The 57,671-nt window shown below is 49.6% G+C and carries 41 protein-coding genes and 1 pseudogene (1 of these 42 running past the window's edge); 23 read left to right on the plus strand and 19 right to left on the minus strand.

The features are described 5' to 3' along the window. Window positions 1-173: 173 nt before the first annotated feature. Entirely contained in the window at window positions 174-800 is a 627-nt protein-coding gene (locus EOJ37_RS06300; RefSeq protein ID WP_127958994.1) for a TfoX/Sxy family protein, read from the minus strand. A 231-nt stretch (window positions 801-1,031) separates the two neighbouring features. On the opposite strand from EOJ37_RS06300, the gene sulA reads away from it, so the two are divergent. The 3 genes from sulA to helD all read left to right on the plus strand — a co-directional run bounded on the left by sulA (window position 1,032) and on the right by helD (window position 5,315). Then, entirely contained in the window at window positions 1,032-1,535 is a 504-nt protein-coding gene (gene sulA / locus EOJ37_RS06305; protein WP_127958996.1) for an SOS-induced cell division inhibitor SulA, read from the plus strand. 360 nt (window positions 1,536-1,895) lie between these two features. Next, on the plus strand, window positions 1,896-2,990 hold the full coding sequence (gene ompA, locus EOJ37_RS06310; RefSeq protein WP_127958998.1) for a porin OmpA: 1,095 nt from the start codon (window positions 1,896-1,898) through the stop codon (window positions 2,988-2,990). Between the two features lie 225 nt (window positions 2,991-3,215). Beyond that, window positions 3,216-5,315 (plus strand): DNA helicase IV, encoded by a 2,100-nt coding sequence (helD, locus tag EOJ37_RS06315; protein WP_127959000.1) that lies wholly within the window; start codon window positions 3,216-3,218, stop codon window positions 5,313-5,315. 9 nt (window positions 5,316-5,324) lie between these two features. On the opposite strand, the gene EOJ37_RS06320 is transcribed toward helD, so the two are convergent. Together EOJ37_RS06320 and ogt are read right to left on the minus strand one after the other, a co-directional pair. Then, window positions 5,325-5,783, minus strand: coding sequence for a methylglyoxal synthase (locus EOJ37_RS06320; RefSeq protein ID WP_127959002.1), 459 nt, complete (start codon window positions 5,781-5,783; stop codon window positions 5,325-5,327). Between the two features lie 104 nt (window positions 5,784-5,887). Beyond that, the gene (gene ogt / locus EOJ37_RS06325) at window positions 5,888-6,400 is read right to left on the minus strand and encodes a methylated-DNA--[protein]-cysteine S-methyltransferase (protein ID WP_127959004.1); all 513 of its coding nucleotides are present in this window, start codon (window positions 6,398-6,400) and stop codon (window positions 5,888-5,890) included. 212 nt (window positions 6,401-6,612) lie between these two features. Here ogt and prfC point away from each other — a divergent pair, with 212 nt between their 5' ends. Together prfC and sstT are read left to right on the plus strand one after the other, a co-directional pair. Next, complete coding sequence (gene prfC, locus EOJ37_RS06330) at window positions 6,613-8,202, plus strand: peptide chain release factor 3 (RefSeq protein WP_127959006.1); 1,590 nt, start codon at window positions 6,613-6,615, stop codon at window positions 8,200-8,202. 781 nt (window positions 8,203-8,983) lie between these two features. Then, window positions 8,984-10,204, plus strand: a complete 1,221-nt coding sequence (gene sstT, locus EOJ37_RS06335) for a serine/threonine transporter SstT (protein ID WP_127959008.1) — start codon at window positions 8,984-8,986, stop codon at window positions 10,202-10,204. A gap of 99 nt (window positions 10,205-10,303) precedes the next feature. Here sstT and sspB read toward each other — a convergent pair whose 3' ends face one another. From sspB to yihI, 11 genes are all read right to left on the minus strand, one after another. Continuing rightward, window positions 10,304-10,792 carry a ClpXP protease specificity-enhancing factor gene (gene sspB / locus EOJ37_RS06340; RefSeq protein WP_127959010.1) on the minus strand — a complete coding sequence of 163 codons (489 nt, stop codon included), beginning with the start codon at window positions 10,790-10,792 and terminating at the stop codon, window positions 10,304-10,306. Window positions 10,793-10,797: 5 nt separating this feature from the next. Further along, window positions 10,798-11,439 (minus strand): stringent starvation protein SspA, encoded by a 642-nt coding sequence (sspA, locus tag EOJ37_RS06345; RefSeq protein ID WP_127959012.1) that lies wholly within the window; start codon window positions 11,437-11,439, stop codon window positions 10,798-10,800. Between the two features lie 499 nt (window positions 11,440-11,938). After that, window positions 11,939-12,544, minus strand: coding sequence for a nucleoid occlusion factor SlmA (gene slmA / locus EOJ37_RS06350; RefSeq protein WP_127959014.1), 606 nt, complete (start codon window positions 12,542-12,544; stop codon window positions 11,939-11,941). Between the two features lie 190 nt (window positions 12,545-12,734). After that, window positions 12,735-13,193, minus strand: a complete 459-nt coding sequence (gene dut, locus EOJ37_RS06355; protein WP_127959016.1) for a dUTP diphosphatase — start codon at window positions 13,191-13,193, stop codon at window positions 12,735-12,737. Then, a complete protein-coding gene (gene coaBC / locus EOJ37_RS06360; RefSeq protein ID WP_127959018.1) occupies window positions 13,171-14,415 on the minus strand; it encodes a bifunctional phosphopantothenoylcysteine decarboxylase/phosphopantothenate--cysteine ligase CoaBC in 1,245 nt (414 codons plus the stop codon). The genes dut and coaBC overlap by 23 nt, the downstream gene beginning before the upstream one ends. 143 nt (window positions 14,416-14,558) lie before the next feature. Further along, complete coding sequence (locus EOJ37_RS06365; RefSeq protein WP_127959020.1) at window positions 14,559-15,329, minus strand: ABC transporter permease; 771 nt, start codon at window positions 15,327-15,329, stop codon at window positions 14,559-14,561. Further along, a complete protein-coding gene (locus tag EOJ37_RS06370; RefSeq protein WP_127959022.1) occupies window positions 15,326-16,249 on the minus strand; it encodes an ABC transporter ATP-binding protein in 924 nt (307 codons plus the stop codon). Before EOJ37_RS06370 ends, EOJ37_RS06365 begins: the two co-directional genes overlap by 4 nt. 227 nt (window positions 16,250-16,476) lie before the next feature. Beyond that, on the minus strand, window positions 16,477-19,113 hold the full coding sequence (ppc, locus tag EOJ37_RS06375) for a phosphoenolpyruvate carboxylase (protein ID WP_127959025.1): 2,637 nt from the start codon (window positions 19,111-19,113) through the stop codon (window positions 16,477-16,479). 255 nt (window positions 19,114-19,368) lie between these two features. Continuing rightward, a complete protein-coding gene (locus EOJ37_RS06380; RefSeq protein WP_162473662.1) occupies window positions 19,369-20,295 on the minus strand; it encodes an FkbM family methyltransferase in 927 nt (308 codons plus the stop codon). Window positions 20,296-20,475: 180 nt separating this feature from the next. Further along, window positions 20,476-21,849, minus strand: coding sequence for an oxygen-independent coproporphyrinogen III oxidase (gene hemN / locus EOJ37_RS06385; protein ID WP_127959029.1), 1,374 nt, complete (start codon window positions 21,847-21,849; stop codon window positions 20,476-20,478). Window positions 21,850-21,912: 63 nt separating this feature from the next. Further along, on the minus strand, window positions 21,913-22,455 hold the full coding sequence (gene yihI, locus EOJ37_RS06390) for a Der GTPase-activating protein YihI (RefSeq protein WP_127959031.1): 543 nt from the start codon (window positions 22,453-22,455) through the stop codon (window positions 21,913-21,915). A 579-nt stretch (window positions 22,456-23,034) separates the two neighbouring features. Between yihI and csrD the strand changes: the two genes are divergently transcribed. The 11 genes from csrD to EOJ37_RS06450 all read left to right on the plus strand — a co-directional run bounded on the left by csrD (window position 23,035) and on the right by EOJ37_RS06450 (window position 39,632). Then, window positions 23,035-24,966, plus strand: coding sequence for an RNase E specificity factor CsrD (gene csrD / locus EOJ37_RS06395; protein ID WP_127959033.1), 1,932 nt, complete (start codon window positions 23,035-23,037; stop codon window positions 24,964-24,966). Window positions 24,967-25,146: 180 nt separating this feature from the next. Further along, window positions 25,147-26,190 carry a rod shape-determining protein MreB gene (gene mreB / locus EOJ37_RS06400; protein ID WP_127959035.1) on the plus strand — a complete coding sequence of 348 codons (1,044 nt, stop codon included), beginning with the start codon at window positions 25,147-25,149 and terminating at the stop codon, window positions 26,188-26,190. A 91-nt stretch (window positions 26,191-26,281) separates the two neighbouring features. Next, entirely contained in the window at window positions 26,282-27,268 is a 987-nt protein-coding gene (gene mreC / locus EOJ37_RS06405) for a rod shape-determining protein MreC (protein WP_127959038.1), read from the plus strand. Next, a complete protein-coding gene (gene mreD / locus EOJ37_RS06410) occupies window positions 27,265-27,753 on the plus strand; it encodes a rod shape-determining protein MreD (protein ID WP_127959040.1) in 489 nt (162 codons plus the stop codon). Before mreC ends, mreD begins: the two co-directional genes overlap by 4 nt. Window positions 27,754-27,776: 23 nt before the next feature. Beyond that, on the plus strand, window positions 27,777-28,367 hold the full coding sequence (locus tag EOJ37_RS06415; protein ID WP_127959042.1) for a Maf family protein: 591 nt from the start codon (window positions 27,777-27,779) through the stop codon (window positions 28,365-28,367). 70 nt (window positions 28,368-28,437) lie between these two features. Then, complete coding sequence (gene rng / locus EOJ37_RS06420; protein WP_127959044.1) at window positions 28,438-29,907, plus strand: ribonuclease G; 1,470 nt, start codon at window positions 28,438-28,440, stop codon at window positions 29,905-29,907. Between the two features lie 110 nt (window positions 29,908-30,017). Next, on the plus strand, window positions 30,018-33,815 hold the full coding sequence (gene yhdP / locus EOJ37_RS06425) for an AsmA2 domain-containing protein YhdP (RefSeq protein WP_127959046.1): 3,798 nt from the start codon (window positions 30,018-30,020) through the stop codon (window positions 33,813-33,815). Next, window positions 33,812-34,702 carry a deaminated glutathione amidase gene (gene nit1 / locus EOJ37_RS06430; RefSeq protein WP_127959048.1) on the plus strand — a complete coding sequence of 297 codons (891 nt, stop codon included), beginning with the start codon at window positions 33,812-33,814 and terminating at the stop codon, window positions 34,700-34,702. The genes yhdP and nit1 overlap by 4 nt, the downstream gene beginning before the upstream one ends. Window positions 34,703-34,709: 7 nt before the next feature. Continuing rightward, window positions 34,710-36,155, plus strand: a complete 1,446-nt coding sequence (tldD, locus tag EOJ37_RS06435) for a metalloprotease TldD (protein WP_127959050.1) — start codon at window positions 34,710-34,712, stop codon at window positions 36,153-36,155. A gap of 436 nt (window positions 36,156-36,591) precedes the next feature. Next, on the plus strand, window positions 36,592-39,249 hold the full coding sequence (gene tssI / locus EOJ37_RS15040; RefSeq protein ID WP_420820622.1) for a type VI secretion system tip protein TssI/VgrG: 2,658 nt from the start codon (window positions 36,592-36,594) through the stop codon (window positions 39,247-39,249). Beyond that, on the plus strand, window positions 39,246-39,632 hold the full coding sequence (locus tag EOJ37_RS06450; protein WP_127959052.1) for a contact-dependent growth inhibition system immunity protein: 387 nt from the start codon (window positions 39,246-39,248) through the stop codon (window positions 39,630-39,632). Before tssI ends, EOJ37_RS06450 begins: the two co-directional genes overlap by 4 nt. A 695-nt stretch (window positions 39,633-40,327) precedes the next feature. Here EOJ37_RS06450 and EOJ37_RS06455 read toward each other — a convergent pair. Continuing rightward, window positions 40,328-41,239: a cation diffusion facilitator family transporter gene (locus tag EOJ37_RS06455; RefSeq protein ID WP_127959054.1), complete on the minus strand. Its 912-nt coding sequence runs from the start codon at window positions 41,237-41,239 to the stop codon at window positions 40,328-40,330. Window positions 41,240-41,381: 142 nt separating this feature from the next. Next, the gene (pssA, locus tag EOJ37_RS06460; RefSeq protein WP_162473665.1) at window positions 41,382-42,737 is read right to left on the minus strand and encodes a CDP-diacylglycerol--serine O-phosphatidyltransferase; all 1,356 of its coding nucleotides are present in this window, start codon (window positions 42,735-42,737) and stop codon (window positions 41,382-41,384) included. Window positions 42,738-42,941: 204 nt separating this feature from the next. On the opposite strand from pssA, the gene hrpB reads away from it, so the two are divergent. Next, a complete protein-coding gene (gene hrpB / locus EOJ37_RS06465) occupies window positions 42,942-45,380 on the plus strand; it encodes an ATP-dependent helicase HrpB (RefSeq protein WP_127959058.1) in 2,439 nt (812 codons plus the stop codon). A gap of 166 nt (window positions 45,381-45,546) precedes the next feature. Next, window positions 45,547-47,901: pseudogene (gene mrcB / locus EOJ37_RS06470) on the plus strand (bifunctional glycosyl transferase/transpeptidase); the annotation flags it as partial. Between the two features lie 153 nt (window positions 47,902-48,054). Here the strand turns inward: mrcB and EOJ37_RS06475 are convergent. Both EOJ37_RS06475 and EOJ37_RS06480 read right to left on the minus strand, forming a co-directional pair. After that, on the minus strand, window positions 48,055-48,798 hold the full coding sequence (locus EOJ37_RS06475; protein WP_127959062.1) for a MipA/OmpV family protein: 744 nt from the start codon (window positions 48,796-48,798) through the stop codon (window positions 48,055-48,057). A gap of 508 nt (window positions 48,799-49,306) precedes the next feature. Beyond that, window positions 49,307-51,163: an alkyl sulfatase dimerization domain-containing protein gene (locus tag EOJ37_RS06480; protein WP_127959064.1), complete on the minus strand. Its 1,857-nt coding sequence runs from the start codon at window positions 51,161-51,163 to the stop codon at window positions 49,307-49,309. Between the two features lie 278 nt (window positions 51,164-51,441). Here EOJ37_RS06480 and hldE point away from each other — a divergent pair, with 278 nt between their 5' ends. The 3 genes from hldE to EOJ37_RS06495 all read left to right on the plus strand — a co-directional run bounded on the left by hldE (window position 51,442) and on the right by EOJ37_RS06495 (window position 56,531). After that, entirely contained in the window at window positions 51,442-52,872 is a 1,431-nt protein-coding gene (gene hldE, locus EOJ37_RS06485; RefSeq protein ID WP_127959066.1) for a bifunctional D-glycero-beta-D-manno-heptose-7-phosphate kinase/D-glycero-beta-D-manno-heptose 1-phosphate adenylyltransferase HldE, read from the plus strand. A gap of 263 nt (window positions 52,873-53,135) precedes the next feature. Further along, a complete protein-coding gene (locus EOJ37_RS06490; RefSeq protein WP_127959068.1) occupies window positions 53,136-53,708 on the plus strand; it encodes a class I SAM-dependent methyltransferase in 573 nt (190 codons plus the stop codon). Window positions 53,709-53,951: 243 nt separating this feature from the next. Beyond that, on the plus strand, window positions 53,952-56,531 hold the full coding sequence (locus EOJ37_RS06495; RefSeq protein ID WP_127959071.1) for a class I adenylate cyclase: 2,580 nt from the start codon (window positions 53,952-53,954) through the stop codon (window positions 56,529-56,531). Window positions 56,532-56,533: 2 nt separating this feature from the next. On the opposite strand, the gene cyaY is transcribed toward EOJ37_RS06495, so the two are convergent. Beyond that, window positions 56,534-56,854 carry an iron donor protein CyaY gene (cyaY, locus tag EOJ37_RS06500; RefSeq protein ID WP_127959073.1) on the minus strand — a complete coding sequence of 107 codons (321 nt, stop codon included), beginning with the start codon at window positions 56,852-56,854 and terminating at the stop codon, window positions 56,534-56,536. 80 nt (window positions 56,855-56,934) lie between these two features. On the opposite strand from cyaY, the gene lptM reads away from it, so the two are divergent. Together lptM and dapF are read left to right on the plus strand one after the other, a co-directional pair. Then, window positions 56,935-57,090, plus strand: coding sequence for an LPS translocon maturation chaperone LptM (gene lptM / locus EOJ37_RS14820; protein ID WP_127959075.1), 156 nt, complete (start codon window positions 56,935-56,937; stop codon window positions 57,088-57,090). 145 nt (window positions 57,091-57,235) lie between these two features. Further along, window positions 57,236-57,671, plus strand: partial view of a diaminopimelate epimerase gene (dapF, locus tag EOJ37_RS06510; protein ID WP_127959077.1) — the 5' portion only. It continues 389 nt past the right edge of the window; only the first 436 of its 825 coding nucleotides appear in the window; the start codon lies at window positions 57,236-57,238; its stop codon lies off the right edge, out of view.

The raw sequence follows: 57,671 nt of genomic DNA on the forward strand, positions 1-57,671 counted from the left end.
ATCAATGTGGTTAAAGATTATTTCGTGATTAAGCATAGAGGTTGTCTGCTCGATATTAGCGGGTCAATAACGGAGATCATACCTCAAAAGCCTTGCCATGCCTCGTTCATATGAGGGGATGGTTAAGGTGCTGGATATGACACATGAAGCCCGGCCTTTCGGCCGGGAGCGGATTAGTTGCGTTTCTCCTTTTGTTTTACCTGCAAATTTTTGAACCACTCAGTCAGCTCTTCCCGTTGAGTGGGTGGCAAAACTTCAGGGTGATATCCAGACAAAGCACCAGCAAGCTCCAACAAGGTTTTCAGTCCGGGCTTTTTCGGTAGTGTCTGTAGCCTCAGAAAGCTATTTTTGGCACCTAACAGGCGGAGTTCATAGCTGTTCTTTATATCTACACGCCATAGCCAACGTACGGTTGTGGCATCTATGTTGGGTAAATCCTTCAAGTTGCCGCAATGTCGCGTTTTCTGTTTTAACTCTGCCCGCGCCTCACAAATAGCGCGATAAGCCAACAGACATAATTCCTGCAGCGCCAACCACAAATTTTCATCCACCCGGTAGTAGCGCATCGTGATCGGGATCCCACGTTTTGAATGGGTCATATTGCGCATTCCGCGCGCACGGAAGGTGGGTTCAAGATTTTTGGTAGCACGCAAGTACAGTTCCCCCTCGTCAACCATTGCAAACAGCGTGCCATCAGCCAGCAGCGCATAGCCACCAAATTGTGGCCGTGTAGCTATATTCCCTAGAGCAGAAAATTGAACTTTTGCTTGTTCAACTCTTTGTTCAGATTTTCCTTTCATTAAAACCTCCGTAGATAAAAATAATGACAGGTACGCTTATTTTTTTAATAAACGTAGCGGTAACAATCAATTAACCAAGTTACCTGCTCTTTTAGTGGTTGAAAACCATAAAAAGCGATAAAAGTCAAAATGATTTCAATTATGCGAAGTGTAACGAAAAATTTAGTTGATCTTATCATTATGCTAGATATACTGTATAAAAACACAGTATCGACAAGAAGGGAATGCTCTATGCGTGCTCAATTTAACTCTCGTCATCAGTTTATCCCAGTCGCACACTCTGCGTGTGCGACCATTGCCGCCAGTTGCAACGATAAAAAGCATGGTGCCATTTGGGAGTTTGTTTATAGTCAACAACAACCGTTGCTACACCCCCCACTGTTGCCATTACTGCAACAGTTAGGGCAGCAAGCGCGTTGGTTATTATGGTTAGCACCACAAAAGAGATTAAGCAGGGCTTGGCTTGAACAGGTGAATTTACCGGTGAATAAAGTGGTACAACTTCACCAAATCATGTCACATGCTACCGTAGGCGTAATGGAGCGAGCGTTATTGAGCGGCAATTACAGCGTGGTGTTAGGTTGGCTGCCGGCACTCACCGAGCAAGATCGGTCAAGATTAGCTCAAGCGGCAGAACAGGGGAATGCCTATGGTTTTATCATGCGGCCACAGCAAGATACCCTCCAATCCACACGGCCTGATTCTGTAAATTTTCGTGCTTCATTGTATCATTAAGTAAAATTACCACCAATAGAAGCTATTAGTGTTTCTAATGAATTAAAATCATGAAATCACAGTAAAACTTTTGCATGCGTGCTGTGCTGTATCGATATAACACCATAAAAATAATAACTTATTTTTATTTTCTGTCGTGGGGTTGGCAAGTCAATCTAATGTTTTTTTTAGATCTTCATCACATCACACTTGTAACTTTCGCGCTAGGTTGTAGACTTTATATCGCCAAGGTTGCTCAATGACGCCAAAAACACTGGCTGAGTAGCACTCAAGAGTCCAAACTTTGGAGCAAGAATTTAAACCAAGGGCTGAATGTGGCTTTCACGCTCATGGTCTATCTGAATGATAACGAGGCGCAAAATGAAAAAGACAGCTATCGCATTAGCAGTGGCACTGGCTGGTTTCGCTACCGTAGCGAAAGCCGCTCCAGACGATAATACGTTCTACACCGGCGCGAAGGTTGGCTGGTCTAAATATTACAGCACTGGTTTTGAGGCTGAAGGTTTTGGCAGCCTGACAAGTGCAACGACAGACAGAAGCCAAGTGGGTGCGGGTGCCTTTATGGGCTACCAGGTTAATCCATTCATTGGTGTTGAGCTGGGTTACGACTGGCTTGGCCGTATGCCATATGCGGGTGTAGAAAATAATGGTGCTTTCAAAGCACAAGGTATCCAGTTGGCAGCCAAATTGGGTTACCCAATTCTGAACAATTTAGATGTTTATACCCGTTTAGGTGGTATGGCTTGGCGTGTTGATTCTAGTGCTAACTTTGGCGCTAACACTGCTGATAGCCAGCGTATCAGTGCGCATGATACCGGCGTGTCTCCTTTGGCTGCGTTGGGCTTCGAATATGCGGTAACTCGTAACTGGGCAACTCGCCTAGATTATCAGTGGACTCATCAGATTGGCGATAAAGGCAGTGTGGGTGCGCGCCCTGACAATGGCCTGTTGAGCTTGGGTCTCTCTTACCGCTTTGGCCAGTCTGAGCCAATGCCGGTAGCAGCAGCGCCAATGCCAGAACCTACTCCAGTGGCGCCACCTGCTGAAGTGAAGAAATTTGAGCTGACTTCTGACGTTCTGTTCGATTTCGGTAAGGCTACTGTTCGTACTCAAGGCCAACAGGCACTTGAGCAACTCTACTCTGAGTTGAGCGCACTGGATCCAGTAGAAGGTTCAGTGACAGTGACTGGTTTCACCGATGCCGTTGGTTCTGCAGACTTCAACATGCGTCTCTCTGAGCAACGTGCTCAATCTGTTACCAATTACTTGATTTCTAAAGGCATTCCAGCTAACAGAATCACTACTCGTGGCATGGGTGCAGCTAACCCAGTGACTGGCGATAGCTGTGGTTTCCGTTCTGGTCGTCCAACAGCGGCACAGATTGCTTGTATGGCACCTGACCGTCGCGTAGAGATTGAAGTTCAAGGTACCAGAGAAGTTGTAGCTCAGCCTTAATTTCAATTAGCTATCTATAATCAACCAGTCATGCCTTCATGGTGTGGCTGGTTTTTTTATTATTAATCCATCGTGCTGTTTGTTGAAAACAGCGCCATCGCCCGCTTAGCTGTGCTCATCACTGGCCAGAAGTTTTCTATTTACCTGTTTCGCGGTAACGCTTCTGGCATTGAATGGGTAGAATAGATTTCGGATACCGCTTTCAACATATCAATGGCATAAGCAATGGAACTTAAAGCGACAGCACTGGGCAAACATTTAGCACAACATCCCTACAATCGGATCCGATTACTTAATGCGGGGGTGGAACTGAGAGGTGATAAGCATGAGTATCTATTGCCATTCAATCAGTTGATAAATATCACCTGCAAGCGAGGGGTTGTTTGGGGAGTGCTGGAGTTTGAATTGCCGGATGGCAAAGTCGTGCGGCTACACGGCACCGAGTGGCAGGCTACCAAGCAGTTTTATCATCGGCTACAGCACGTTTGGCAGCAGTGGAGCTTGGAGATGAGCCGAGTAAGTGCCAATGCGCTACAACAGCAACTTGATCATATTGACAGTGTCGAACGCCAGGATAAGTGGTTAAAAAGTCAAGATGTCACTGAATTACAGCAGCAGATCCGCCAACTATTTGCCAACTTGCCAATGCCGCTAGCGCGTTTAACCCAGTTTGAGGATTGCCAAAGTCGCTACCAACGCTGCTTGTCATGGCTGCAAGATAATCCGGATGGTGTGGTGTTGCGTAACCAGCAATGGATGGCACGGGTGAAGCAACAACATCCTGACTTCTTCCGCCAGATTGAAGCCTCACCGTTGAGTGATCAACAGATCCAAGTGATACTCAATGCTGAAGAGACTTTGCTGTTGCTCGCTGCAGCCGGTTGTGGAAAGAGCGCAATGTTAATCGCCCGCGTGTGCTGGTTACTGTTACGCAATGAAGCGGAACCGAGACAGATATTGTTGTTAGCCCCCAACAACTCACTGAGCGAACAACTAGAACAGCGCTTGCATCAGCAGTGTGGAGTGCTACCAATCCAAGTTCATACATTAAACTCCTTGGCACAGCATATTGTGCAACAGAACAGTAGCAAAAGTTTTTTTATCAGTCAGTTGGAGCAAGATACTGCACTACGCAGAGCCTGGTTAACCAAACTGTGGCAACAGCAGTGTAATGAAAAAAAAGCACAAGCGAACGGTTGGCGGCAGTGGTTGAGTGAAGCGTTTGGTTGGCAGCTCAGTGAAGAACATTTTTGGCATCAGCCACCATTGGTGCAACGCTTGGCAGAACACCTTGATCGCTGGTTAACTGCGTTACGGGCGCAAACAGTGAGCCAAGCGCAGATATTGCAACAGGCCGAAGCTGCCATGCAACCGCTATTGAAAAAACGTCTGCAACTGATGGCACCACTGCTCAAGGCGTGGAAAGCCGCATTGAAACAGGAAAGCGCAGTAGATACATTTGCTCTTCATCAACAGGCGATCAAACTGCTACAAAACGGGCGTTTTATTAGCCCGTGGAAACAGATCTTGGTTGATGACTGGCAACAGATCCCACCGCAACAGCAGCAATTATTGACCACACTACATCAACAGCACAAGCGCACTAGTCTGTTTGCTACTGGCGATGAGCTGTCAATCAACGAAGTGATGCAGCGGCAGCACAAATCAGTCATGGCTGCGTTTAGCGACCACTTTGCCAACGCCAAGAGTTGCCACCTGGCGAGCAGTTACCGCTTCAATGCACGCATTGGCGAAGTTGTGACGCACTTGATCGGTGATGTTGATCGAGGGGTACAGCCAGCGCCAATCGGTCTGAGCAAAGGTAATAAAAAGTCGGTAATGATGTTGCCACAAAACCAGTTGCCGGCACTGCTCGATAAAATCAGTGGATATGCAAAACCTTCTGAGCAGGTGTTGCTGCTGGCACGTTATGAGTATCTAAAACCTGACCTGCTAGCCACGGCAGCGATCCGCTGGCCAACACTGACAATCTCATTTATGACGTTCGAAGCCAGCCAAGGGCAGCAAGCGGAATATGTCATTGTGAGCGGATTGGCACAGGATGATGATGCATTCCCATTCGAAACCAGCGACATATTACTAGAATATCTACTGTGTTTGGTTTCGAATGACCAGCTAAAAAACAATCAAACACAACAATGCCAGCAGTTAGCTGATACTGCGACTAAACGCGAGAGGCTGCAACTTTACCTGGCACTGACACGAGCCAAACATCGTGTTTGGCTAATGTATGATGAGCAGCGACCGTCGACAGTGTTTGACCAACTGAAACAGATTGGCCTGCCGCTCAGCAAAAAACCGTAATCTGCGGCATCATCGCAGACGTTCAGCGAGATATTTTTGATAGTCGGGAATGGCTATCTCAACCGACTGTGCAAACAGTGGCGACGCGATGAGAAAATCGGCGGTTGAACGATTGGTAGCCACCGGAATATTCCAAACTGTCGCTAAACGCAGTAGTGCTTTTACATCCGGATCATGCGGCACAGCATTGAGTGGATCCCAGAAGAAGATCAGCAGATCAATCTTGCCTTCGGAGATCAAAGCCCCTACCTGCTGATCACCGCCCATCGGGCCACTCAGTAGGCGCTGAACGGGTAGCGCACAAGCACGCTGGATCAGATTACCGGTAGTGCCGGTGGCATAAAGCAAGTGCTGGCTCAGCTCAGCGTTATGATCAGCCACCCAGGTCAGCATTGCTTGTTTACAGTGATCGTGTGCAACTAAGGCAATATGCTTTTGCTTGGACAGGATGCGTGTTGTTTGTTCCATCTTTTTTCCTTGGTCAATCGGTTGCGAACCACAATCGGCGTTGATACTTGGCCAACGGCGATGCAACGTAACATACCACCCGTATAGAGTGGGTCGGCACAATATTAGCGCAAAAAGCCCTCATGTTTGAGTAACCACTGTTTACGTGGTAATCCACCAGCATAACCGGTCATCATACCGTTGGCACCGATCACCCGGTGACAGGGCACGATAATACTGATCGGATTGGCACCATTTGCCGCGCCTACAGCACGTACTGCACGTGGTCGATCGACGCGTTTGGCTAACTCACCATAACTGATCGTACTACCAGCGGGAATGAGGCGTAACTGCTGCCACACTGAGCATTGAAAGGGGGTACCGTGGCTGACGACCGGGATCTGTGACAGCACAGCCAGCTCACCGGCAAAATAGCGTTGTATCATCTCACTCAGCCCTGCAGGATTATCGGCGGTCTGTAGTAAAAACGGGTGCTGACGATAGCGAGCATCGAGTAGTTTCATCAGCCGCTGTTCATGATCACTCCAATCTAGCCCACGCACTTGCCCCTGTTGATCGGCGATCAACAGCAGTTCACCAATCGGTGTGGGGATCCGGTCACTCAAGAAAATCTGCATCTTCGCTACCTTTGGGTAAATAACGGTGATTATGGCATGGGGCGCCCCACGCGGGCACGTGGATTGAATCGATTGTTTCTTCAACCGAGATCGGCGAAAATGGCCGCCAACCAGAATTGGCGATGCCGATTGAACTATTATATTGATGTCGGTAAGACTATCCGGCGATCATTGTCTCGATAACCCCATATTGCAACGAAAAGACGCGCTCAATGACAGATCAACATTTTCTCGACGAAATCAATAAACGAAGGACTTTTGCCATTATCTCGCACCCAGATGCTGGTAAAACCACCATTACCGAGAAAGTGCTGTTATTTGGGCAGGCGATCCAAGTGGCGGGTACGGTCAAGGGCAGAGGCTCTAGCCAGCACGCTAAGTCAGACTGGATGGAGATGGAGAAGCAGCGTGGTATCTCAATCACCACCTCGGTAATGCAGTTTCCCTATGCTGATTGTCTGGTGAACTTGCTGGATACGCCAGGACATGAGGATTTTTCTGAGGATACCTATCGCACGTTAACTGCGGTCGATTGCTGCCTAATGGTGATTGATGCGGCAAAAGGGGTAGAAGATCGTACCCGTAAATTGATGGAAGTGACGCGGTTACGTGATACTCCGATTTTGACCTTCATGAACAAACTGGATCGCGATATTCGTGATCCAATGGAAGTCATGGACGAAGTCGAACGGGAGTTGCAGATCGCCTGTTCACCGATCACCTGGCCAATTGGTTGCGGTAAGCTGTTTAAGGGGGTTTATCATCTCTACAAGGATGAAACCTATCTGTATCAGAGTGGCAAAGGGCACACCATTCAGGAGGTGCGCACGGTGAAGGGGCTAAATAACCCTGAGCTGGATGCAGCCGTAGGTGAAGAGCTGGCAGCGCAACTGCGTGAAGAGCTAGAGTTAGTGCAGGGCGCTTCACATGAGTTTGATCATCAAGCGTTCTTGGATGGTGAGTTGACACCGGTATTTTTTGGGACTGCACTGGGTAACTTTGGTGTTGACCATATGCTTGATGGTCTGGTGGCTTGGGCACCAACGCCAATGGCGCGTAAAACGGATATGCGAGAAGTGTCGGCTGCAGAACAGAAGTTCAGTGGTTTTGTGTTCAAGATCCAGGCCAATATGGATCCAAAACATCGTGACCGAGTGGCTTTTATGCGTGTGGTTTCTGGCTGTTACCAGAAGGGGATGAAGTTGTATCAGGTGCGCACAGGAAAAGATTTGGTGCTCTCTGATGCCTTGACCTTTATGGCGGGTGATCGCGCCCACGTAGAAGAGGCTTATCCCGGCGATATTATTGGCTTGCATAATCACGGCACCATTCAGATTGGCGATACCTTTACCCAGGGTGAAGTGATGAAGTTTACCGGTATTCCTAACTTTGCCCCTGAGTTATTCCGTCGGATCCGCTTGCGTGATCCGTTGAAGCAGAAGCAATTACTCAAGGGGCTGGTACAACTTTCGGAAGAAGGCGCTGTTCAGGTATTCCGGCCGATTGCCAATAACGATTTGATCGTCGGTGCGGTGGGGGTGCTGCAGTTTGATGTGGTGGTTTCCCGCCTGAAGACGGAATACAACGTTGAAGCACAGTATGAATCGGTCAATGTGGCAACAGCGCGTTGGGTAGAGTGTGCTGATGTGAAGAAGTTTGAGGAATTCAAGCGTAAAAATGAACAGAACCTTGCGCTGGATGGCGGTGATAATCTCTCTTATATCGCCCCAACCATGGTGAACCTCAATCTGACACAAGAGCGTTATCCGGACATTGTGTTTCGCAAAACACGTGAACATTAACAACACGTTATCGCCAAAAGAGCTGTTTTTGTTCCCGCGCGTTGCATGACATGCTCACGCAACGCCCGTACTTGCTGACTTTGGTACTGGGTGCGGGTTCTAACTGGTGCTGCCAATAGCATGTTATGCGAATAGGTTTTAAATTCAGTCTCGGGCTGGCTGTGTGCTCTCGGTTTTCGTTGCAGAACACGCGCGCAGCCCGTTCAGATCGTGTATTACTCCAACTCACGGTCATGCAGCTTGCCATCGCACTCAATACCACCTGAAAACAGATCCCCAGTGACTTACGTCATTGGCAAGCAACAGCGTTGTTTTTTCTGCGGTGATGCTAATCAGTTGCTAACATTAACTACCATATGCCGCTAATTTTCGCCTTTTCTCTTTTCAAGCGATTCTGTTTGCTCAATACTGACACAGTGGCAGCCTTGCTGTGGTAGACTGCCAACTATCTGTAGCTGCAGTGTAAAAGTATGACAGTTTTTTAATCGCCAAGCGGCTGCAGTGTCTGTGGTTGAGTGAACCGACAAACAGGGTTGTCGGCAAATGACAATGTTGCACTTAGCGGAATAGGTATCTCAGCTATCCGCTGTGTGAGTCTGCTCGATACCGTCAGTTATCGTGGGTGACCAGTGGATATTTCGCTGGTGTATTGTAATCATTTTGGGCTGTGTGATACAGCCAGCACTTCAGCAACCCGGCTGTGCCGTTCAAGGCCTAGCCGGTGGCTTTGTTGGCAGTGCCTAGGTCTCATATTTTCGGGGAGCGGAAACGCAACAGCAAGATGAATAAATTTTTAGTGAGAATGACGCAACACAGCCTGATCAAACAGATCATGATCGGTCTTTTCGCCGGTGTATTGTTGGCGCTACTTTTTCCGCAGGCAGCATCGTATGTCAGCCTGCTGGGTTCACTGTTTGTCAGTGCATTGAAGGCGGTTGCACCCGCATTGGTGCTGATCCTGGTGATGTCTTCGATTGCTAACCACAAGCAGGGACAGAAGACCAACATGCACTCAATTTTGGTGCTTTACTTACTGGGCACTTTCTCAGCGGCGCTGGCGGCGGTGTTACTCAGTTTTGTTTTCCCTACCACACTGATATTGTCGACAGACAGTGTCAGCATCACTCCGCCTAATGGCATTGTTGAGGTGTTAAGAGGGCTGCTGATGAAAGCAGTGGCAAATCCATTTGATGCACTGATGAATGCCAATTATATCGGTATTCTCACTTGGGCTATCGGTTTGGGGTTGGCATTGCGTCACGCATCAGACAATACCAAAGCTGTGCTGAGCGACATGGCCAGTGCGGTCACACTCGTGGTTCGTGCGGTGATCCGGTTGGCACCACTGGGCATTTTTGGCCTGGTCGCGGCGACCATTGCTGAAGTAGGGATCCAGGCGCTATATAACTATGCCAAACTGCTGACAGTGCTGATTGGCTGTATGCTGCTGGTGGCGTTAGTGCTTAACCCGCTAATTGTTTACTGGAAGATCCGCCGTAACCCTTATCCACTGGTGTTTACCTGTCTGCGTGAAAGCGGTGTTACTGCCTTTTTTACCCGTAGTTCGGCGGCGAATATACCGGTTAACATGGCATTAAGTGAAAAGCTTAAACTGAACAAAGATACCTACTCAGTTTCGATCCCACTTGGTGCAACGATCAATATGGGCGGTGCGGCAATCACTATCACTATCTTGACGCTGGCGGCGGTACACACTCTGGGGATTTCGGTTGATCTGCCAACAGCGCTATTGCTTAGCGTCGTGGCGGCGGTATGTGCCTGTGGTGCCTCTGGTGTTGCGGGTGGTTCGCTGCTGTTGATCCCGCTAGCCTGTAATATGTTTGGTATTCCAAATGAAGTGGCGATGCAGGTGGTCGGTGTTGGTTTTATTATCGGCGTGCTACAGGATTCAGCGGAGACGGCACTCAATTCTTCAACTGATGTGCTCTTCACTGCGGCAGTATGCCAAGCGGAGCAGTCGCGCCATTCTGGCGCAGAATAGCAGCAAGTTTTATGTTTAGCCGGTATAAGGTTAGCCGGTGGTAGCAGTGGCGAGGTCTCCGATTCAAGGAGGCCTCGCTGTGAGTAGGTTGGCTGAGATTTACTTCACTACACGTAATGCAGGGCGTCCACCTCGTGGCGGTGGTTCTTCGCCATCGTGTTCACCTTCAGTTGAGTGAGTACTTTCAACCACCGACATCAATGGTTCTGGCTGTTGTTGCGTAGGGGGGATCGCAGCGCTGGCTGCATTTTCCAGTTCATATTTCGCTTCATGTTCGAACATAGTGCCAGCCCCGTTTTCACGTGCATAAATGGCCAACACGGCAGCCATTGGCACTTGAACCCGACGCGGCACACCACCAAAGCGAGCGTTAAAACTGACTTCTTCATCTGCGAGCTGCAAGTTACCTACTGCTCGTGGTGCGATGTTCAATACAATTTGCCCATCACGGGCAAACTCCATTGGTACCTGCACTCCGGGGCACGTCACGTCAACCACTAAATGTGGGGTCAGTTGATTATCCAGTAACCAGTCATAAAATGCCCGCAATAGGTAGGGACGGCGCGGTGTCATTTGCGACATATCCATCAAGTTTAGCCTCGCGTTTGTAGCCGCATTTCGCGCTCAGCTTCGGTCAACGATGCAAGGAAGGAGTCACGTTCAAAAATGCGTGTCATATAGGCTTTGAGGTCTTTAGCCGCAGTACCAGTCAGCTCAATACCGAGCTGCGGCAAACGCCATAATAACGGTGCCAGATAACAATCGACCAAGCTAAATTCATCACTCATGAAAAACGGTGCCTGGCCAAAGATTGGTGCGATGGCTAACAGCTCTTCGCGTAGTTGATTGCGTGCGGCATCAGCCTCTGCGGTAGGACGATGTTCAATCGTATGCAACAGCGAATACCAGTCTTTTTCAATCCGCAACATCATTAAACGACTTTCGCCACGTGCGACAGGATAAACCGGCATTAACGGTGGATGAGGGAATCGTTCATCGAGGTATTCCATGATGATACGAGATTCGAACAGGGTTAATTCCCGGTCGACCAGCGTAGGTATTGTTTGGTACGGATTGAGGTCAATCAGATCCTGTGGCAGGCTCTCTGGATCAACTTGTTCAATCTCGACATTTACGCCTTTTTCCGCTAATACGATACGTACCTGATGGCTAAAAATATCGGTTGGGCCAGAAAATAGCGTCATTACCGAACGCTTGTTGGCAGCGACAGCCATGGAAACCTCCAAGTTTTGTCTAGAAAATACGGCGAATACGCCAACTACCTGTTAGCTTTCAAGCCAAGTACATCAATTGCATGACGCAACAGTGGCTTGAGATAAATATTATCGCATTGATAACATAGGTATATGTTAGAGTAATCCTGGTTATTTTGATCACTCACTCAGTTCGGCACACAAAAATCTCGCTTGTTGTTGCCTCGCTGTAACTTCACCTGTAGCTCCAGGTACTTTGGTATCAGCTGCTGGCAGCGATACCACAAAATGGTGCACGAAGTGAGAGACAGTCTAACAGATTTTATCTGCTTTGTTGGTCTAAGCAGTCATTTGATTGTTAATTTCACCATCAGTTGTGTGATTTAAACCGCACTGATATTAACCTCATCACCCGATGAGGGCTATTTTAGCCGCCATCTTCTCTTTCGCTGGTGTTCGGGATCTTCAGCGGGCGTGTGTGTTTTCTTGCTATCCACGGCCGATGATTGCGGTTTCAACTTCAGTCGGCCAACTGCAGTTGTGCTACTAATAACGGCCAGCGTGCATCAAAATCCTGTGTCGGACGGTAACGAAACTCGGAGCGCACATAACGCAATAGCATTCCTTCGCAAAAGGCCAGCACTTGGCCAGCAAGCAATGTTTCGTCGACACTGAATCCTTTGCCTTCACGCAGCTTGCGTTCTTTCAGCACTTGGCGTAATTGTGCCTCGATACGTTCAAAAAGCTGGTTGATGCGCTCTTGTAGGCGCTGCTGCTCGAACATTAGCGCATGGCCGGTAATAATTCGGGTTAAACCTGGATTGCGTTCAGCAAAACCAAGCAGCAACTGCACAATCAGGCGCAAGCGGGTGAAGGTCTCTTTTTCATCCTGTAGGATCAAGTTGATACGAGAGATTAAACTCTGTTCAATGAACTCAATCAGGCTATCAAACATGCGTGTTTTGCTAGGAAAATGTCGATAAAGTGCCGCCTCAGAGACACCCACTGCTTCCGCCAGTTTGGCTGTGGTGATGCGTTGGCTGCCATCGCTGGATTCCAGCATTTGCGCCAAGGCTTGCAGGATATCTTCACGTCGATTCCGTTTGTTGTTCTGTTTTTCTGCCATGTCTGTTTTAACCTTTACTCAAACTGCCATTCCGATCGCGATGTGACATGCAGCGCAATAGGGAGTTATTAACTGAAATTGCTTATTATTTTTTAAAGCGGTGTCAGCGCTCCCCACCCAGAATCGGGGATCTGCCACCGCCAATTACCACGATGACTTTTTGGCTACGCCTGAGAGTATAGGCAACAAATCATTGGCGCCCAGAGTGACCAAAACCACCAGCACCACGCTCACTGCTCTCAAACTGTTCAACCAGATTAAATTCGGCTTGTACCACAGGCACCAGCACCATTTGGGCAATACGCTCACCAGGTTCAATGGTGAAGCTTTGTTGACCTCGATTCCAGACCGAAACCATCAATTGCCCTTGGTAATCAGAGTCGATCAGGCCGACCAGATTGCCTAATACCACTCCGTGTTTGTGACCTAAACCAGAGCGCGGCAAAATCACCGCTGCCAATCCGCTATCAGCAATGTGGATCGCCAGCCCAGTGGGTATCAATTGGGTTTCCCCTGCCGCCAGTTCAACGGCGCTATCGAGGCAGGCGCGCAGATCCAGGCCGGCAGATCCTGGCGTGGCATAAGTAGGTAACGGAAATTGATCACCGATACGCGGGTCGAGGATCTTAACGTCGATTTTTTTCATCATACAGGTGGATTATCTCATCGATTAACTGTTGACCGAGTCGCGTTTTGTCACCATAGGCAAGACGCTTGTCACCCTCGGGCCAGAATAGGTGTAATGCATTATTATTGCTGTTAAATCCATGCCCAGCTAACGCGACATTGTTGGCACAGATCAAGTCCAGTTGCTTATGCAGTAACTTCTGGCGCGCGTATTGTTCCACATTCTGGGTTTCGGCAGCAAACCCAACCACAAATGGACGCTGCTGACGCATTGCGGCGACACCGGCGACGATATCGGGGTTTTTCACCATTTTGATCACTATTTCATCGCCCTGTTTTTTGATTTTTTCGCTGGCAATCTGTTCGGCACGGTAATCAGCCACTGCAGCACAGCCAATAAAAATATTTTGTTTGTTAATTTGTTGCTGTACTTGCTGCGCCATTTCTAATGCAGTAACCACATCGATACGCGTGACGCTGGCTGGTGTCGCTAAGTTAACCGGCCCTGCAATGAGTGTGACTTTGGCACCACGCGCTGCAGCTGCTTCGGCAATCGCAAATCCCATCTTACCGGAGCTGTGGTTAGTGATAAAACGTACTGGATCGAGTGCTTCGTGAGTTGGACCGGCGGTGATCATGATCGATAAATGTTGTAGATCAGCACTGTTAGCAAAGTAGCGATTAACCTGTTCAACTATTGTCAGTGGTTCTAACATGCGCCCCGGCCCTACATCACCACAAGCTTGGCTGCCGTCGGCCGGTCCCCACAGTAGCATCCCGCGCGCTGCCAGTGTGGCCAGATTGGCTTGTGTTGCGCAGGCTCGATACATCTGCTGATTCATCGCAGGAGCAATGGCAATCGGGGCACTGGTCGCCAAACAGAGCGTGGTGAGCAAATCATTCGCCATTCCCACACTGAGACGCGCCAGCAGATCAGCACTGGCTGGCGCCAGCAGTACCAGATCGGCCCACTTAGCCAGTTCAATGTGACCCATTGCCGCTTCTGCTTGAGGATCGAGCAGTTCGCTGGCGACTGGGTTGCCCGAAACGGCTTGTAGTGTCAACGGAGTGATGAACGCGCAGGCAGCGGGTGTCATCACAACTCTGACCTGAGCACCGTGATCACGCAGGCGGCGCACCAGCTCTGGACATTTGTAGGCGGCAATCCCGCCACTGATGCCTAATAAGATATTTTTACCAGCAAGGTTGTCACCAGCAAGACGTTGACTCGCAGCTATTGTCATGATGCCGATCCAGTTGAGAACAGAAACAGGCTGCATAGTAGCATAATTTTAGTTAACCAAACTGCACGCTGGCGCATCGTTAAGATGGCCAGCGGTTGATGATAAGCCGTCAATCGATGCTGGTGTGGTGCAGCGTGATGTTGTTAGCTACGCAGGCCTTTACCGCGTTCGATCAGATACCAAGCTAACAAATAGAACACTAAGATGAAGGCGGTTAACACCAGCATTGTTAGCAGCAGCGGCACATCAGCGACACCGAGAAAGCCGAATCGGAAGCCGCTGATCATATAAACCACGGGGTTTAGCTTCGAGACTGCCTGCCAAAATGGAGGTAGTAGCGTCAGTGAGTAGAACACCCCCCCCAGGTAGGTCAATGGGGTCAAGACGAAGGTGGGGATCAGGCTGATATCGTCAAAGGTGCCAGCGAAAATCGCATTCAGTAACCCCGCCAATGAGAACAGGATTGCGGTGAGCAGTAGCGTTACCACTACGATCGACCATGAATGAACATGTAACGGAACAAACAGCAGTGAGATGATGGTCACTAATAGCCCAACACAGATACCACGTGCGACACCACCGCCAACATAACCAGCAATAATCACATGTGTTGGTACGGGCGCGACGAGTAACTCTTCAATATTGCGCTGGAATTTAGAACTGAAAAATGACGAGGCGACATTGGAGTAGGCGTTGGTGATCACCGCCATCATAATCAGACCTGGCACAATAAACTGCATATAGTCAAAGCCATGCATCTCACCAATCCGCGAACCGATCAGGTTGCCAAAGATGATGAAATAGAGCGTCATGGTGATCACCGGCGGCACTAGCGTTTGTATCCAGATACGGGCAAAACGGTTGACCTCTTTTACCCAGATACTTTTCAGCGCGACCCAATACAGATGCATCATATTTTTTCTCCCGTGGCGTTAGTCAAGTTGACGAACAGCTCTTCCAGCCGATTTGCCTTGTTGCGCATACTGAGCACCCGTATACCTTGCGTACTCAACTGGGTGAACAGATCATTCAAGCCCTGTTCGCGCATCACTTCTACCTCGAGTGTCAGGTTGTCGATCAACCGACTCTGGTAGCCTGTTAGCAAAGGTGGTTGATTATTATCAGCTAAATCAAGAATAAAGGTTTCTGATTTCAGTTGCGCTAATAACTGTTTCATCGAAGTGTTTTCCACCAGTTCACCATGCTGAATGATGCCGATGTTACGGCACAGCATCTCGGCTTCTTCTAGGTAGTGGGTGGTCAAAATGATGGTGGTACCTTCCGCATTGAGCTGTTGTAAAAAACTCCACATAGAGCGGCGTAGCTCGATATCGACGCCAGCAGTCGGTTCATCAAGGATCAGCAACTTTGGCTGATGCATCAGTGCGCGGGCAATCATTAAGCGGCGTTTCATACCACCGGAGAGCATCCGCGCACGCTCGTTACGCTTGCCCCACAGATCCAGCTTGGTGAGATATTTTTCCGCCTGTTGATGGGCCTGCTTACGTTCAACACCGTAGTAGCCAGCCTGGTTAATCAGGATCTGTAATACTGTTTCAAACTGATTGAAGTTGAACTCTTGCGGTACTAAGCCCAGTTGCCGTTTGGCATTAACCAGATCGTGGTCAATATCGTGGCCAAACACTTTTACCTTGCCTGAGGTTTTGTTCACCAGTGAGCTAATAATGCCGATGGTGGTCGATTTACCGGCACCATTTGGCCCCAGTAATGCGTAAAAATCGCCAGTTTCTACGTTCAAATCGATACCGTGTAGTGCCTTGACACCACCCGAATAAGTTTTAGTCAGTTGTGTGATTTCTAGTGCGTAACTCATGGATATTCGCGCTGCCTTGTCAAAAATGGGATGTTGCTCACATTGATGAGCACGAGTATATACCCGCTACTGAAACAAAAGCACCGCAAACGATGCTGTTTAACAGCCCATTTGATTAGTCGTAAATGATTAGCGGTAAACCCGCGTCGCTCCGATCGATAATACATTGGAGCGACGCAGTTTGTGCTCATAGATCACAAGCAAGGGTGACAGACAACCGCACTGCGCTAACCAGTATTGCGCATTCCTGCCGCGACACCAGCGATAGTGACCATCAATGCCTGCTCAACTTGAGCATCAGGTTGCTGCTGTTGGCGTGAACGATGCAGTAATTCAGCCTGTAGTACATTGAGTGGATCGGTATAGACGTTGCGTAAGGCGATTGATTCAGCAATCCAAGGCAAATCAGCCATTAAATGCTCGTCATTTGCAATCGCCAGAACCACTTGAATATCACTAGAAAGCTGTTCTCTTAGCTGTTGTCCTAACGGCCACAGTGATGGATCAACCAGACGTTGATCATAATACTCAGCCAACCACAAATCTGTTTTGGCGAATACCATTTCCAACATACCGATGCGTGTCGAAAAGAACGGCCAATCACGACACATTTGCGCCAGTTGATCACGTTGACCTGCTGCAACGGCTGCCTGTAATCCGGCACCAGCACCAAGCCAGGCCGGTAACATCAGGCGGTTTTGTGTCCAGGCAAAAATCCAGGGAATAGCACGTAAACTTTCAACACCACCATTTGGCCGCCGCTTGGCAGGGCGTGATCCCAGCGGGAGCTTGGCCAACTCCTGTTCTGGTGTCGCAGCACGGAAATAGGGCACAAAGTCAGGATTTGAGCGCACGTAGTCGCGGTACATGGCACATGAAGTCGCTGATAATTGATCCATCAGTGCTCGCCACTCAGGTTTGGGTTCTGGCGGCGGTAGTAAGTTGGCTTCCAGGATCGCGCTGGTATAAAGCGCCAGACTGCTAATCGTCACTTCGGGCAGACCAAACTTAAAGCGGATCATCTCACCCTGCTCGGTGACACGCAGCCCGCCTTTCAGGCTGCCAGGGGGTTGTGAGAGCAATGCAGCTTGTGCTGGCGCACCACCACGACCAATCGAACCGCCTCGGCCATGAAACAGTGTCAGTTCAATGCCTGCGTTGTCACAGGTTTTGATCAGTGCTTCTTGTGCGCGATACTGCGCCCAGGAAGCGGCCATTACCCCGGCATCTTTCGCCGAGTCGGAGTAGCCGATCATCACCATCTGTTTGCCCTGAATGAACCCCCGATACCAATCGATGCTGAGTAACTGTTTCATTACTTGGTCGGCATTATTCAGGTCATCGAGAGTTTCAAATAGCGGCGCGACGGGCAGCGAGAATGGGCAGCCAGCCTCTTTGAGCAGCAGATGCACAGCCAGTACGTCTGATGGTGTGCGTGCCATCGAGATGACGTAGGCGGCGATAGAGCCTTGTGGTGCCTGGGCGATCACCCGACAGGTCTCTAACACCTCTTCTGTTTCGGCGCTTGGCTGCCATTTCAGCGGTAGCAGTGGGCGTTTTGAGTTGAGTTCACGGATCAAAAAGGCCTGTTTATCAGATTCGGACCAGCTTTCATAATCACCAAGCCCGAGATAGCGTGTGATTTCGGCAATCGCTTCGGTGTGGCGTGTACTCTCTTGGCGTACATCAATGCGCACCAGTGGCACGCCAAAGCAGCGGACTCGCCACAATGTCTCAAGCAGTTGTCCATTGGCGATAATACTCATGCCACAGGCGAGCAACGATTGGTAGCAGGCGTACAATGGTTGCCACAACTGTTCATTACACTCCAGCAGATCGCTTGGCCGCAGCACTCGCTCACCCTTTAGACGACCAGCCAGGTAAGCTTGAGAGTTCATTAATTGGCTGCGTAGCCGCTTCATAATTTCACGGTAAGGCTCTTGGATCTCATCTCCTCCCGCCAGCGCACGCAGCTCAGGGGTACATTCAGACATCGATAATTCAGATACCAAGGTCTGAATATCACGCAGAAACAGATCACACGCCTTCCAACGCCCTAGCAGTAGCACATGACGCGTCACTTCGGCGGTGACATTCGGGTTACCGTCGCGATCACCGCCCATCCAAGAGGTGAAGCGCACCGGCACCGCCGTTACCGGCAACTGATAGTCGATCGCTTGTTGTAGCTGTTCGTTGAATTCACGCAGAAAAGCCGGCACGCCTTCCCAGAGGCTGTTTTCTACCACCGCAAAGCCCCACTTTGCCTCTTCCACTGGGGTAGGGCGATTTTTGCGAATTTCGTCGGTATGCCAGGATTGAGCGACTAACTGGCGCAGACGGCGCATGATTTTGTTGCGCTCATAATCGGCCAGATCATTGTGATCAAGTTGGCTTAGGCAGGTATTCACTTCAACCAGCTTGTGGATTAGCGTGCGGCGTGTGATCTCGGTCGGGTGAGCGGTCAGTACCAGGTCAATCGACAGTTCATCAACCGCGCGCCTGAGTGCGTAGCCGTCGATCTTTTTCTCTTTTAGCCGAGTAAACAGTTGTGCTAGCACTTCCGGATTACCTGCCGCCTCACCATGTGGTGAAATGGTGTGGTATTGCTCGGCAACGTTGGTGAGATTCAGAAACTGGTTGAAAGCACGGGCGACAGGCAACAACTCATCATTGGAGAGATTCTGTAATGTTGACAACAACGCCTGACGATGTGCTTCATTGCCGGCACGTGAGGATTTAGAAAGTTTACGGATGGTTTCAACCCGCTCAAGGATCTGCTCACCCAACGCTTCCTTGATTGTCTCGCCAAGTAACTTGCCGAGCATACTGACATTACTGCGCATTGCCGAATATTGTTCGTTCATATGACCCCTGGCCCTCTGCCTTCATATCTCACTGCGAGTGATGCAGCATGACTGCAACTGCTCAACGTGAGTCAGTGATTTGCACTGCGTTGTTAATCCACTTGATTGACAACGGCAACCTGCTTGATGTTATCTCACTCAGGCTGTTTCGGTGACACTATTTTTAGCAAAAAAACCGCGAATTCAGCAGGGTTGCTGAAATTTAATCATCCGAGGCTGATTATCAGTCAGCCTTATCAGGGGCGAAACACCGGTCTAGTTGGTCATTTTTTTCAAGATACGTTCTGCAGAAGAGCCTTTTTTTAAGGCAATAATATTTTCGTAGGATTGTAGCGGATCAAAAGGTAACAGCTCACAGTGTTGTCTTCCCCAAGCAAAAATCTCATAGTTGGCTGTTGTTAGGCATTTCAGTACCCCACTGAGGTCATCGTTCAAATTACGAATGGCAGCGTCGCGGATATACTCAAGGAGTATTGGGGCAGTATTGCGTTGCAGAAATTGGGTTGCACCTCTTAAAACCAACTCTTCAGCGCCTTCTACATCAATTTTTACAATCCGCAGTCGGTCCATATCGACATCATAATTGCTGATCAGTGCATCAAGTGTCATCACGGGTGAAAACTCGAATTCGCGCTCACCGGTCAAGTGGGAGCTCCAGTTTTCAAAGATTGAGTTTGCACCGGTATTGCCGCGACGAACATACAGCTTGAGATAACGTTGTTGCATACTGTCGGACAGTGCAACCATGTGAACTTGTGCTTTGATTTGATTATCTAGCACATTCTTCAGCAATAGTGCAGCGTTCTCTTTTGAAGCTTCAACAGCAATCAACTCTAATTTTTTACCAGCACATAATGGGATGGATGCGGTGCCAATATTGGCACCAATGTCCAGTACAATGTCACCTTCGGTGAGATTCAATTGCTGGCCGACATCGAACACGGTCATTTCAAAAGGTTCATTACGGATGAAACTATGATAGCCAATATGATCATTGATATTTAAATTCAACTTCCAGCCATCACCAGCCAGTTGTAGCAATTTTGGTTTTGCAACATGTGCTGTTACTTTATGGGTGGAGTTGGGGTCAAATGCAGAGACCATTTTTCTTCCCAGCAGAGGTACCCGGCGGATTGAGCGTAATACGACGTGTAGTGCCTTGCTTGGCAGCACTGCACGCATAATTTTCGCGAAGTAACGGAGCGGTTTAATCATATTATTTCTCTAATCTTCGAGTTAAGGGTTACCCAGTATTCTAAAGGACAAAAGTTCCATATTGTCTGTTCAGTACTGTAAGTGACTTGGGTTGTCGGTGTTAGCTAACGGGCAGCAAGTGTTGCCGATGTTGTGATATTGGCATCATCAAATCACTCGCGAAAATTGTTGCGCGCGAGCCTGTTTACGCAGGTAGATATCAAAGCACATACAGATATTACGGATCAACAAACGGCCTTTGGCGGTAACGGACAGCGTGTGCTCATCACGCTCGACCAAGCCATCACGTTCAAACGGAGCCAGCAGCGCCAAATCAGCAGCGAAGTATTCAGCAAAGTTGATCGCATAGCGTTGTTCTATCGGACGATAATCGAGGCTAAAGTTACAAATCAGCGTCTTAATCACATCACGGCGTAAACAGTCATCGTTGGTCATGGTCAAACCGCGCCATAGTGCGTTGCCCGATTCTGCAACAGAGCTGTAGTAGCTTTTTAGCTCTTTTTGGTTTTGTGCATAACTGTCACCAAGCATACTGATTGCTGAGACCCCTAAACCGAGCAGATCGCTTTCACCCTGTGTGGTGTATCCCTGGAAGTTACGATGCAGCTTTCCTTCACATTGCGCGATAGCCAATTCGTCATTCGGTTTGGCAAAGTGATCCATACCGATAAACTGATAACCAGCCTGTGTTAAATACGCGATGGTATGTTGCAGGATATCCAGTTTCTGCTGGGCAGTCGGCAAATCATCCTCTTTAATTTTGCGTTGAGCAGCAAATAAGTTAGGTAAATGCGCGTAGTTAAACACACTTAACCGGTCAGGATTCAGTTCAACGACGCGCTGTAGAGTAAAGGCAAAACTTTCAACAGTCTGCTTGGGCAGGCCGTAAATCAGATCGATGTTGGTAGAGTGGAAGCCCAGAGCTTTGGCGCGTTCGATCAGGGCAAAAATAAAGGCTTCATCTTGTTCACGGTTGACCAGTTGCTGCACCTCCTTGTTGAAATCCTGCACCCCCATGCTTAAACGGTTAAATCCTTCTGCTCGCAAGTGATCAAGTACATCGAGTTCAATTTCACGTGGGTCGATCTCGATCGACATTTCAGCCTGTGGCTGAAGTGTAAAGTGTTGGCGTAACATTGCCATCAATCGACTGATTTGCTGCTTGTTGAGATAGGTAGGGGTACCGCCACCCCAGTGGATCTGGCTAATCTGACGATCGGTAAACAGGGCAGCGCGCGCGGAAATTTCCTGTTCTAATAGATTAAGATATTGATCAGCCTTGTGTGTTTGTCGTGTAACCAGTTTATTGCAGGCGCAGAAATAGCAGAGTTTGTGGCAAAAAGGAATATGCACATACAGTGACAGTGGGCGATCAGGGTAGCGCTGTGCTGCGGTTTGAAATGCAGCCTGGTCATAGCTTTGATTAAATTCCAGCGCAGTGGGGTATGAGGTATAGCGAGGCCCTGAATAGTTATATTTCTGGATCAAAGCCAGATCCCAGACAATGGTCTGCTGTGACATATGTAGTTACTCCTTCCGATATTTCCCGCTACAGGGCCGACAAAAAATAGAAAATCGATAATATTAGTTTGGTTGAGCTGAGCCACCTTTTAATAGTCTCAGGATATCCTCTTGTTTTTCTTCTTCCTGCTCATCTGCATCATCAATTTCGATGCCTAACTGTGCCATCAGCGCTTCGATACGCTGCAACTGTTTGGTCATATAGTCCTGTTCTTGCTGGCTAAGCTCTTCTCCTTGCTCAAAACGGTCGAGCAGTCTTTCCAAGTCTGCGTCGTTTTCCAGTTGGCTAAGCTCTTCTTCTGCTGACAGGAGAGGCGGTGGGGCTATTTTTAGCTTAGCAACCGGCGGATGGCTGGTTCTGCTATCTGCTAGCAATGGCACCGGCACTTTACTGCCAATCCGAGGATCTTTGGATTGCTTGGCGTTACTATTTTTGCGGTTGTCACTGGCCACTTGTGTGCGTGATCCTGGCGTGTGACCACGGCGTTTCTTCTCCCGCTTGCGTTCACGCGCTTCCAGGTCAAGCTCAGCACGGCTCTTCTTTTTACGTTTTGTTGATGCAGCACGCTGGCGTGCAGTATGGGAACTGTTTGACGTTAACTTCATGACGGGCTCTCAGATAGGTCTGTGCTATGGCTGTATATGATCGAGGTGACAGTGCACAGAACGCAAGCGAAATTACTGTCACACTGCACATTGTAGCTGTGCCACATTCGATCTGGCTAGCAGCGTTATGCTAGCGTGTCTAACTGCTTGCTGTAGTTTGCGATCAAAATGTTTGCCGATACTCTGGCAGGAAAAACTGATCTTTTGGCAGGGTACAGGATGAAATCGATGTAATCGATGTTAGATCGCTACAGTAACAGTTGTTCGACCGCATCCAACGCTATTAAGGTTAATTGTTTGATCAAAAAGTGATCGGATGGTTTGGGGCAGTGTGCGTGAGTGTATCAATTCACAGTACAAACCCAGAATGATCGCGTAGATTAAAGTAGATTTAATCTTATTCTAGCCAAAAAGATAAGGCTAGTTACTAAGTTAAACTGAGATTATGCTAATTTTCTCTGATTTGAGTTAAACCGGTTGATAAAGGGTTTACTGCTCAGTTATTGTCTATCTGATTTTTTGGCGGGTAGTGATCATCTACCGTTCGTTCAACTATTGACCTATGGACAAGGCACAAGGATGAGACTTTCAACGAAACTCTCTGCACTAACCAGCTCGTTAGTGGTTGCGACGCTGTTTTTAGTCCTGTTCGGTTGTTCATACAGTTTTTTTCATATCACACAAGCACGTATGGAACGGCGTATTAGCGTGCTGGCGACCACACTCGATCAGGCAATGCTGGTTAGCTCGCCAGTACAATTGAGCAATTGGTTGCCTTGGGTGATGCAGTCATTAGGTGCGGTTAATGTTGAAATAGGGACGGGCACCAGCACTATCTTCTCTCAAAAAATCCCGCTCACCGAGTTGTTGAGCAGCACTTCTCCTGTTTATCGTACAGCCAGATTTGGCATGATGCACCATCCGGGTGTTTACGTAGATATTACCTATCTTGATCCTTTTACCAGCGGAATACTTTCGTTTCGCTCAATGACAGCAATAACGCTGTCATTGGTTTTTATGTTGGTGATATTAGCTGGCACACTCTATTGGTTGCGTTTACAGGCGGCGGATAAGGATCACCTCGAGCGGCGCGCGAAGCGTATTTTAAACGGTGAACGTGACGGGGTATTTTCTGGCAGTGAAGTTGAGTGGCCAGTGAATGCCAGTGCTGCAATTGATTGTCTGCTGGTCGAGTTGGCTGAGGCTCGCGAAGAACGCACTCGCATCGACACCCTGATCCGTGCTTTTGCTGCGCAAGATGCGAAAACTGGCCTGAATAACCGCTTGTTCTTCAACAATCAACTGATCACTCAACTGGAAGAGGAAGGATCCCACGGTATTGTGATGATCTTACGCTTGCCTGATTTTGATACTTTGTGTGAAGTGCATGGTAACACCCAGGTCCAGGAGATGATGTATCTGCTGGTTAACCTGTTATCCAGCTTCATCACACGTCATCCTGCGGCACTGTTGGCGCGTTATCAACACAGTGATTTTGCGGTACTACTGCCGCATCGGACCTTGAAAGAAGCAGAGAGTATGGCTTCACAAATGGTGCATGGTATTGGTGCTCTGCCCTCGTCAATGCTGATCGACCGTCAGGCGCTGCTGCATATCGGTATTGTTGCCTACCGTAGTGGACAAACGATGGAACAGGTGATTGATCAGGCTGAACAGGCCAGTCGTCATGCAGCGTTACAAGGTGAGAATGGCTGGTACATTTATGACAGTAAAGTGCCTGAAAAAGGGCGTGGTAGCGTAAAATGGCGCACACTGCTCGAACAGGTGCTGACACGCGGTGGACTGCGCCTCTACTTGCAACCGGTGATCACTGAGCAAGGGGATGTACATCACCGTAAAGTAAATAGCCGTATCCACGATGGTGTTCAGGAACTGCTTCCGACAGAATATCTACCGCTCATTGAACAGTTTGGTTTGGCTGAGCGTTATGATCGGCAATACGTAAGCCGGATCATCCCGCTGTTATCACAATGGCCTGAAGAGACATTGGCATTTGGTTTGTGTATCAGTTCATTGCGACAACGCAGTTTCCAACGTTGGCTGCGTGATACATTGATGCAGTGTGAAAAAAGCCAACGCCGACGCATTCTGATCGAATTAGCTGAAGCAGACTTATGCCAAAACATCGAGCAATTGCGCCCGATATTGCGCTTGTTGACCGCGTTGGGTTGCCGGATAGTGGTTTCTCAAGTGGGATTAACGGTAACCAGTATTGCTTATATCAAGTCATTGCCGGTGGAGTTGATCAAACTTCACCAGAGTGTCGTGCGAAGTATAGATGAGTGTGATGAAAATCAGCTATTTGTACAAAGTCTGGTAGGTGCCTGCGATGCGGCACACAGCAAAGTTTTTGCCGTTGGTGTGCGCACACGTAATGAATGGCAAACCTTAAAAGCACGTGGAGTACTGGGGGGTGAGGGTAATTTCTTTGCTTCACCAGAACCGATCCAGGAAGGGCGGAAAAAATATTCACGTCGTTCACGCGCCTGATCATCGTTATCTCTAGTGGTTAACTTAGTTAATCGCCAACAGGTTATCCATTGGCCCGGTTATTACATCCTGCAGCAACTTGGCACCGGAGTACTTTTCTACCTTGTGGCTACAGGCTGTGATTGGTAAAGTAAGCGGATATCTTTTTTCGCCCACAGCTTGCAGGATTATTTTTTCGTTATGTTCAAAAAATTTCGTGGCATGTTTTCTAATGACTTGTCTATCGATCTGGGAACTGCTAATACCCTGATTTATGTTAAAGGACAAGGCATTGTACTGAATGAACCGTCGGTGGTTGCCATTCGCCAAGATCGTGCCGGTTCACCGAAAAGTGTGGCGGCTGTTGGTCATGACGCCAAACAGATGTTAGGGCGTACCCCTGGTAACATTGCTGCAATTCGTCCTATGAAAGATGGCGTTATCGCCGATTTCTTTGTAACGGAGAAAATGCTGCAACACTTCATTAAACAAGTTCATAGCAACAGTTTTATGCGCCCAAGTCCACGCGTGCTGGTCTGTGTGCCGGTTGGTGCTACCCAAGTTGAACGCCGTGCGATCCGTGAATCTGCCCAAGGTGCAGGTGCGCGTGAAGTGTTCCTGATTGAGGAACCTATGGCAGCAGCAATCGGTGCAGGTTTACCGGTCTCTGAAGCAACAGGCTCGATGGTGGTTGATATTGGTGGTGGCACGACAGAAGTTGCGGTGATCTCACTCAATGGTGTGGTCTACTCTTCATCGGTGCGAATTGGTGGTGACCGTTTTGATGAAGCGATCATCAACTACGTGCGTCGTAATTACGGTTCATTGATTGGCGAAGCGACAGCAGAGCGCATCAAACACTGTATTGGTTCTGCTTATCCCGATGATGAAGTGCGTGAAATTGAAGTACGCGGGCGTAATTTGGCTGAGGGCGTACCGCGTGGCTTTACCATGAACTCGAATGAAATCTTGGAAGCGCTGCAGGAGCCGCTGACCGGTATTGTTAGCGCAGTGATGGTGGCATTGGAGCAGTGTCCACCAGAATTAGCTTCTGATATTTCTGAACGCGGCATGGTGCTGACCGGTGGCGGTGCCCTGTTACGTAACCTTGACCGTTTGCTCATGGAAGAAACCGGTATCCCGGTAGTTGTAGCCGAAGATCCGCTGACTTGTGTGGCTCGTGGTGGTGGTAAAGCCCTGGAAATGATCGACATGCATGGCGGCGACCTGTTCAGCGAAGAATAATGCGCCGACTCAAACTGGTGCCAGGCTGTCGGTTTCCGCAGGGATACTGACAGCTTTGCTGCTGGTGGTTGTCGAGGTACACACATAATTTATGAAGCCAATTTTTAGCAGGGGCCCCTCTCTTCAGCTCCGACTTTTTCTCGCCGTCGTCGTTGCTATTGTGCTCATCATTGCCGATAGTCGGCTTGGCACATTCGCAAAAGCGCGTAACTATCTTGATACTGCGGTCAGTCCTTTCTACTTCTTGGCGAATGGGCCACGTAAAATGCTGGATTCTTTGTCGGAAACATTTGCCACACGTCAGCAATTGGAATTAGAAAACCGCGCGTTGCGTCAGGAGTTGTTGTTAAAAAGCAGTGATATTCTATTACTCGGCCAGTTTAAACAGGAAAATGCTCGGTTACGTGAATTGCTTGGCTCGCCACTGCGTCAAGATGAGCACAAAATCGTCACTCAGGTGATCTCGACCGGTTCTGATCCTTATAGCGATCAGGTAGTGATTGATAAAGGCTCAGATAATGGTGTCTATGAAGGCCAACCAGTAATTAGTGATAAAGGCGTCGTTGGTCAAGTGATTGCGGTCGCTAAACTGACCAGTCGAGTACTGCTGATTTGCGATGCTTCCCATGCCTTGCCTATTCAAGTGCTGCGTAATGATATCCGAGTGATTGCAGCGGGTAGTGGTTGCACCGATGATTTGCAACTGGAACATTTGCCAGCCAACACGGATATTCGCGTTGGTGATGTACTGGTGACTTCGGGGCTTGGCGGGCGTTTCCCTGAAGGTTACCCAGTCGCGGTGGTTTCATCCGTGCGGGTAGATAATCAGCGTGCTTATACCGTGATACAGGCACGACCGACTGCTGGCTTACAGCGCTTGCGCTATCTGTTGCTACTCTGGCGTGGTGAACGCGGTAGTGACACCAGTCTGCCTGCCAATGAGGTACAGCGTGTTGCCAACGAACGTCTCATGCAGATGCTTCCGCAGGTGTTATCCAACGAGGAGGCTAAACAGCCTTCCACGGTTGATCGGACAGATCAACCCCCGTCTTCCCCAACAACTGGAGCTCCCAGATGAACCCTTATCGCAGCCATGGACGCTGGGTTATTTGGTTATCATTTCTAGTCGCCTTGGTGCTACAGATCATGCCGTGGCCGGAACAGATCCACATGTTCCGCCCCTCTTGGCTATTACTGGTGCTGACTTACTGGGTGATGGCATTGCCTCACCGAGTGAACGTTGGCACAGGATTTATTTTAGGGCTGATTACTGATCTGATCTTGGGTTCCACACTGGGTGTGCGTGCGTTGGCGCTCAGTATCATCACCTACTTGGTGGCATTTAAGTTCCAGTTATTTCGCAATATGGCGTTATGGCAGCAGGCATTAATTATTGTGTTACTGTCATTAGCGATGGATGTTGCCATTTTTTGGGCGGAATTCTTGGTGATCAATGTCTCTTTCCGCCCTAATGCATTCTGGAATAGCTTGGTCAATGGTATTTTGTGGCCGTGGTTATTTTTACTGATGCGTAAAGTTCGCCGTCAATTCTCGGTGCAGTAATCAATTATTCAGAGGAACGAGGGATGGTTTCACTTTATCTTGCTTCAGCTTCACCGCGTCGACGCGAGTTGTTAACTCTGCTGGGGATCCCGTTTGAAGTGATTGTCACCGATATCCCGGAACAGCGCGAGGCGAATGAAGCGCCAATCGATTATGTCTGCCGTCTGGCACAGCAGAAGGCGTGTGCCGGTGTCCAGTTGGCAGCGCAACATCGGCCGGTGCTTGGCGCAGATACTATCGTGCTATTACATGACCAACTGTTAGAGAAACCTCGTGATCAGCAGCACGCCAGTGAAATGCTGGCACTACTCTCTGGGCAACAGCACCAGGTCATGACAGCGATTGCCTTCGCTGATCGCCAGCATCTGTTATGCCAACTGGTGGTGACCGAGGTGACCTTCCGCACGTTGTCGCCACAAGATATCCGCCAGTATATTGCCAGCGGTGAACCCATGGACAAAGCGGGTGCTTATGGCATTCAAGGAAAAGGCGGGTGCTTTGTTAGAACGATCAATGGCAGTTATCATGCAGTGGTTGGCCTACCGTTAGTGGAAACGGCCGAATTACTGCAACGTTTTCTGAATTTGTCTGCGACAACAAGCAGGCCATCATAGCACCGGTTAAAGTGCCAATTTTCAGTGCGACAGGGAAAGGCGAGCGTTGCTATGCCTGTCAGGAGAGTGTATGACCATTGAGTTACTGATCAATATCACACCGTCCGAAACGCGAGTTGCCTACATTGACGGCGGTATATTGCAAGAGATCCAGATTGAACGCGAAGCCAAACGCGGCATTCTTGGTAACATCTATAAAGGGCGAGTCAGCCGTGTATTACCGGGGATGCAAGCTGCTTTTGTCGATATCGGCCTTGATAAAGCCGCCTTTCTACATGCCTCTGATATCATGCCTCATACCGAATGTGTAGCGGGTGAAGAGAGAAAGAATTTTCATGTGCGTGACATTGCCGAGCTAGTGCGTCAAGGCCAAGATCTGATGGTGCAAGTAGTGAAAGATCCGATTGGCACCAAAGGCGCACGACTGACCACCGACATTACGTTACCCTCTCGTTACCTCGTATTTATGCCTGGTGCTGCGCATGTTGGCGTCTCTCAGCGTATTGAGAGCGAAGCGGAGCGCCAGCGCCTTAAAGCGACAGTGAGTCATTACTGTGACGAACTGGGTGGTTTTATCATTCGAACCGCAGCCGAAGGGATTGGCGAGCAGGAATTGGCACAAGATGCGGCATTTCTGAAACGGCTCTGGACTAAAGTCATGGAGCGCAAAAAACGCCACCAAAGCAAATTTAAACTGTATGGTGAACTGGCGCTGGCACAACGCATTTTGCGAGATTTTGCTGGCGCAGAGCTTGATCGTGTACGGATCGATTCGCATCAAACTTATGAACAATTGGTCGAGTTCACCAAAGAGTACATCCCTGATGTTACTGGTAAATTAGAACTGTATACTGGAATTCAGCCACTGTTTGAACTCTATGATGTAGAGAACGAAATCCAGCGGGCACTCGAGCGAAAGGTACAATTGAAATCCGGTGGTTATCTGATCATTGATCAAACGGAAGCGATGACTACCGTGGATATCAATACCGGTGCTTTTGTTGGTCATCGCAACCTCGAAGAGACGATATTCAATACCAATATCGAAGCAACACAAGCGATTGCGCGTCAATTGCGCCTGCGCAACCTCGGTGGCATTATCATCATCGATTTTATCGACATGAACAGTGAAGAGCACCGTCGTCGGGTGCTCAACTCGTTGGAGCAGGCGTTAAGTAAAGATCGAGTGAAAACCACCATCAACGGCTTCTCTCAGCTAGGCTTAGTAGAGATGACACGCAAACGCACTCGAGAAAGCCTAGAACATGTACTTTGTCACGACTGCCCCGCGTGTCATGGACGTGGAACGGTGAAAACGGTTGAAACAGTCTGCTATGAAATCATGCGTGAAATTGTGCGTGTACATCATGCATACAGTGCCGATCGCTTTCTGGTTTATGCTGCACCGGCAGTGGGCGAGGCGTTAAAAAGCGATGAATCACATGCGCTAGCTGAAGTGGAAATTTTTATTGGAAAACAAGTAAAAGTACAGATTGAGCCACTCTATCGCCAAGAGCAGTTTGACGTGGTTATGATGTAATTATTTTAAGCGGGTTGTTGCTGCAGCCAGGCCGGGCAAAATGATGAACATGATTCATGCGGATGCCCCAGCCAGCCAGGGTGTTATGCAAGAAAGATAAGGGGAAATTTGTGAGGCAACTACCAAGGCTGCTATTGACTGCCTGCGCGACGCTGACTGTTATTGTTGCATTGTTAATCAGTGGGTTGCGTTTATTGTTGCCCGAGTTGGATCGCTATCGTCCGCAATTATTGATGCAGTTGGAAAAGGTGTTGTCGGTTCCGGTTGATGCTGATTTTATTCAAGGCAGTTGGCAGACCTTTGGACCCACCCTAGAAATGCGCAATCTGCGTGCTACGCTACCGAATGGTCACCTACAGATCGCACGCCTTACCCTGGCACTTGATGTTTGGCAATCACTGCTCGATTGGCGCTGGCAATTTCGTGATCTCACCTTCTATCAACTACAACTGGATATTACCGAACCCTTAGCTGGGGGAGGAGTGCCTAATTTCTCTGCTGGGAAAATAGGCGAGCTATTTCTGTTTCATTTTGATCACTTTGATCTGCGCAATAGTGGCGTCTCATTTTTTACCCCCTCAGGCCAACATGCGGTACTGCATATCCCACAACTCACCTGGCTCAACCGCGCTAACCGCCACCGAGCAGAGGGGCAGGTTAGTCTATCAACCTTCTACAACCACCATGGCGCACTGGAACTGCGGCTTGATCTGCGTGATGAAGAGGGGTTGCTCAACAGCGGCACGATCTACCTAAAGGCCAATGATGTTGATATGAAACCGTGGTTCAGTCGCTGGTTAAAAAGTAACACAGGGCTGCAAAATGCCAACTTTAACCTCGCGATCTGGTTGCACCTTAGCGGTGGTGAAATACATGGTGGCGATGCATTACTGAGCCAAGGTATCGCTAGCTGGTTAGTGAACAGTCGCCAACACCAGCTTGAAGTCGATAACCTGGCATTAACACTCAGCCGACAACCGGATGGCTGGCAGTTGGATCTACCAGAACTGAATCTGAAAACGGATGGTCAACCTTGGCCTGCTGGTTCACTATCAGCATTATGGTTAACGCCGCTGAAAGACGCATCGTTGCGTGACGAACTACGGCTGCGCGCCTACGGTATCCAACTAGAACGGCTCTCTGCGTTGCTGCCAACGCTCTCATTTCTCAGCCCCAATCTGCTTGACCGTTGGCAGGATCTGCAACCAAAAGGCAAGTTACGTGCGCTAGCACTGGATATTCCGCTACAGCAGCCAAGACAGACCCGTTTTCAGGCCTGGTGGCAAGATCTCAGTTGGCAGCATTGGAAACTCCTGCCAGGGGCTGACCACTTTTCTGGAGCACTGGCTGGCAGTATTGAAGATGGCCGCTTGACGCTCGAACTACAGGATAGCACCTTACCGTATGGCAATCACTTTGCAGCACCACTTGAGATTAGCCAAGCGCATGGTGTCGTGAGCTGGCAATATGGCCCTCAAGGTTGGCAACTGTCAGGGAGAGCACTGGACGTACAAGCGAAATCGCTCTGGGTAAGAGGCGATTTCCACTATCTACATCCCAGCGCTGGAGAACCTTGGCTTGATATTTTGGCTGGCATCCATCTTTATGATGGAGCAGAAGCGTGGCGTTATTTTCCAAAATCTATTATGGGCAAACCGCTGGCCAGCTACCTTGGCAGCGCGATCCGGGCTGGCGTGGTTGAAAATGCTGCACTGATCCATGCGGGTAACCCACGCCAGTTTCCTTACGCCAACAATCAGGGACAATTTCAGGTTTATGTACCGCTACGCCAGGCAACATTCCAGTTTCAGCGCACTTGGCCAGCACTGCATGATCTGGCGATCGATCTTGATTTTCGCAATGCTGGTTTGTGGATGGTGGCAGCACAAACCATGCTTGGCAACGTGACCGGTAGCAACATTCGTGCTGCGATACCGAATTACCTAAAACAGCAACTGATCATTGATGCCAACATTGCTGGGCAGGGGAATGACATAAAAACCTATTTCCAGCAGACACCATTGAGGAATTCAGTCGCTGCTGCATTAGAACAGGTACAAGTGAGTGGTGCGGTGCAGGGCAACTTGCACCTGGATATTCCACTGAAAGGCGGGGGTGCCAACGCCAGTGGTGAAGTGACACTAAACAATAACAGCGTGTTGATTAACCCACTCAACAGCGAACTAAAGCAGGTCAGTGGCAAGTTTCGTTTTCACAATGCAACTCTCAGCAGCAGCAACCTAACCGCCACCTGGTTTGGCCAGCCACTGACACTCAGATTCGATACTGCGGCCAATCAGCACGAGTACCGGGTCAATTTGGCGCTGAATGGTGATTGGCACCTGGGCAACATCGCGGAACTACCACAACCGCTACGTCGGGCGCTGGCTGGCGAAGCCAGTTGGCGTAGCCAAGTGGCAATCAGACTGCCGTACCAAGCAGCAGCAAACTATAACATCACCCTAGATGCTGAATTAGAAAAAATAAGCAGCCAGCTACCCGCGCCGCTCAATAAAAAACCGGGAGTTCGCTTACCATTACATGCCACGGTAACCGGTGGCTTACAGGGATTTATGCTGCATGGTCGAGCCGCAGAGCGACATCAGTTTGCCAGTCAGTGGCAATTGGCTCCACAGCGTATCACGCTGCAACGAGCTGCCTGGGAGATGGCGACAGATTCGCCAGCAGCACTACCTGAAATGAAAACCTTGATGCTCAATCTACCGGCTGTTGATCTTGACCACTGGTTGCAATTACTGCCATCGACAGCACAACCAACCGCTAATCGGAGTGAAGGGGTTCAGGGTGGTGGTAATGTTGGCATGTTCCATTTCCCAACCAATATGGTGCTTAATACCAAACGGTTAACCTTAGCTGGCCAAGTATGGAATGACCTAAAACTGGTCATCAAGCAGCAACCGTCAGGAAAAAGGTTAAATGCCAAAGGGCAAGAATTGGATGGCTGGCTGACAATACCAGATCAAGGCCCGTGGCAAGCTGAGTTTGCCTACCTGTACTACAACCCGCAGTTTCCAGCCACACAGCCAGCAACAGAGAGTGAAGCACTGTCATTTCAATCTTGGCCCTCAATCAATTTTCGCTGCCAGTCATGCTGGTTGTTGGGGCAAAACCTCGGCCAGGTCAGTGCGGAGATCCAACATCGGGGCGATAGCCTACTGTTGGAACAGGGGCTACTCGACACAGGCTATGGTCGCCTGCGAGTACGTGGTTCCTGGCAACAGGGCCGACAGGGTGAACGTAGCGCATTCCAAGGCACGCTAGAGGGCACAAACATCGAACAGAGTGCCGATTTTTTTGGTGTTATTATCCCAATACAAGAAGCGCCTTACGACATCGGCTTTAATCTATACTGGTCTGGACGTCCCTGGCAGCCACAAATCGATACACTGCATGGCAGCATCAATTTTGCGCTGGGGAAAGGAGAAATTGACAGTATTGGTGCTGGTCGTGCCGGGCGTTTGCTGCGCTTAATCAGCTTTGATGCATTGCTACGCAAATTGCAGCTCGACTTTCGCGACACTTTTGGCCGTGGTTTCTACTTTGACTCCATACGCGGCGACATTCGTGTTAAAAATGGCATACTGCATACTAACAATTTGCTGGTTGATGGTCTGTTGGCGGATATCGCCATGCGTGGTCAAATCGACCTAGTGAAACGACAGGTAGCTATGCAAGCGGTGATTGCGCCCGAGCTCTCGGCGACGGTGGGGGTTGCTGCTGCGTTTGTCATTAACCCGATTGTCGGTGCTGCAGTGTTTGCGGCATCAAAAGTTCTGACACCTTTATGGAGCAAAATATCGTTTATTCGCTATGACATCAGCGGCAGCCTCGAACAGCCAACCATCAACGAGGTGCTGCGCCAGCCGAAGGAGGAGCAAGCGCCGTGAAAAATGCTAATGTTGCATTATTACAATTATGTAGTGGCGGCCAGGTGCGCGATAACCTGGCCCAGATAGAACAGCAAATTAAACACCTGAATGCAGGCATCAGGTTGGTAATGACACCTGAAAATGCCCTGTTATTTGCCAACTCAGCGAGCTACCGCCAACACGCGGAAGCCCAAGGTGATGGCCCACTGCAACAAGCGGTACGCGATATAGCACGGCGTTATGGTGTATGGCTATTGGTGGGTTCAATGCCACTGATCAGCCGAGAGGATAGCCAGAGCATCACCAGCAGTAGCCTACTGTTTGATGATCAAGGTGAAATCCGTGCCCGCTATGACAAGATGCATATGTTTGATGTTGAAATCAATGATATGCATGCTCACTATCGCGAGTCTGACACCTATCGTCATGGCCAGCACCTAACCGTTGTTGATACTCCGGTAGGGCGTCTTGGTATGACCATCTGCTACGATTTACGTTTTCCCGGACTGTTTCAGGCGCTGCGAGCCCAAGGTGCTGAATTGATCTCGGTACCGGCAGCCTTTACTCGCGTGACAGGTGAAGCACATTGGGAAGTTTTATTGCGAGCGCGAGCGATAGAGAACCAGTGCATTATTTTGGCACCAGCCCAAGTTGGCCGACACGATGCAACACGTCGAACCTGGGGACACTCAATTGCGATTGATAGCTGGGGCAATGTACTGACACAGAATGCTGATGCTGTTTCTGCGTTAAAAGTACGCGTTGATACCAGCAAGTTGAATACTATTCGTATGCAGATGCCAGTGATGCAGCACAATCGCTTCCAACCACAATTAGTGGAACCGCAATCGGCTGAACCACAATCAGTAGCTGCGACTACAATCCCAGACGTTAGTAAAGAGTGAACAGAATATGAGCCTGACCTTTGTCAGTGAACAGCTACTGGCTGTGAACAACCTAAGCCATCAAGATCTTTTTTCTACCTTAGAACAGTTAAGCGAACGCCGGATCGATTACGCTGATCTCTATTTTCAATCCAGTTACCACGAGGCTTGGGTGATTGAAGATCGCATCATCAAAGAGGGCTCATACAATATTGATCAGGGTGTCGGTGTACGTGCCGTGAGTGGCGAAAAAACCGGCTTTGCCTACGCGGATCAACTGACACTGAATGCTCTGCAACAGAGCGCCCAAGCAGCGCGCAGCATTGTGCGCGAAAAGGGCAACGGCAAAGTCCATACTCTGCAAGCAGTAAATTACGCACCGCTCTACCCAGCGCTGGATCCGCTACAGAGTTTGTCACGGGATCAGAAAATTGCGCTGTTACAGCGTATAGATCAAGTTGCTCGTGCGGAAGATAAACGGGTACAGGAAGTAACAGCCAGTATCAGCGGCGTCTATGAACTGGTGCTGGTTGCGGCAACCGATGGAACACTGGCGGCTGATGTTCGTCCATTAGTGCGCTGTTCGGTCAGCGTACTGGTTGAACAGGATGGTAAACGTGAGCGCGGTGCCAGTGGTGGCGGTGGACGTTATGGCTATGACCAGTTTTTGTCCATCGATGCCGGTGAAGTGCGAGCAGAACGCTACGCAAAAGAAGCAGTACGCCTGGCATTGATCAATCTATCAGCGATTGACGCTCCAGCCGGAAGTATGCCCGTGGTATTAGGTGCTGGTTGGCCGGGCGTGCTATTGCATGAAGCGGTCGGGCATGGTCTAGAAGGAGACTTCAACCGCCGTGGTAATTCGCTGTTTAGCAATCGGGTTGGCCAACGGGTGTCCTCTGAGTTATGCACCGTGGTTGATGATGGCACTCTGTTAGGACGTCGAGGTTCGGTAGCGATTGATGATGAAGGTGTGCCTGGGCAATACAATGTACTGATTGAAAATGGTATTTTAAAACGATATCTGCAAGATAAACTTAACGCTCGCCTGATGGGGGTTGCCCCGACCGGTAACGGCCGCCGCGAGTCGTATGCTCACCTGCCAATGCCACGCATGACCAACACCTATTTACTGGCCGGGAAATCGACGCCGGAGGAGATTATCGCCAGTGTTGATTATGGACTCTACGCGCCTAATTTTGGCGGCGGACAGGTAGATATCACCTCGGGTAAATTTGTTTTCTCAACGTCTGAAGCCTATCTGATCGAAAAAGGCCGCATCAGCAAGCCAGTGAAAGGAGCAACGCTGATCGGTTCGGGCATTGAAACAATGCAGAAAATCGTGATGGTCGGCAATGATCTGGCACTTGATAACGGAGTGGGAGTCTGCGGTAAAGAGGGGCAGAGTGTGCCAGTAGGTGTTGGTCAACCCACTTTAAAAGTGGAGTCATTAATTGTCGGCGGGACGGCATAGCGCTAATTTACTAGCGCACTGAAACGAATAATCATCATCAATCTCTGTGTATTCAACAGGTAGTGCCTGTGCCTGATTGATTTTTCACCAGGGATGGTGATTGGATACAGGCTCAAGTCGAGTCGCAGCGTGTCATTCAATCGCGATTGGCACGATGAACATCATGGATCCGCGTTGGTGTGCTGTTCAGCGCACTCAACACCATGACAGCGCTGCAACCGTCAGCGGGGGATAACGATCACCTGAATCTCACAGCCAGACACCCTGTATTAACGTAGGGTAAGAGAACCAGTTTCTTTGCATGCAACTGCGTGATTTAATCCCAGAACAGTGATTAAACTATCGTCTCAGTTAGGCTTTTTAGCCGTTGCGGTATCGACCATCACTCACCGTGATCAGAACCACTAAAACCAAGTCATTTACACGTATAATCAACGTGATAACAGGGAACGGGAACATGAGCACTCAAGCCAGTGGATTGCAATTCACCCTTAGCGCCGGAGGCCAACCGGCAGGCACCTTCGCCGTAGTCGATTTCACCCTGCACGAACACTATTCTTCACTGTTTGAACTGGAACTTAACCTCGCCAGCGCCAACCCGGCGGTTGATTTTGATGCGGTGCTTGATCGCGGGGCGACACTCTCGGTCTGGCGCGACGGCGTGCTGCAACGCACCGTTTCCGGCATTGTCACCTGCTTTCAACAGGGCGACAGCGGCTTCCAGCAAACCCGCTACCGCATGGAAGTACGCCCCAGCCTGTGGCGCTTGAGCCTGTGCCGTAACTCACGCATCTTCCAGCTTGAGACGATCGAGCAGATCATCAGCAAACTGCTGCGTGAAGCGCAAATCGTCGACTATGCCTTTGGCCTGCGCCACCCGCACCCAGCACGCGAATTCTGTGTGCAGTATCAAGAGAGTGACCTCGCGTTTATCCAGCGCCTGGCCGCCGAAGAGGGCATCTTCTTCTATTTTGAGTTCAACCAGGGCCGCCATACCGTAGTGTTTGCCGATGACTGCGGCATCATCCGGAAAAAAGCCAGCCTGCCGTACAACCCGAACGTCGCGGCACAAGCCAACGAGTTGTGCGTCAACCGCTTCATTTGCAGCGCGCAAGTGCGCCCGGCGGAGGTGCAACTGAAGGATCACACCTTCAAAAACCCGCGCTGGGATGCGACATTCACCCAACAGGCCAGCGGTGAAATCGCTCAGCGTCGCAGTTACCAACAGTTTGATTTTCCTGGTCGCTTCAAAGATCAGCAGCACGGCAAAGACTTCACCCGCTACCGGCTGGAGGCGCTGCGCAACGACGCCCGCTTGGGGCGCGGCCACAGCAACGACTTCCGCCTGCAACCTGGCATTCTCCTGACGCTGAGCCAGCACCCGCGCGCTGACCTGAACGGCGACTGGCAACTGATCGCCACCCGCCACAGCGGCCAACAACCGCAAGCGATGGAGCAGGAAGCCGGCGAGCAAGGCACCCACCTCACCAGCGAGTTCCAGTTTATCCCGCGCACCCAGACCTGGCGGCCAACGCCACTGCCGAAACCGGTCATCGACGGGCCACATCTGGCCAAGGTAGTCGGCCCCGGCAACGAAGAGATCTTCTGCGATGAACATGGCCGCATCCGCGTGCAGTTCCGTTGGGATCGCTACGGCAACAGCGACGACCACAGCTCATGCTGGATCCGCGTCAGCCAGCCGTGGGCAGGACAAGGCTGGGGCATGATCGCCATCCCGCGCGTCGGCCAGGAAGTGGTGATCCACTTCCTGCACGGCGATCCGGATCAACCGATGGTCACCGGCCGCACCTATCATGCGGTCAACCGCGCCGCGCTGAAACTGCCGATGGCGAAAACCCAGATGGTGCTGCGTAGCAAAACCCACAAAGGCGAAGGCTACAACGAACTGCGCTTTGAAGATGCCAAGGGCATGGAAGGCCTATTCCTGCGTGCCCAGCGCGACATGACCACCCAAGTGCTCAACAACCGCGTCACCGAAGTGGGGGCTAACCACATCGAAACGGTGCGACAAAATCAGCAGATTGAGATTGGCCAACATTATCACTTCACCGCGCACGGCAACCACACCCTCACGGTTCAGGGCGATCAACACACCAAGATCAACGGCCAACAGCAACGCACGGTACAACAGGTGCTGGAACTGGCCTCGGCGCGCGGCATTCGGCTGGAGAGCGGCGCATCGGCACTGGAACTGCACGCCGACGGCCGTATCAGCCTGCACGGCAAAAACTTCAACATTTATGCCACACACAACGGCCAGATCACCGCCAGCCAAGCGCTCGATCTCAACGATGAACAGCAGCTTGCCGAAGCCAGCCAGTGGATAAAAAATGCGTTTGCTGGCCAGCCATTAACGGTCGAAACCGGCGCTAATGTCACACCGGAAGCGGCTGCCGCGGCAAGCACCACAGCGGACGGCGAGCACAACCGCACTGAACCGACATTGAGCACACTCAACAGTGCAGCGGTGGGGCGATTGCTGGCCGCCGGTGCGCTGTATCACCAAAACCCAGAGACCTTTGCCACTATAGCCGAACAGTTGGGCGGCGAAGCGCTCGACGCTTATCATGCTGATTACCAAGACCCACGCTCCCAGGAGGCCATCAGCCAGCTCTCAACCTTGGTCGATTTTGTCCCGGTGGTCGGCGATATTAAAGGCTTTGCCGAAGCGGAAGACACGCTCGATTTTCTCGCTGCCGCCATCGGCGTGATCCCGGTTGTCGGCGACGCCGCTGGCAAAGCGCTGAAAGCAGCGAAACAAGCACTGAAAAAAGGCGATAAGCTGAATCAAAAGCAAGAAAGTGCTATCAAAAAGATTGATAACACAATAAAACACTCCATAAAGGACCATGATATTACTGGAACACTTAAAGATATGGAGGGGACACCTGTACCCAAAAAGGAAGGAGGATATTGGGATCACATGCAAGAAATGCAAAATACACTGAGGGGATTAAGGAAGCATGCAGACACACTGAAAAATGTAAATAATCCAGATGCTCAGGCAGCATATAACAGAGCAACCAATGCCATCAATAGAATTGAATCCGCAATAAAGGGGTATGGTATATGACAACTTTCCGTGACTTGTTAGGAAACATAAATTCAACGAAAGAACCTAGCCGACAGTCTTCACTTGAATTGTGGTTTGAACAGATTATCGACATACCTATCGATAGTCTAGATGTAGAGGATATTTGCCGTGCGATCCGACAAAAACTGTGTATTGCTCAATTGATGCCAAGGGTATTGACGATAATTGATGAGAATCCATTAGCCGGTGAATACTATGATGGAGAACTTATAGCTGCTCTATCAACGATTAAAAGAGAGGAACTGGAGGATAAGGAACATATTTTTATACAGATAAAGCAACTTATAAATGCGTTGGATCTTCTGACTATTGATGAGGATGTACGGAAGGATATATTAAAAATAAATAAAATAATCAGTTAGTTACCAAAATATCAAGCCTGCAGCTTAGGGGGTTGCTCAGGGCAAGATTACGAATATTTTTTAACCAACGCAATGGCAGTATTGACGTAAATTGTAGAGCATGATCTTATACTCTCTTGGGGAGACAATCATGTACCTTGATGCATTTATTCAACATTTTTCAGAAATCGAAGACAGTCGTCAATCCAGGGCAAACGCATGAACGTTTTTTAATCGATTATTAACTAAAGTTTGTTCTGTGCCACAATACGAGGGGCCAGGTAGTTCCCTCCCCTTAATAAGGGGAGGGTTAGGGTGGGGTGTTAACGCATTTGATTATTTTGAAATACCCCCTCCCAGCCTCCCCCTTTGCAGGGGGAGGAGCGAGACAATGCTTTTGCTTTGATAAGGGGAAAAACATCAACACGTGCTCAGGTCAAATACTGTTTTTGGTTAAAAAACGTTCGTGATCTTGCCCTGTGCTGATTACCGAGACTCCATTCAAATGAGGTAATTAGCCAACTCTCAACCTTGGCCGATTTTGTCCCGGTGGTCGGTGATATTAAAGGCTTTGCCGAAGCGGGAGACACGCCTTAAGAGCTGTTTGGCGCGGCTGCTAGCGATTGTTTGATTGACGGCTTGGCAGTGGCTATTTCAATGCTTTCTAGTGAGTTAATTATCACCCAGTCAAGGTGCAATCCCATTCGGTCGTTTGGTTACAGCCACTTCTCATCGCGACAGAAAGAGACACTCATCCATAAAGTTAACCCGGGTTGTTGTACTGATTGTGAAATATGTTCACGAATGCTATCTAACTCACTAATACCAATATGCTCTAGTGCTTCAGGCAGTACTACATAGACTTCGAGAAACATGCCGCGACCAATGCGGGTTACGTAGTGAGAATAGGTGATGAAACCGTAACGTTGGCTGAGCTGCTGCATTAACTGTTCTACCTGGTTATCCAAGTCAGTTGGTGTGATCAGTAATACTTCTTTGATCGCGTTGAAAACAATTTTGGCTGGGGTGGGGATCACAAACAGGATCAGGACAGCCAGTATAACTGAGTCGACATACGGGATCAGGTAAGCATAGTGTGTCCGTTGTAGCAGCCAGGCGAGCGAGAAAGCGCAGAAAATGGCACCACTGATTGCGGTGGAGATTAGCCATCCTTTGATGTCTAACTCAATAATTGGCGAGGATATTTGGTCATTGGCCTGTTTTTGTTTAATAAAAATCAGCAAACAGATTACTGTGACTGCGAAGGAGTAACTCATCGCCCAACCCAGGTCAAACGGATTGCCACCTTCAAGCAGGCTTTTTATTGCGTTAATAAAGGCATAGAAACAGAGTAAGATCAGTAAACTGCCATTAAAAACCAGCACCAGTGGCTCAATATGCCAAAAACCATACTGAAAGCGACGACTGGTCGGGTTCTGTTCGATGAGTCTCAGTACAAATAGCGCCAGGCTTGATAATACCGCATCCAGAATGGAGAACATCCCATCGAACATGATTGATTGTGAACCGGTTATCAATCCGAAGGAAACACTTAGACAGGCGATAGCGATTGCACCAGAGATCGAACGTTTTAATAACTGCTGTTCACGCTGAGTATTGGATACCATTGGAAGCCCCTTTTTAGCCAGGCTGGAGGGATTCTGACCGATTGGCAACGGTTTTTATCAGCAGATGCGGCAAGTCAATTACGTTGCAATCGGCAAACCCGGTGTGCAGTGGAGACCGGGTGGCAGGTATAGTGTAGCTGTTTTACAGAATGCGGCGAATCAAACGGTCAATGCGGATACGGCGTAATCGCCGGATCAGTTTACGTACTTTATCCGGGTATTTATCGATTGACTGAAGATCAATGTAGTGAGTGACTAGCGTGGTGTGAGTGCGGATCATCGCCAGTTCTTGTTGGCGTTGTTGCTGTAGCTCCAGTTTGGGATCATGGATCAGGATTGCATTTTCCAGATCCAACCGCCAGGCGCGTGGATTCAGATTATTCCCTGTGATCAGTTGCCACTTTTCATCCACCCATACCCCCTTCAAGTGGTAGCTATTATCACCGTCTTTCCACAATCGGACTATCAATTGTCCGCTATAGACGTAGCGTTGTAAGCGGCTCAAAAAGCGGCGTAGATTGATTTCGTACAGGTAGGGCAGTGCGCCAATAATCTTAAAAGGCTGATCTTCTGGAATGTAGAAGTCGTTAGCGCTCTTGTCACCAACGATAATCTCAACCTGTTTGCCTTCTCGCAGTAACGAGACAATGGTGCGTACCAATGTTGAGGGAAGATTGAAGTAAGGGGTGCAGAGTGTCAGCTTCTGCTCTGTGCTGGCCATCAAATGGTAGATGGTCTTATTGAGTAGGCTTGGTTTTCCCAAGCCTACCAGCGGTGTCACTGCTAGCTCTTCGTTACTGGCATTTGATTGGAACTGGTAGTTAGCACTGCGCAAATTTAGCCTGAGCTGGCGGATCTCATTTTTCAATTCACTATTTGTTGCTCGCTTGGCACGATCGAGCGGCTGTACCGCTGCGCTAGTGAGTAGGTGTTGCTTGATGTAGCGACAGAAAGTCTCGGCTAACGTTGGGTTCGTGAGCAATTGGTAGCGATCGTAGCGATATTTCTCATGTTGATGCAGGTAGACATCATTGATGCTGGCACCACTGTAAATAACGGTATCATCAACGATAAATCCCTTCAGGTGTAACACACCCAAGGCTTCGCGCGTATTGACGGGTACACCATAGATGGGTACCGAAAGCGCCGGGTATTCTGCCGCTAGGCGGTAATACCAGTCGGCGTTGGTGTCGCTGGCTGCTGCACCAATTCGCCCACGCTGTGCGCGGTGCCAGTCAACCAGCACACAGATATCTAATTCGGGGCGCTGCTGTTTGGCTTGATACAGTGCATTCAGGATCTCTCGGCCAGCATCATCGTGCTCCAGATAGAGCGCAACCAGATAGATGCGGTTGCTAGCACAGGCGATAGCGGAGAGCAGCGTAGTGCGAAAATCGGCTGCAGTGTACAGGGTATCGGCATCGGCCGCTGCCTGAGTCAGTTTTGGCAGTTGTGCCAGGTGTTGTTGATGTTTGCTACGTTTGAATTTTGACAACATCACAGCGCGCTTCTTCTCTCTTGTTTGACCGGCCAGACTATCAGCAGCATTAAAGCATTTTTCAGCCCGTTTGACGATAGTATCATTAGTGCGGTCAATTCGGTTATGTTTTGCTGTCAATCTCTGCCAAGTTGCACCATTGCTATGTTATAGCAGTGAAATGTACCATGCGTAACTATTGGCTAGCGCAACACGGGAACTGTCATGTCTCCTCTTCCAATTAATACGATTATTGATCAATTGCTGTTGGCTTTGCAGTCGGCACGGCAAGTGTTGCTCCATGCTCCCACTGGCGCGGGAAAATCCACCTGGCTGCCTCTACAGATCTTGGCAAGTGCTGCGCTACCAGGGCGGATTATTATGCTGGAACCGAGACGGCTGGCTGCTAAGAGTGTCGCGTGTCGTTTGGCACAACAGTTGGGGGAGCAGCCTGGTGAAACCGTGGGTTACCGACTGCGAGCAGAAAGTAAAGTAGGTAGACAAACACGTCTCGAGGTGGTGACTGAGGGTATTTTGACGCGCATGTTGCAGCAGGATGCTGAGTTAACCGGTGTTAGTTTGGTGATCTTGGATGAATTTCACGAGCGCAGTTTACAGGCCGATTTGGCATTGGCGCTGTTGCTTGATGTGCAGCAGGGGCTACGTGACGATCTTAAACTGTTGATCATGTCTGCCACGCTGGATGATTCCCGGCTCTCACAACGATTACCGCAAGCGCCATTGCTGGTTTCTACTGGGCGCAGTTATCCCGTCGAGCGCTGTTACCAGCCTTTAGCCCCGCATCAACGATTGGAAGAAGGCGCGGCACAGGCAGTAAAGCGCTTAATGGCGCAACAACCGGGATCACTGCTGCTGTTTTTACCTGGAGTTACGCAGATCCTGCGGGTATTGGCGTTGTTACGAGATAATCTGCCGACTGATGTCGATCTTTGTCCGTTGTATGGTGCGTTACCGCTTTCTCAACAGCAGCAGGCAATTCAGCCTGCGTTAGCCGGACGACGTAAGGTGGTGTTGGCAACCAATATTGCTGAAACCAGTTTGACTATTGAGGGGATCACGCTGGTGATCGACTGCGGGTTTGAGCATGTCGCTCACTATGACGAACGTAGCGGCCTGACACGGCTCAGCAGTCAGCGTATTAGCCAATCTGCTATGAGCCAGCGTGCCGGTCGTGCCGGGCGGTTAGCTGCGGGCATCTGTTGGCACTTATTGAGCAAACAGCAGGCCGAACGGGCGATAGCACAGCCAGTACCGGAGATATTGCGTAGTGATTTAACTGGGTTTTGGTTGGAACTGTTAGCTTGGGGCTGTGTCGATATCACGCAACTCAGTTGGCTGGATCCACCGGCTGAAACAGCGTTAGCATCAGCGCGTGAACTGTTACAGCGTTTGGCTGCGGTGGATGCACAAGGCAAGTTAACCGCTAAAGGGCGGTGGATGGTGGATTTAGGATGTGAGCCACGATTAGCCGCGATGCTGTTGGCTGGCATTCATCACGGTGCTGATGGGGTAGCAACAGCAGCACTGCTGGTGGCATTACTGGAAGAGCCACCACGCGCAGGACAGATTGATGTGGCTTACTGGTTACATCATCCACAACCACATTGGCAGCGTCGAGCTAGCCAATTGATTAAACGCTGTGTCATGCCAACTGGACAGGTTAATATGGCGCTGGCCGAATTACTGTTAGTACATGCTTTCAGTGATCGCATTGCGCAACAGCGTGGTCAGGATGGGCGCTATCGCCTGGCGAATGGTTTAGGCGCGGTGATGGACGCAGATGATGCGCTGTCACAGCAGCGTTGGTTAGTTGTGCCGACACTATTGCAGGGGCATAACACGCCAGATGCCCGTATTTTGTTAGCATTACCACTGGCGATTGAGCGCTTGGTGAGCCAGTTACCAGAAATCGTCAGTTGCCAGACCCGCGTTGAATGGGATGAAAATAAAGGCACATTACGTGCTTGGCAACGTCAGCAAGTGGGATGTTTGACGTTACATAGCCAACCATTAGCCAAACCTTCCGCGCAACAGTTGCAACAAGCGTTAATACATTGGGTGCGCAATCAGGGGCTGAATGTGCTTAACTGGGATGTTCAAGCCTGTCAGCTAAGGCTACGCGTACAGTGTGCGCAACGTTGGCTGCCAGAATATGTTTGGCCCGCCATGGATGATGCGTCATTACTTGCCCGGTTAACTGATTGGTTGTCTCCTGCTCTGCATGGTGTACATAATCTGCACCAGCTCAGGCAGGTGAATGTTGCCCACGCGTTGGCTCAGTTGCTTGACTGGCAGCAGAAGCAACGGTTGGATAATGCCTTACCTACCCACTGCAATGTTGCCACTGGTAGTCGGTTGCCAATCACTTATCATGCAGATAAACCGCCAGTGTTAGCAGTACGTTTGCAAGAGATGTTTGGTGAACAGAGTAATCCAACAGTGGCGGAAGGGAGAGTGGTGCTGGTGCTTGAGTTACTGTCGCCTGCTTATCGGCCATTGCAGATCACGCGTGATCTGGCTGCGTTTTGGCGCGGGGCATATGCAGACGTGCAGAAAGAGATGAAAGGGCGCTATCCCAAGCATTTATGGCCAGATGATCCCGCACACACGGCTCCGACCAGACGTACCAAAAAAAATCAATAATCAACATATTGCCCCACCTGTTTTGTGGTGGCTAATGGCCGGTTTTCGGCTGGTAGTAAAGTCGGATAGTAGCAAATTCGGCTGGTAGTAAAACAGGTTCCTGTTGCATTGCAATGGGTGTCAACCAATATCAGGATAAATATGATTAAGTTAGTAACTTGTGTTCGAGGAGTCAGCCATGACGGATAAAGCAAAAGGCAAAAAAGGCGCTAAGAAACGCCGTTGGCTTGGGCTGATTGTAAAGCTTTTCCTGGTGATGATTGCAGCGGTGGCAATCTATGGTGTCTACCTCGATTCACAAATTCGTAGCCGTATTGATGGCCAGGTCTGGGAGTTTCCCGTCGCTGTCTATGGTCGCATGGTAAACCTGGAGCCAGGGATGCCATACAGCAAGCAGCAGATGATTCATCTGTTGGAAGGGATGCAGTACCGCCAAGTTAACAGTATTGTCCGCCCGGGTGAGTTTTCCGTGCAGGAGAATAGCATTGAGTTACTGCGCCGCCCGTTTGATTTTCCCGATGGTAAAGAGGGATTGATCCGGGCGCGGCTAGAGTTTCGGAACAATGGATTGTCGCGCATCGTCAATATGGAGAATCAGCGTAGTTTTGGTTTCTTCCGCCTCGATCCCCGCCTGATCACCATGATGCAATCACCAAATGGTGAACAGCGTCTGTTTGTCCATCGTTCCGGTTTTCCTGATCTGCTGGTTGAAACCCTGTTGGTGACCGAAGACCGCAATTTTTACCAGCACGATGGTATCAGTGTCTTCTCGATTGGGCGTGCGGTGATAGCCAATATGACCGCAGGGCGCACGGTACAAGGCGGTAGTACCCTAACGCAGCAACTGGTGAAGAACCTGTTTCTTAGCAATGAGCGGTCGTTATCACGCAAACTGAACGAAGCTTATATGGCGTTACTGTTGGACTATCGCTATAGCAAAGATCGCATTCTGGAGCTCTATCTCAATGAGGTTTATCTGGGGCAGAGTGGCGGTGATCAGATCCGTGGTTTTCCACTGGCCAGTCTCTACTACTTTGGTCGCCCGATCGATGAGCTAAGCCTGGATCAACTAGCGTTATTGGTTGGCATGGTGAAGGGCGCTTCACTGTATAACCCCTGGCGCAATCCACAATTGGCGTTAGAGCGCCGTAATGTGGTGCTTAAACTGCTACAGCGTCAGGGGCTGATTGATGATGAACTGCATAATACGCTTAGCGCACGGCCGTTAGGGGTGCAGCCGAAAGGGGGAGTGATCTCGCCACAACCTGCGTTTATGCAACTGGTGCGTGAAGAGTTGCAGAAGAAGCTCGGCGATAAGATTAACGATCTCTCTGGGGTGCGTATTTTCACCACCTTGGATCCGGTTTCACAAGATGCGGCAGAAAAGGCGGTTGAAGAGGGGATCAAAGCACTCGGTAAGGCGCACAGTATGTCAGATCTTGAAGCGGCAATGGTGATTGTCGATCGCTTCAGTGGTGAAGTGCGTGCGATGGTCGGCGGCGCTAATCCTCAGTTTGCCGGTTTTAACCGCGCAATGCAGGCGCGTCGTCTGATTGGTTCATTGGCGAAACCGGCGACTTATTTGACCGCATTATCGGAACCCGATAAATATCGTCTGAATACCTGGCTGGCAGATCAACCGTTGTCGCTTACGTTATCTAATGGCTCACTGTGGGAGCCGAACAATTACGATCGCCAGTTCCGTGGTCGCGTGTTGTTGGTTGACGCTCTTGCCACCTCTCTGAATGTGCCAACGGTAAACCTTGGTATGACGATTGGGTTGGATCAGATCGGGGCGACACTGCAGCGTTTGGGTTCGCCCAGTTCGGCGATATCACAAAATCCCTCAATGTTGCTTGGTGCGATTGGCCTGACACCGATAGAGGTGGCTCAGCAGTATCAGACGTTAGCCAGTGGTGGCAATCGGGCACAACTTTCGGCGATACGTTCGGTGATCACCCAGCAAGGTACCGTGTTGTATCAGAGCTATCCGCAAGCAAAGCGTGAAATTCCCGCTCAGGCCGCCTATTTGACGCTGTATGCGATGCAGCAGAGCGTCAGCAGCGGTACTTCACGTGGTTTGGCGGCAAAATTTGCCAGCTACAATCTAGCGGTAAAAACTGGCACAACCAATGAACTGCGTGATAGCTGGTTTGCTGGCATTGATGGTAAAGAGGTGGTTATCACTTGGATTGGGCGCGACAATAATGGCCCGACTAAGTTGACCGGTGCTACCGGTGCCCTGACGCTCTATCGCCGCTATCTGGAGAATCAGACACCGCTGGTCTTGCGCTTGCAGCCACCGGAAGGGATTAACCTGATGGCGATTAATGAATCTGGTGATTTTATCTGTAGCGGTAATGGGGTGCGTACCTTGCCAGTCTGGACGAATAATCCACAAGCATTATGCCAAGCCGCCGTGCCAGCACGGGTGGAACAGCAGCAGCGGACACCGACGCAACAGAATAAATCTAATGATAACGGTGGTGTTTCCGGCTGGTTTAGGGAGCTATTTCACTAGAGATTAAGCGGCTAGAACATCAGGCTGATCATTAAAAACGCAGGCATTATGCCTGCGTTGCTGTTTTTAGCGCCGAAGTATCACATCACTGTCTGATCAACACGCTAGCATCTACCGAATGTGGTAGTTGATGGTTTTAAAGCTAAAGAGGCACTAAAAAGCGTAATTGAATCCCGCAATCAGTGTGCCTGAGACGCTGCTATCCACCATTGGGCTGTCTTTGACCTCTTTAGGTAACGCCATGCCACGGGCAGCGAGGAAAGCACTCCAGTTTTGATTAATCCGGTATCCTACTGATAATTCAATATAAGGAGTCCAGCTACTGCCAGGTTGATATTGTGCTAACCCGCTGCGCATTGACTCTGCACCGCTCACGCCATAGTAGTATTCATTGTGATTACTACTGGCCCAGGTAACACCAATACCAGGTGTCACGCCCCATTGACCGAAATTGAACCGGTATAAGTAACCGATATCACCCAATACACCATTACTGTTATTCAATGTATCTGCGCCAATATCAACGCGAACTACCCCCAACGTGGGGTGGGTATAACGGTACAGTAGACCGGCCATCAGCGTAGCGTTGCGCTTGTCCAAACGTTTCATGGCGTAAATGTCACTGTCGTCTGGTTTAAAAGAGAGCGGCAGATAATAGGCGTTGACAGAGACGCGATGCTGTTCATTTTGCCAGACATGAACGCCGCCGGTTAAACCTTTAAAATAGGCATGCTCTCCTTCATAACTCACCATCGGTATCGGTAAAACGCGATCCTGATCGCCAGCATAAGGGCTAGGGCTGACCACAACTGCAGCACCGACAGCAAACTGATTGGCTTGTGCCGGCAGGGCTGCCACCGTGACTAGAGCCAGCACTGATAATTTTAACGACTTCATATAATATCCTTTTTATCAATAGGTAATAATGATGGCACGAAAAAACGATACCACAGTTTTTCCACTGGTTGATAGATGAATTGAAGTCGTGCGAAACAATTGCCAGGGAATGGCTTTTCGAGAGATCCGGCAGACAGCACATTAAGCACAAACTTAACTGTTGGCAAAAACAAGTCTTATCTATGTTCCGATTATCATTGCTGAAAAATTCACCATTTACAACAACAAAAGTGGGGATTGTCGCCATATAAAGTGATTGGGGCAAATTTTAAATATGGAACTCTTGCCGCTCAAAATACGTCTACTTCATCTGTCAGCGAACTGACTTAGTTTTATTATATCAACCAATCTGAATGCTGTTCTGCGTGTCGTGTGATTGGCATCAATTAAATGCCAATATGAGTGGCACATATTCAGTGTTGCGTTTTGTCTGGTGTTAGAGCCGGCGGTAAGACGGCGGCAATAAAAAAACCAGACACACAGCAAAACGGTGTGTCTGGCATATCAGCTATTCCTGAGGGTAATTCTGGGTGCCTTGTAGGTCCTCAACAGAGGATGCGGTGTTTGTGTTGAGCATGAGATGGCTACGATCCAGGATTGTATCGAGTTCGCTCCATATAGGATCATTCACCGGCAGACTACGTGCCAAAATAAAGTCAGCCAATTGTGCCGCTGTTAGGTTGAAATGCCGCTCTGCGGGTTGGTTAACTTCAGAAATAACAAGCACGCTGTTACGTAATTCAACCCGTTGAATAGCAGTTTCACCTTCGCGTGTGAGACTAAAAATCAATCGCTTGCCTTCCGCTCGCTGTGGTTCGATAAGATAGCGAATGAAATCCAGATTCTCTGCTAAAGAGGCGGTGATCAACTGTTGATGTTGGGGCGTGCCAACCAATGCACGCAGGGTATCCAGAGTCATTGCGATCCCTTCTACTTTGAGTTGCCCTTCATTTTGCAGTGCTTCAGTGAGGTAAAAACCCCGGGCATTGGCCGAACTGGTGCGCTGACCAAGCGCACGGGCAGCGGCGGCGCGTATTTTACGCACTTCGGTGTTGCCCGGATCTAACTGTAGCAGTAGCGAGGTTAATTTGAGGCTCCAGCGCCAATTCGCTAACCCTCCGGTTTGCTCTGCTTCGGCGGCGGCATTCAATACGGTGTCCACTCCTCCCATCATGGTAACTATCCTGCTGGCTTCTTCGTGTTGTGATAGTGGATTGATCTCGTAAACATCACCATCAAACCAACCAACGGTGCCGTTCCAAATTTGACGCACATGGCTTTCTACCTGGCCATAGGCTTCGCGCCCATTACGTAAGTGTGCGGGCATATAGAGTGTTTCAGCAGCTTGTCTAGGGTTCAGGCCTTGGGCGATCAGGCGTAATGTTTGATCGTGAATTAACTGAACTTGGTCAACCGAGCGTTCGATATTTTTGCTGACAATGGTTTGTCCTTTGAGTGTCGGGCCGTGAATGTCGAGCAAAATTTCCGCATTTTTAGCTTCAACCCAGCGTGCATCATGCAAGAACGTATTCGGATCGCGGAATGCTCCGCCACGTAATGTGTAGATGTTGAAAATTGCGCCTGTAACCATCATGTTAGTGATTACAAGGCGGTGGCGTGGAAAGTAGAATGCGACACTATCAGAGGTGTCAGTACGATTTGGAGCAACCTGTAGTGGCTCGCCGGCTATGTTTAAGTCAAGAAGTTGTCCATGCTGGAACAGGTGAGTAGGTGCTTTATAACTGGATTCAGCCAGGAGTTTTTCTGGAGAGAAACGCATTAAATTTGGGAAAGCATCCGCGCCTTGCGTGGGATGGAAGACCCCAAATTGTGCAACGGCGCGCGTCAGGTAAAAACCACTCTTGATACTTACCCCCTTCGATGCGTTGCGATTACGATCCAGATATTCATGTCCCCAAATTTCAGTATGTTGATCGAGCCAGGCTCCCGTGCCGTCTGAATAGTGCCAATGCGTCAGTAATACCGCTGCGACATTGATTTTTTCACCGAGTTGTTGCTCCAGCATGCTGCGCATCTCTTTGGCGGCACGCGTTGAATCTCCCGTGTCGATGATGATCCAGCCGTTAGGTGCTCTAATTGCGTAACTGCTGGCTATTCCCCATCCGCGTAGGGCATAGATATCTTCGTTGACCTTCTCAACTGTTTTGCTTTCAGTTAATCCCCATAACTGATTTGCTGTTAATGCCGTATGTGTAGTGATTGCGCCATTGGGAGCGACAACGGTTTCGGTGCTCAGTGAAGGGCTGTGCCACGATGTGGCAGCGACAGCTGTTGCTGAAGCTTGGTTACTGGATGTCGAGAGTATGATCAGTAATGAAATAGCTAAACAAGATTTAATTTTCACCTTATATCCTCTATCTATCAATATACTCGCTGTTTGTGTGCGATTAACTAGTGTTTTGTGCTAATTATAGTGTACTTAATGCGAGACTGTTCTTGATGAGAGATAAAATAAGCGTGGTTGCAACATCAGATGATGTCAGAGAAATATTAATAGAATTTATTAGTCGGCGTTGGCTGTTTGTTTATCTTCTTCGGGGCTCCTTGCCAATCGGATTGCCGTAATGCTGCCAAGCTATGTTACTATCTGGCGCATTGATTTTTGTGCTTTGGAGTTATCGGATGAAAGTAACACTGCCTGATTTTCGCCGCGCCGGTGTGCTGGTGGTGGGTGATGTAATGCTGGATCGTTATTGGCACGGGCCAACCAGCCGTATCTCACCAGAGGCACCGGTTCCAGTAGTCAAGGTCGAGACGATCGAAGAACGCCCCGGCGGAGCTGCTAACGTGGCGATGAACATTGCCTCACTGGGGGCTAACGCCCGTCTGGTTGGCTTGACCGGCATCGACGATGCAGCGCGTGCGTTAAGTGCCAAACTTGGCGCAGTGAATGTGCGTTGTGATTTTGTTGCCCAGCCAACGCATCCCACCATCACTAAATTGCGTGTGCTTTCCCGCCATCAGCAGTTGATCCGGCTCGATTTTGAGCAGGGTTTCTTTAATGTCGATCCTCAGCCACTGTTGGAACGCATTCAGCAGGCGCTGCCGCACATCGGAGCATTGGTGCTGTCTGATTATGCCAAAGGGGCGTTGCGTGAAGTGCAGAGTATGATAGCACTGGCACGTGCGGCTGGCGTTCCGGTACTGATTGATCCGAAAGGCACCGATTTCGAGCGCTATCGTGGTGCGACACTATTGACGCCGAATTTGTCTGAATTCGAAGCTGTAGTGGGGACGTGTAATAACGAACAGGAGTTAGTCCAGCGCGGTATGCAATTAATTGCTGATTATCAACTGTCGGCGTTATTGGTAACCCGCTCGGAACAGGGTATGACATTATTACAACCGCAACGTGCGCCACTGCATTTGCCGACTCAAGCACAAGAGGTGTTTGATGTCACCGGTGCAGGTGACACGGTGATTGGTGTACTGGCGGCAGCATTAGCGGCGGGTAACACACTGGAAGAGAGCTGTTTTCTTGCCAATGCTGCGGCCGGTGTGGTGGTGGGTAAGTTGGGTACTTCCACGGTGTCGCCAATTGAACTGGAAAATGCCATTCGTGGCCGGGCTGAAACCGGCTTTGGTGTGATGAGTGAGAACGCATTAAAACAGGCGGTGGCTCAAGCGCGGCAACGCGGCGAGAAGTTAGTGATGACGAACGGTATTTTTGATATTTTGCACGCCGGTCATGTCGCCTACTTGGCCAATGCACGTCGGTTGGGGGATCGCCTGATTGTGGCAGTGAATAGCGATGCTTCAACACAACGGCTGAAGGGGGCTGCGCGACCAATCAATCGGCTGGAAAATCGCATGGTCGTGTTGGCCGCGTTGGAGGCGGTTGATTGGGTGGTCGCGTTTGACGAAGATACACCACAGCGACTGATCGCAGAGATTTTGCCTGATCTGCTGGTCAAAGGTGGTGATTATCAGCCAGAGCAGATTGCTGGTAGCGCCGAGGTATGGGCGAATGGTGGTGAAGTGAAGGTGTTGAATTTTGAAGATGGACTATCAACAACCAATATTATCAATACCATCAAGGCTCGAGAGAGCTGAGTAATGCTGTGCTGGCCGTCGGATTTACGTCGTTAGCGTGCCAAGGATGATCGCGGGCTGCATGGAGAACAGCGTGTGGCTGCGATGTTAGTGACGGGCGCTAACATGCAGAGGGATGCAAACTGCTCAACAGTGTTATTGGTCAGTTTGCTTCCCGGCAGTAGAGGGAGCAGTGACTAACGGGAGAGCGCTATCTTCACCTGAGGTGAGGATATCAGTTAGGGATACACTGGGAATGATGATGATAAAAAAAGGGTAATGGGATGTCTAACTCAGTATTAAACAAGGTTCAGCCGTATCTAAAGTCTCAGGCTGATTATTTTAAGCAATTCATAAAATCACCAAGAACCTTTGGCTCACTAGCACCATCATCGCCTTGGCTGTGTAACCGTATGGTGCAACTGGCGGATCTTAGTTCAGCAACGGTTATCGCTGAATTAGGGGCGGGTAGCGGTGTATTAACCCGCAGGTTACTGAACCGATTGGCACCTGACAGCGAGCTCGATGCTTACGAAATTCAGCCAGATTTGGCTAAACAGCTACAGGTGCTGGCAAAACAGGATGACAGGTTGCAGATTATCAGCCAGTCAGCTGAGAGGCTACAACGTAATTACGACATTATCTTCTCTTGCCTGCCGTTACTGTCGATCCCAGCGATGCCTCGGTTACGCATTTTGCGCCAGATCAGAGAGCGGTTGAATCAGGGGGGAACCTTGATCCAGTTTCAGTACAGCCCGATGTCCGAAAAGCTGTTATCGCGCTATTTTGTCTGGGAACGCGTCTATGAGATGCGCAATTTTCCCCCGGCGTGGGTCTATCTCTGTACGCCACGTTAGCGTTAACGAATACCATGTTGGCACGGTGTTGGGGTGGCTGGTTGCTGTGGTGTAGCACGCCGTTGTTACTGCTGAATAAAAAAACACCATGCTGTGCAGCTTGTTTAACCACCTTTACCGTCAAGCTGCAAGATGTTAGATTGATCACGTTTCCGACATTTAATTTGTTAAATGCCCTGCTGGATTGAAGAGTGGTTAGGGAATGCGGGGGTTTTCAAGTACTGGATAATCGGGCGAGACGTCTTGCACCTCTATATTGAGACACTGAAACAGCGACTGGATGCGATCAACCAACTGCGAATTGATCGCGCTTTGACAGCGATGAAGCCTGCCTGCCAGCGGGTTTATAACCTGTTACCTGTGCTGCTGCACTATCATCATCCACAAGCACCCGGTTATCTAGAGGGTGAAGTGCCTTATGGCATCTGTCTTTATGCTCCAAATGAGGAGCAACAGCACCATCTCAATCAGTTACAGCATGATGCTGGTTTTTCTGTTGTCGATGTCACTGGCGGTGAATTGCCAATCACTGGCATCTACTCTATGGGCAGCACCGCCTCTATTGGCCAGAGCTGCACTTCCGATCTTGATATCTGGGTTTGCCACCAGTCCTGGCTTGATCAACAAGAGCGTGAGTTGCTGGAGCAGAAGTGTACCCTGTTGCAGCAGTGGGCCGCCTCAAACGAGGTAGAGGTTAACTTCTTTCTGATCGACGAAAATCGCTTTCGACATCACCAAAGCGGCAATTTGAGCTGCGAAGATTGCGGTTCTACCCAATATATCCTGCTGTTAGAAGAGTTTTACCGCACTGCGGTGCGTTTGGCCGGCAAACGGATTTTATGGAATATGGTACCGAGTGACGAGGAAGCTCACTACGATGAGTATGTACTTTCGCTCTATGCGCAAGGGGTATTAACCCCGAATGAGTGGCTCGATCTGGGCGGGTTAGGCACACTCTCTGCTGAGGAGTACTTTGGTGCCAGTTTATGGCAGTTATATAAAAGTATTGATTCACCGTATAAAGCAGTGCTGAAAACGCTACTGCTTGAGGCTTACTCTTGGGAGTATCCCAACACCGAACTACTGGCTTCCACCATCAAACAGCATTTGCATCGGGGGGAGATTGTCTGTTTCGGCCTTGATGCTTATTGCATGATGTTAGAGCGCGTTACTCATTACCTCAACGCAACCCATGATGAGGCGCGACTTGATCTGGTCCGACGCTGTTTTTACCTAAAAGTGTGTGAGAAATTGTCGTCGTGTTGTGCTTTGAGTGTCGGCTGGCGGCGTGAAATCCTCAGTCAACTGGTACGCGACTGGGGGTGGAGTGAACAGCGTCTCACCATGTTAGATGAACGTCCCGAGTGGAAAATTGAGCGCGTGCGTGAAGCGCACAACGAACTGCTCGATGCCATGATGCAGAGTTACCGTAACCTGATCCGCTTTGCGCGCCGTAACAATCTCAGTGTCAGTGCCAGCCCACAGGATATTGGGGTATTAACCCGCAAGTTATATGCGGCATTTGAAGCACTGCCCGGTAAAGTGACACTGCTCAACCCGCAGATTTCACCCGATCTATCCGAACAGGATTTAACCTTTATTCAGGTTCCGTTTGGCCGCGCCAATCGTCCAGGCTGGTATCTCTATAATCAGGCACCGGAGATGAGCGCCATCATCAGTCATCAGCCACTCGAGTACAGCCCCTACCTGAACAAACTGGTAGCTTGGTCTTACTTCAATGGATTATTGACTGCACAGACGCGTCTGCATCTGCGCGGAGCCGATGGCTGTGACATCGGTAAACTGCATGAACTGGCGACAGATGTCTCGCAGCATTTCCCGTTGCGTTTAGCACCGGCAACACCAAAAGCGCTGTACAGTCCGTGTGAAATTCGTCAACTGGCGATCATTGTCAACCTGGAGAGTGACCCGACCTGTGCATTTGGCCAACAGTCGATCCATTTTGACTTTCGCAAACTGGATGTGTTCAGCTTTGGTGAGCAACAACAGTGTCTGGTTGGCAGTATCGATCTGCTCTACCGCAACTCCTGGAATGAAGTACGCACACTCCATTTCAGTGGTGAGCAAGCGGTGCTGGAAGCATTACAGACCATCCTCGGTAAAATGCATCAGGATGCACAGCCGCCAGAGCTGGTGGAAGTGTTCTGCTATAGCCATTACCTGCGTGGTTTGATCCGCACACGCATTCAGCAATTAGTCTCTGAGTGCATCGAGTTGCGCCTCTCCAGCACGCGTTTGGGGGCGTGCCGTTTTAAGGCATTACGTGTTTCCGGCCAGACCTGGGGACTGTTTTTTGAACGCCTCAGTGTCTCGGTACAGAAACTGGAGAATGCAGTAGAGTTTTATGGCGCCATCTCCAACAACAAATTGCATGGTTTATCGATCAAAGTGGCTGCCGATCAGCTACATCTGCCGGCGGTGATCGACGGCTTTGCCAGCCAGGGCATCATTCAGTTTTTCTTTGAAGATTGCAGTGATGGCAACGGTTTTAACATTTATATCCTGGATGAACTTAATCGTGTTGAGGCTTATCACCACTGCGGTGGCAGCAAGGAAGAACTGGTACGTGATGTCAGCCGTTTCTACTCCTCCTCACATGATCGTTTTACCTATGCTTCAAGCTTTATCAATTTCAACTTGCCACAATTTTACCAGTTGGTGCAGATTGAAGGGCGCATTCAGGTGATGCCCTATCGCAGCAATGCCCTGTCTGCGCTCTATGTCGCCCCAACACAGCAGCCCCTCAACAGTCAACCAGCGGTGAAAGATCAGGATCGCTACTGCGCTCACTCTGAGGTTTAATCTCAGTGGAATAGTACCGTTTCACCCGCCTGCTGGCTGACGGCTTCGCTCAGCAACGAGTAAAAACTGCGGCCGGAGCGATCGCAAATCCAGTCGCCTTCACGGTAGGAGAAATGGTAGCCGTTGGCTTTGGTTGCCAACCAGATTTGATGCAGCGGCTCCTGACGGTTGATGACAATTTTACTGCGATTGTCGAAAGTTAACGTCATGACTCCACTGTGTGTTTCGTAGTCGATATCACTATCGCCGGTAAAGGCATCCAGTGTTTGTTCAATATTGAGCAGCAATTGGTCGGCCAATTGGTGAAATTCACTGTCGTTCATTATCGATTCCTGTTGCTTTTCGTGATCTACCTGCGATTATACTGGGCTTTAGACAGATGAATTACAGGCTCTCGTGTACAATGAAAAAAAAACAATACGCTATCCGGCTGGCATTGATAACGCTGGTATTGGCAACTGCTTCGGGTTGTGGTCAAAAAGGACCGCTCAGTTTTCCAAGCAAAGGCAAAGCGTTCTCGTTATCAATGATAGCGCCAAATGAAGCTCGGGCGCAGTAGGGAAACCGCTCAGCCAGCGATTGTCTGGTGCTTTGTGAGCAGAACAGCGCGGTGGATGAGCATTGGTTTATAGATAACAACAGGATAAGTTGGTTTGATGTTATGCTGTGACAGCGGATGACAGATCAAAATAACAGGATACGATATGCAGTTCTCCAAGATGCACGGGCTGGGTAACGACTTTATGGTGGTCGATGCCGTAACGCAAAATGTCTACTTCTCACCTGAATTGATCCGCCGCCTGGCAGATCGCCATCTCGGTGTTGGCTTTGACCAACTGTTGCTGGTTGAAGCGCCCTATGATCCGGAAGTGGATTTTCATTACCGCATTTTCAATGCTGACGGTAGCGAAGTGTCACAGTGTGGCAATGGCGCACGCTGTTTTGCCCGCTTTGTGCGGCTAAAAGGGTTAACCAACAAACGTGATATCCGCGTCAGCACGCAGGCTGGACGTATGGTGTTGAGTGTCACCAGTGATGATCTGGTCTGCGTCAATATGGGTGAACCACGTTTCGAGCCGCAAACCGTGCCATTTCGTGCAGCAAAAGCGGAAAAAACCTACATTATTCGCGCGGCACAAC

The sequence above is a fragment of the Serratia microhaemolytica genome (genome assembly GCF_004011885.1).
Taxonomy (GTDB): domain Bacteria; phylum Pseudomonadota; class Gammaproteobacteria; order Enterobacterales; family Enterobacteriaceae; genus Serratia_G; species Serratia_G microhaemolytica.

Bases quoted from the DNA above. Each gene is read 5' to 3' on its own strand.
- EOJ37_RS06300 (WP_127958994.1), bottom strand. From the start codon at position 800: ATGAAAGGAAAATCTGAACAAAGAGTTGAACAAGCAAAAGTTCAATTT.
- sulA (WP_127958996.1), top strand. From the start codon at position 1,032: ATGCGTGCTCAATTTAACTCTCGTCATCAGTTTATCCCAGTCGCACAC.
- ompA (WP_127958998.1), top strand. From the start codon at position 1,896: ATGAAAAAGACAGCTATCGCATTAGCAGTGGCACTGGCTGGTTTCGCT.
- helD (WP_127959000.1), top strand. From the start codon at position 3,216: ATGGAACTTAAAGCGACAGCACTGGGCAAACATTTAGCACAACATCCC.
- EOJ37_RS06320 (WP_127959002.1), bottom strand. From the start codon at position 5,783: ATGGAACAAACAACACGCATCCTGTCCAAGCAAAAGCATATTGCCTTA.
- ogt (WP_127959004.1), bottom strand. From the start codon at position 6,400: ATGCAGATTTTCTTGAGTGACCGGATCCCCACACCGATTGGTGAACTG.
- prfC (WP_127959006.1), top strand. From the start codon at position 6,613: ATGACAGATCAACATTTTCTCGACGAAATCAATAAACGAAGGACTTTT.
- sstT (WP_127959008.1), top strand. From the start codon at position 8,984: ATGAATAAATTTTTAGTGAGAATGACGCAACACAGCCTGATCAAACAG.
- sspB (WP_127959010.1), bottom strand. From the start codon at position 10,792: ATGGATATGTCGCAAATGACACCGCGCCGTCCCTACCTATTGCGGGCA.
- sspA (WP_127959012.1), bottom strand. From the start codon at position 11,439: ATGGCTGTCGCTGCCAACAAGCGTTCGGTAATGACGCTATTTTCTGGC.
- slmA (WP_127959014.1), bottom strand. From the start codon at position 12,544: ATGGCAGAAAAACAGAACAACAAACGGAATCGACGTGAAGATATCCTG.
- dut (WP_127959016.1), bottom strand. From the start codon at position 13,193: ATGATGAAAAAAATCGACGTTAAGATCCTCGACCCGCGTATCGGTGAT.
- coaBC (WP_127959018.1), bottom strand. From the start codon at position 14,415: ATGACAATAGCTGCGAGTCAACGTCTTGCTGGTGACAACCTTGCTGGT.
- EOJ37_RS06365 (WP_127959020.1), bottom strand. From the start codon at position 15,329: ATGATGCATCTGTATTGGGTCGCGCTGAAAAGTATCTGGGTAAAAGAG.
- EOJ37_RS06370 (WP_127959022.1), bottom strand. From the start codon at position 16,249: ATGAGTTACGCACTAGAAATCACACAACTGACTAAAACTTATTCGGGT.
- ppc (WP_127959025.1), bottom strand. From the start codon at position 19,113: ATGAACGAACAATATTCGGCAATGCGCAGTAATGTCAGTATGCTCGGC.
- EOJ37_RS06380 (WP_162473662.1), bottom strand. From the start codon at position 20,295: ATGCGTGCAGTGCTGCCAAGCAAGGCACTACACGTCGTATTACGCTCA.
- hemN (WP_127959029.1), bottom strand. From the start codon at position 21,849: ATGTCACAGCAGACCATTGTCTGGGATCTGGCTTTGATCCAGAAATAT.
- yihI (WP_127959031.1), bottom strand. From the start codon at position 22,455: ATGAAGTTAACGTCAAACAGTTCCCATACTGCACGCCAGCGTGCTGCA.
- csrD (WP_127959033.1), top strand. From the start codon at position 23,035: ATGAGACTTTCAACGAAACTCTCTGCACTAACCAGCTCGTTAGTGGTT.
- mreB (WP_127959035.1), top strand. From the start codon at position 25,147: ATGTTCAAAAAATTTCGTGGCATGTTTTCTAATGACTTGTCTATCGAT.
- mreC (WP_127959038.1), top strand. From the start codon at position 26,282: ATGAAGCCAATTTTTAGCAGGGGCCCCTCTCTTCAGCTCCGACTTTTT.
- mreD (WP_127959040.1), top strand. From the start codon at position 27,265: ATGAACCCTTATCGCAGCCATGGACGCTGGGTTATTTGGTTATCATTT.
- EOJ37_RS06415 (WP_127959042.1), top strand. From the start codon at position 27,777: ATGGTTTCACTTTATCTTGCTTCAGCTTCACCGCGTCGACGCGAGTTG.
- rng (WP_127959044.1), top strand. From the start codon at position 28,438: ATGACCATTGAGTTACTGATCAATATCACACCGTCCGAAACGCGAGTT.
- tldD (WP_127959050.1), top strand. From the start codon at position 34,710: ATGAGCCTGACCTTTGTCAGTGAACAGCTACTGGCTGTGAACAACCTA.
- EOJ37_RS06450 (WP_127959052.1), top strand. From the start codon at position 39,246: ATGACAACTTTCCGTGACTTGTTAGGAAACATAAATTCAACGAAAGAA.
- EOJ37_RS06455 (WP_127959054.1), bottom strand. From the start codon at position 41,239: ATGGTATCCAATACTCAGCGTGAACAGCAGTTATTAAAACGTTCGATC.
- pssA (WP_162473665.1), bottom strand. From the start codon at position 42,737: ATGTTGTCAAAATTCAAACGTAGCAAACATCAACAACACCTGGCACAA.
- hrpB (WP_127959058.1), top strand. From the start codon at position 42,942: ATGTCTCCTCTTCCAATTAATACGATTATTGATCAATTGCTGTTGGCT.
- EOJ37_RS06475 (WP_127959062.1), bottom strand. From the start codon at position 48,798: ATGAAGTCGTTAAAATTATCAGTGCTGGCTCTAGTCACGGTGGCAGCC.
- hldE (WP_127959066.1), top strand. From the start codon at position 51,442: ATGAAAGTAACACTGCCTGATTTTCGCCGCGCCGGTGTGCTGGTGGTG.
- EOJ37_RS06490 (WP_127959068.1), top strand. From the start codon at position 53,136: ATGTCTAACTCAGTATTAAACAAGGTTCAGCCGTATCTAAAGTCTCAG.
- cyaY (WP_127959073.1), bottom strand. From the start codon at position 56,854: ATGAACGACAGTGAATTTCACCAATTGGCCGACCAATTGCTGCTCAAT.
- lptM (WP_127959075.1), top strand. From the start codon at position 56,935: ATGAAAAAAAAACAATACGCTATCCGGCTGGCATTGATAACGCTGGTA.